Consider the following 41,540-nt stretch of genomic DNA (forward strand, 5'->3'; position numbering starts at 1 on the left):
TTGTCGAGGTCTACAAGACGACCCAGTCGCCATTCGCTCGCGAGGTGATCGAACGGTTGCAGGCGGTCTATGCCATCGAGGCCGAGATCCGCGGCAGCAATGCCGAGCAGCGGCTGGCCGCCCGCCGCACCAGGAGCGCGCCGTTGATGGCGGCGCTCAAGGCGCGACTGATCGAGATGGTCGACCAGCTCTTCTCCCAGTCGAAGCTGGCGGAGGCCATCAACGCTCAATCACTGGAACGGGTTGACGCTGTTTCTTCGCGATGGCCGCGTCGAGGTCGACAGCAATACGGTCGAGCGTTCCATGCGCCCGATTGCAATGGGAAAGGCGCAATTCATTGTTCAGCGGCAGCGAAGGCGGCGCCGAGAGCTGGGCGATCCTGGCGTCGATCGTGAACACAGCAAAGCTCCATGAGCTCGATCCGCAGGCCTATCTGACTGACGTGCTGGAGCGCATCGTCTCCGGGCGAACCAAGAGCCATCAGCTGCACGAGCTGCTCGCCTGGAACTGGAAGGCGGCCCGCGAGCGCATCGCGCAAGCCGCCGCATGAGCCCACGTCGCCATAAAGCATCGTCGTCGATGGCCTCAGCCGCGATGCCGCTTGAGGAGCTCGAACGATGGCTCCGGGCTCGCGCCGATCAGCATCCCGCTGCCACCAGTCTCCCCATGCTGGACGGCTACGTCGCCGCGATCGTGGCCGGACCGGTGTCGATAAGCCCGCTCGACTGGATCTGCCCATTGCTCGCCATCGATGCCGATGCTTTCAACCACGGCGGCACCCCGGAGTTCGCCGCGATCTCCGCCGTTGCGCTGCGCCACAACGAGATCAGCAAGATCCTTTCGACCACGCCTAGCCAGTTCGTCCCGATGCACCGGCGCAAAATCAATGGCGACGTCGATCCGCGTCCCTGGTGTCAGGGTTTCTATGCCGCGATGCGGCTCAAGCTATCGGCGTGGGCGCCATTGCTGGACGCCAGCAACGTCAATCATGGCCTGCTTCTGCCTATCCTGCTGCACTGTCGTGACGATCAGGGGCCGCTGCTCGGACCACCACGAAGCAGCCGCGAGACCGGCGACTTTCTGCGTAACGCCTCCGCCGATATTCCGGCGGCCGTCGAGGCCTTGCGCCAATACTGGATGCCGACCCGCTACGCTCGCGCCCGCTGATCCCCGCAGACGTGGGAGCTCATACCGGTTACGATTGAGCAGGATCCGCAGGCTGATCCGAGCGAAGCGACAATGCCCGCACGATTGAGATGGTGGAGAATTGCGTCTCTTTCGCCAGGCGATCTCGGAAAATCTCGGCATCAAACTGGAGAACGTCACGCTCAACATGCTCGGTCGCACCAAGAAGGTGATGATCGACAAGGAGAACACCACGATCGTCAACGGCGCCGGCAAGAAGGCCGAGATCGAGGCGCGTGGCCCAGATCAAGGCTCAGATCGAGGAGACCACCTCGGACTACGACCTTGAGAAGCTTCAGGAGCGTCTCGCGATGCTCGGCGGCGTCGCGGTGATCCGCGTTGGCGGGGCGACCGAAGTCGAGGTGAAGGAGCGCAAGGATCGCGTTGATGACGCGATGCATGCGACCCGCGCGGCTATCGAGGAGGGCATCGTCCTGGGCAGCGGCGTCGCCCTGCTCCGTGCCTCCGAGCAGCTCAAGGGCCTGCGCACTGCTCCAAAAGCATTAGGATCACACCGCTCAGTGGCGCCTTCAAATCATTCCGTCAGAAAAGAAGCAGAAGAGCTCTTCGCGAGGCACATCAAGGTGGCAAGTCGGCAGTCGAAAAGGGAATTATTGTCTTTGATCTCAGAGGCGATACGATGCCTTAAATTACTTAAGCTCTATAAGAAGATAAAGGCGAATAGGCTGGAACATAAGAGTATAAGTCCCGCTGCGGTCAGCCCCAGGAGGCCGCCGGAAACAAAATTATGCTTGCGCATGAGCGCCCTTAGTTGCGGTCCTGAATTGCAACAGGGCCCTTTCCTGCGCCCGCGCGGTCGGTTCTTATCCTGATTTTTCACATAATTCCGGCTGTTCCGCCTCGAAAATGCATTTTTTGAGCACCGCACAAGGCTACTCGGCCGCGTTGCGGCACGAATGATCGCTATTGCTTTCGGCTCAGCAAACGGCACCTGAAGAGCGGCGCGACATCCTGCCCGCGACGCGTGCCGTTTGGCCCGGATGCGAGGGATTCATAATTGCGATATGGGCTCTGAAGTAGTTTTTGGTCATGCGTGGGTCTCTGATTTTCCTCGTGGTTTTTGCAATCATCTTGGCGGCGCGCGGGCAGCAGCAAGAACGCTTCGTGTTGCGCCCGACTGCGGCCATGCCGCCGGTCAACGTTCCTTGAGAGCAAGCGCACGGAACGTGTCGGCGACATGATGATCATTTGGGACACTTATCTGGTCAATCAGATCCGACGGACCATCCACCGGCGGAGATCGTGACAGTCCAGGTTGGTTGCGCCGGCCTCGTTACCCAGCAGTTACTCTGCGGACCAGCCGGTCGAGCCCTTCGATGGCTGCATGCAGCAGCTTGCCGTCGGTCGGGAAGGTGACGGCTTGGGCTGCACCGTGGTATCCACGGTGACCCGCTTGAGATCGCGCCTGCGCAGTGCCCCGGCGTCGTGCGCCACCCTCAGGCTGTCGGCCAGCAGAAGCTCGAGCTTGTCACCAAAGCGCTTGCGCAATGGCTGAGATCCGAGCGCTCATGCGGAAACTCATGCGGGAAAAACGCCTCGCCGGTGAAGTGCTGGGAATACGGATCATGGACCCAGCGATCGCACACGCCTTCGTCGGAGAGCCATAAATGTGCTTGAGCAGCAGCAGCCCAACCACGAAGCGGGTCTCGATCCCAGGGCGGCCCTTGTCGCTGTACAGCGGTGCAATCTGCGCATCGATCCAATTCCAGTCGACCTTGCCGGCGAGCTGCACCAGCTCGTGCTTCATGTTGATGATCTGATCGAGCCTGGCACGAAACAGATCGCCTTCTTCCGTCGCTTTCGGCTTCTTCGGTCGCCTTGGCTCCTCCGATACGGCCATCGAATCAGGCTTTGCGATTCGACGGAATCTCAAACTGCAAATTGCAGGCTTCCGATGCTCAAACCTATCAAAGCCTGCAATGCGAAACGCGCCAACGTCCGGAAAACCGATTCCTGATCAGCACCTTAGGCGTTGTTCACGGACGACGGTCTAAGAGGGATGTTTCAAGAACGAGGCGGGAGCGAATTGACGTGAGTCAATGCGAACCAAGCGTGTCGGCCATCGATCGCTTTATGCCGAGCGGCATCAGCGCTCAGATACTGTTGCCGTTGAGAGGCGGCGATACTCCCAGGCACTCCGTCCCACTTGGCCGCGCCTGCGCCGTGGCCACAGCCAACGGCTCACGCGCCGAAAATCGAGGTCCATACATGAATAGCGCACTGCGCATCCCGGGATCTTGGACCTGATCGAAGCAACAGCACCTTTCCCCGATATGTGCTGAGATATCAGCACTTCTCGTTCCAGCTCTCCAATAAAGAGTTTGAAGCCCACAACGGCATCGTTCTCCTTCGGCAACCTGATCATCGGGCGCGGTCTTGATCGCCTAGATAGCGGCGGTACACGTTTTAAGGTTACACCATCGTTGCCAGCGATGTGAATCGCGGTCAGTTCATCGACTTCGGTCGATGAAAAATGGTGGGACCTCGTCAAACGTTGTGATCAGCCGGTTCAATCCAGTCTAAGAGTGCGGTGCGCACGTTCGGCTCTTAGAGGACCGGCGCCGCCCCAATCGTTAAGGCTCGCGCCGACGTAGTTCGACAGAATGGGATCGTGCCGGCACTGGCGATGGTAGTTCAGGAGCTCTCGTGTCCTCTGGCTGGAGTTGGGGCGTGCTAGGGCGCGGCTCCATCAGTTCGAGCACTGCTCGCCCCTTGTCCGTGATGCGCCACCCTCCATTCACACGCTCGACGAGTCGCTGCGAAAAGAGGTCGAGCTCGGGCGCGCGGGCGCCCATTCTCTTGGTGCGCGCCGCCCAATCGGGACCGCTCGTGGCCAAAATGGTCATGTCTCGCTTGAGGTCCGGCATGGATGCGAACCCGTCCGGGTAGCTCACAAGGATCTTCAACACGGTGACCTGGAAATTCACATGAGCACTATCAGTGTTGTCCGCACCTACCGCCACATTGTTGGCGCAGAGCGAAGAGCTTCCGTGCCGACCTGCCTAAGGCGGTCCGCCGTGATCTCACCTCTGTTGGCGGCGTCCAAGATCTTGGAAGCGACATGGGCCCGAGTGCCGGTTTCGCTGCGAGGCAGACCCTCGCAAACCTCCTCGAGAACGGCACGCAAAAGCGCAGTGGTCGTTGCGTCCAACACTTGGCGACTCCGCAAGGCGCAAAGAATGGTAGCACGAGGAAGTACGCTGAAACTTTCAAATGAACTATTAGCTGATTCCAAGACTATGAACTTCACCACAGTTGCGGTTGTTCGTTGATTGCCTGAGACGTCGCGGCCGTGTCCTCCTAGGGGTAGTTGTGATGCTCTTGCTCCGCCGCGCCAGTGCCGAGGAACCACCTCCCGTGATGGAATTCAGCCCCGGAGAGGCTCTTTTTGACGATTTTCATCGCGATGGCTGTCCTCGCCGCGCAACATGAACTCATTCTGGTGGCGGCGCATCTTCAGCATCAATATCGCGCGCTGAGGCTGATTGAGCTCGCTCATCCGATGCTCAACTGCGCGCACGGCCATTCGTAACTTGCCTTGAACTCCTTAATTCTCGTTGAAGCCAAGGTTTCGTTGGGCCGAGACCACGTTCTGGAAGCGTGTTGCATAGAGATTGATGACAGACCGCAGGGAGGTCGCCTCCTTCATGGGGTCATCGTCGCGCAAATCGGTCACGACTCCATCAACACGACTGGATGCTGCGAACTGGCGCTCATGATTATCGGCATGCTTCTTGATCGATTCTTCACTGGGCTTGCGCTCGAATTCGGTTGCAATTTGCCCGGATTCCAAGAAGGTTTGTGACAACGATACGACATGATCTTTGAATTCGTTGCTGGCATTCAACTCACGTTGCGCCACGCTCCCGTAGACCGACGACAGTGCAGATTGCGCCTGTGACAATGACCCCCTGAAATCCGCAGGAGTGCGAGCTGTTCGCGTAGCCCAACTCGGAATCCCCGACGCGGTGATGATGTCCAACGAATTCCGATCGCGACTTTGCGCATTTTGCCCCTCAAATGACTTGTCCGGACGCGCCCGATGCCGGTTCGCACTGTCGCGACGCGCAGCTATCCTGCTAAATCGCCGAGCTCAATGTTCTCTGCCGCTCGTTGACGAGCGCTGACTAATCTAGATTGATTTCCTAAATCCTGAAACCGAGCTATCGAGGGTACGGACGCGTACACCGAGCGAGTGTTCGATGGCCTCGATGAACAGTACGCAAGTTCGAATATTCTCGCGAGAAACGCTTCAAGATAGCAGTTGCTGCGAACTTGGCGGAATCTGCGCACAAAAACTGCAAGATATTGCTGCGAACGCCTCCCATCCTCCCAGGTAAATGAGTATCCGATATCCGCTTGCACGATCTGACGACGTTTCGTGCAAGATTGGAGTTCCCAGTGAGTTCATTTACTTGCCGAGCTCCTATTCAGTGCCCTTCGGGGCGTTTCCTCCCTGACTCGGCCGCGCGGTATCTCGCGCGGCCTTTTTTCGTGATCGACGACGAAGACCTGATTGCTCGGATTTGAAAACCTCCAGGAGCAACGCGACGACCCCGACCGCCGCCGCACAACCCACGCAAGGCTCGTCCATCCTGCGCTAGCGTCTGAAGGACCCGTCACTTATGCGGGAGGCCTGCTACATTGATGGCGCCTAGGTCGGCTCACCGCGCCTTTCGGTAAACAATCCGGCGACCGGCATCGAGCTCGCCAAAGTGCCGCAGTTCTCAGCCGACGACTGCACGAGAGCCGTGGAGGCCGCTGAACGAGCGTTCCCTGCATGGGCGACGCTCACAGCCAAGCAGCGCTCAAACATCCTGCGCAAATGGTACGAATTGATCGTCGCCAATCGCGAGGATCTCGCGCTAATCCTGACCTCCGAGCAGGGCAAGCCGCTCTCCGAGGCGCTAGGCGAGGTCGATATCGGTGGCGCCTATGTCGAGTTCTATGCCGAAGAGGCGCGCCGCATCTATGGCGAAACGATTCCCTCGCCGCGCCCGGATGCAAGGCTGCTTGCGATCAAGCAACCAATTGGCGTCTGCGGCGCGATCACGCCGTGGAACTTCCCCAACTCGATGATCACCCGCAAGGTCTCGCCGGCGCTCGCCGCAGGCTGCACCGTGGTGCTGAAGCCAGCCAGTGAGACGCCGCTCTCGGCGCTTGCGCTCGCAGCCCTCGCTGAGAAGGCCGGCGTGCCCAAGGGTGTCTTCAACGTCATCACCGGAGATTCGCGACCGATCGGCGAGGTTTTGTGCGAGCACGCGGCCGTGCGCTTTGTCGGCTTCACCGGCTCGACCGAGGTCGGCAAGATCCTCTATCGTCGCCTCCATCGACCTGAAGAAGCTCGGGCTCGAGCTCGGCGGTAAGGCGCCTTTCGTGGTGTTCGACGATCCGATATCGATGCCGCCATCGAAGGCGCCATCGTCTCCAAATACCGCAACATGGGCCAGACCTGCGTCTGCGCCAACCGCCTCTACGCACAGGCAGCCATCTATGAGGAATTCGTGCAGAAGCTCTCGACGAAGGTCGCGGCGATCAAGATCCGCGAGGCTGCGGTTCGTGCCTGCACACTGTCCATGAGCGGCGCGATCGCGCCGGTTGTGCTCAGTCATGATTCGGTCTTGACAGCCGCAGCTCTGGTTTTGGCGGGCGCCGTATGGACGTGGACGCTATTCAACATTGGCGTGCAGCTCTCCGCCCCGCGCTGGGTTGCGGGCCAATCCGTTGCGACTTGGTAGGCTGCGTTCTCTGGGGGCCTCGCAGTTGGCAGTTGGGGCTGAGGGCGCCTCACCGATGCCGTCGCTGTCGACATCTCGCTGCTCGTCTCTGCCGGACTGATGCTGCTCTTGCCGCTGCTTGGGCGCTGGCTGCGCATGCCGGCCATCACCGAGCGCGGGGATGACGCCGACATGCTTGCCGATCCTAAGGTGCGGCTCCCGCTGACCACCGGAGCGGCCCACTGGTAGTTGAGCTCGACTATCGCGTGGCCTCGGAAAATGCGCGAGCCTTCCACAACCTCATGCAGGATGTGCAGCTCTACCGGCAACGCAACGGCGCCTGTGGTTGGTCAATTGCGCGTGATATCGCCGACCCCGAGCTGTGGACCGAGCGCTATCACTGCCCGACATGACTCGATATTTGCGCCAACGCAACCGCTGGACCAGTCGGAGCGCGCATGACACGAGAAGGCCATGGCTTTCCATATCGGGCCTGAGCCCCTGCGTATCCGTCGTATGCTGGGTGCCCGACCGCGCCGCGAGTGAGCTCTAGCTGCTGGTTGAGAGCGCGGCGCAGGCACTAGGTCGTCCCTTCCATCGCACCCGCATTCAAGGACCCCGGGCACGTTGACGCCCTTGCGCTTGGCTAAGCCTTCGCCGTCAGTCAAGTTGGGTAGAGGACTTCCACCTCCAAGCTGTCGCTCATACTCGGCACACAAAAAGGGCCACTCTGATGAGCGGCCCAAGTCTGCGACGAAACGTCCCGTAGGGGACCTCTAGGATCAGGCCGCAGCCTGTTCGATCGGCGAGAAGGGAAGACCAAGGCTCTCGGCGACAGCCTTATAGGTTAGCCGGCCCCGATAGACATTCAGGCCTGCGCGCAGATGCGGATTTTCGAGCACAGCTGCAAATCCTTTACTGGCGAGAGCCAAACCAAAAGGCAGCGTAGCGTTGTTGAGTGCCTGGCTTGAGGTGAGCGGCACAGCTCCCGGCATGTTTGCGACGCAATAGTGGATAACGCCATCCACCTCATAGGTTGGATCGGCATGTGTCGTCGCCCGCGAAGTCTCGAAACATCCGCCCTGATCGATCGCTACGTCCACGATCACGGAGCCTTTGCGCATCGAACTCAACATACCGCGGCTGACCAGTTTCGGCGCGCTCGCGCCAGGAACGAGAACGGCACCAATGACAACGTCCGCCGCAAATACCTCTTCTTCAACGGCGTCGATCGTCGAGAATCTGGTACGTACTCGCCCTTCGAACAGCTCATCCAGTTCGCGAAGCCTGGGAATCGAACGGTCGAGGATCGTGACCTCAGCGCCCAAGCCTGCCGCCATCCGTGCAGCGTGAGTGCCGACAACGCCCCCGCCGATCACCACAATGCGTGCGGGTGGCACGCCCGGTACCCCGCCAATCAGCAGTCCCCTTCCGCCCACGTACCGCTTCAGCGCCGCACCCGCGGCTTCAATCGCAAGTCTTCCCGCAACCTCGCTCATAGGGGCAAGCAGTGGAAGGCCACCGTGCGCGTCGGTCACAGTTTCATAGGCAATTGCGGTGCAGCCAGACTTCATGAGGCCCTTCGCCTGCTCCGGATCCGGAGCCAAATGCAGATAAGTGAAGAGGATCTGGTTTTCTCGAAGCTGCGTCCATTCGGAGGGCTGTGGCTCCTTGACTTTCACGATCATTTCGCTCGACGCGAATACCTCGCGAGCAGCGGTCGCAATCGTCGCGCCAGCTTTGCGGTAGTTATCATCTGTCGCGCCAATCCCGGCCCCGGCGTTGCTCTCGACCAATACGCTGTGGCCAGCTGCAACGTATTCGCGGACGGCCCCAGGCGTCAGGCCGACGCGGTATTCGTGCGTCTTGATTTCCTTGGGAACACCGACCTTCATTTGCAATCTCCTTGGTGAGCAGCTCGTTGTAATCGGAAGAGCGGTACAAACCTGCGAGGCGAGAGGCCAAATAGCGCAGTAATCCGGCGATCTTCCACGCCTGCTTGCAGGATTTCGAACAGACGACCGAAGACCGCCGAGTTGGCTGGGATGCTACCACAGGGTGCGTGATCAGGATTGATCTACGCCGGACTGGACCGACTTCTTCGTTGTTTTGCCTCATTCGCAACGATGCTCGATTCGCTAACAGGAGTAGCACTTGCGAGGGAGGCCCGCGGGTTCATCAAAGATGGATCGGGTTTTTCAAAGGTTTGCTGAACGATTGACCGAAAGCACGCATCGAGACGCAGCTCAGCAGAGCATGGCTGAGGTCGCCGCTGCGCTCAAACTGTCGTGCTTCGCATATCTCGCTCTTCCCCGTGAGCCGGGCAGTGCTCCCAACCTGATCTCGACATATCCCCCCTCCTGGACGCCATCTATCTGCAGCGCGGCCACCAATCCGTCGATCCGGTGGTCCGTCGGGCAATGCGCCAGCCTAAGCCCTTCCGATGGGGGCTTGGATTTGAAGCGCGAAATCGGTCGGAGTCCGAACGCGCTTTGTTCGAAGAAGCCGAAAAATTTGGGATTCGCTGCGGGTTTACATTTCCTATCCACGATGACAAGGGCGCAATCGCCGCGCTGAGCTTTGCAAGTGACGAGCGTCGAACTGGTTTCGAGCGCGCGCTTGTCGAGCACGCCCAGAGCCTGCGATTAATCGCGACGTTTTTCCATGAGCATGCAAAACGCTTCTGGACGATTGATCGCATGATCGGCGGCGTGGTGCTGTCTCCTCGCGAGTACCAGTGTCTCGAATGGTCCGCGCGCGGTAAATCGGTTGGGGAGATCGGGATCATTCTCGGCATCGCAGAGCGAACCGCGGGATTTCACCTGGACAACGCCCGTGCGAAGCTCGGTGTCAGCTCGCTTCGTCAAGCGATCGTGCTGTTGACCGAATCAAAATCTCGAAAATTAAACACCGGCCTTCCATAAACACCTGTGGAACTGCACAGGATGCGTTTGCCTAGGCCTCTCTGCCCGAAACGAAGCAGGGAGGCAAAAATGATGCAGCTCATCACGCCGGAGTACTACGGGGAATTCCTCCACGGTCTCGCCGAGATGCACCGGCTGCGCTACCGCGTTTTCAAGCAGCGCCTGGATCGGACCGTCGAGGTCAGCGGCGACATGGAAATCGACGAGTTTGACGTCCTTCGACCGGCGCATCTACTGAACCGCTCGGGAGCCGGACGTATTCAAGTTTGCGTCCGGCTTTTGCCTTCGACCGGTCCAACCATGCTGAGGGACACCTTCCGATCCTGCTGGACGGGCAGCCGGCGCCACGAAGCCATCGGGTCTGGGAGAGCAGCCGATTCGCGCTCGATATTCCCGCGGATGCGCCGAAGGCGAGCGGCGGACTTGCTGCTGCCAGTTACGAGCTATTTGCTGGTATGATTGAATTTGGCCTTTCCATTGAATTGATCGAAATCGTCACTTTGACCGACGCCCGCATAGAGCGCATTCTTCGCCGGGCCGGATGGCCCCTTCGCAGAGCGGGAAAAGCTCGCCCTCTCGGAAACACCACGGCGGTTGCCGGGTACCTGGAGGTCTCGCCCGATGCGTTGGACCGCATCCGCAAGGCGGGGCACATCTCGGGACCGGCGCTCTGGGCTCCGGTCATTCGAGCGGCCGACGAGGTTCTGGAAGCAAAACCCAATCGCAGCATCGCTGCAGATTGGTGCGGAAGGCCGCTCTTCTCTCTCTCAAGACTTGCGATGCACAAGCCACGTCGAATACGACCGTCACTTCAAGCCAGTAAAGCGCTCGAACTCAGATCGGCCGTGGCTGCGGCCGATTGCGGAGCGTTCGTGGAGCCGCCGAGTTGCTGAGGTTACAACAATCGAGCCTCAGCCGAACAATCAGCGAGCTTGAGCACCACTTGGGCGTTCAAATTTTCGAGCGCTTCAGCGGAGGTGTGCGCCCAACGCGGCCCGGCTGCGACGTCCTTCGATTGGCCAGGACCATCCTGGAGGAATTCGACGCACTCATCGCAACCGCGCGATCCGTTCACAACAGCGAAACCGGCAGTCTGAGCGTCGGTTTCTGCACATCGCTTTCGGCCGGCAATCTGCGAGCCTCCTTACTTGAGTTCAAGGAGCGGTTCCCGCAGATCGCGCTTGCGAGGTTGAATGATCAAGAACACGTTTAGCAGCGGCACTCCGCAACGGAGCGCTTGATCTCCTGATCGTCACGGGGAGCTTGCCGTTTTGGACACTAAAGCCATGTCTCTGTGGAGCGAGCGTGTTCTCGTTGCCTTGCCTCATGACCATCATCTCAGTTCGCGCGAGACTGTCTACTGGACCGACCTGCGCGGCGAGACGGTGCTGCTCAGCCTCTACGACCCAGAAAGGAGCTCGAATATCTTCTGGTTTCCAAGCTCGTCTCGCCTGAGGTCCGCCCAAAAATCGAGCGCCACGACGTCAGTCGCGGCAGCATCAAAAGCCTGATCAGCATGAACACAGGAATAAGCCTCGTGCTCGAGTCCGACATGGGCGCGAATTTGGCGGACCTTGTCTACCGAGAGCTGCGCGATGGCGCGGGTGCGAGCCGATTCGAGTTTTCTGCCTATTGGCACGCCGACAATGAGACCCGGCCCTGCAGGAATTCCCTGATGTTACTCTCCGAGCGCTATTCCTCGCCTTCGATCGGTCGCTGACGCGCGCGGCGCGCTCTCCGGAAGCTCCTGTCGGCCGCCATGAACCGGGCCAGCATGGGCGCGATAAGCTTGGCCGGATCCCCGATCGGCTGAGCGGTCTCCTGTGCAAGGATCTGGGCATATGCCACGAGATCCCTGTGCACGCTCGCGGGCAGTTCATGCGTAATCTTGATCGGCTTGTCGTCTTCGATTGCTCCGAGCTTAAGCTTTGCCATCGTCCTCAACCTCTATATGGTTCGAGCATCAGGTCACGGTTGACGATCACCCTCACCGGAAATCCCGGACGGATCGTCAAGGTCGGCTGTATGTTGAGATTGCGGCGGACCACCTGCTGGCCTGTTTGATTGACCGAATCCCCAGCTCCACGGCGGAGGGCGGCAATGAGATCGTTGTTGGTATTGCCGTTATCCGCCCCGGAATTCACCTCCGTGCCGACGGAAAGCAGCGTCGAAAGAGCGGCCGCCCCCAACAGTTCCTTCCAATGATTGTCGACCTCGTCCTCAAGACCAGAGTAGCCTGCCGCATCTGCACCGGGCTGCCGTTCCAGAACAATCGACCTCCCATTCGGCATGATAAGGCGCGTCCAGACCAGGAGCACGCGCGACTGGCCAAATGCGACCTGGCTATCGTAGTTCCCGATCAGCCTTGCTCCCTGGGGGATAAGGCGAGCTCGCCCGGTAGGAGAATCGTACACCGATTCTGTGACTTGCGCCGTGATCTGGCCAGGCAGGTCGGAGCGGATTCCTGTGATGAGAGCGGCCGGAATGACCGTTCCGGCCTGAACGACAAAAGGCGAAGCCGGCCTCACAAGGCGATCGGAGCTTGTCGTCCGACGATCGACCGTTGCACTGACGAACGCAAGCTTTCGGTCTTGGCCATTCTGAGCAAATGCTTCGTCGGATGATGGCGCGGCGCTTGAACGGGTTTCGCTCGATGAAGTGGCAGGGGCTTGTGGCCGGAAATTGGTGCTGGCAAATACCTTGCTGGTCCGTGCCGCCTCGCTCTCCTGGTTGACACGCTGCTGTTCGGCATCCATACCGAGCGAGCTGGACGTCGAAGATCCCTGTGCTGCGACGATCGGCCGACCGAGATCGCCGGGCAAAGGCGGCCCCAGGCGCGGCACGTCCTTCGGGATCTCGGTGTAATCCTTCGGTAAGGTCGCGAGCTGATCGGCGACGTTGTGGTGGTCAGTCGCGTAAAGCTCCTCGGGCGCTGAAGTACCTGACCGTTTCTCGTGCAGCGCCCAGAGCACCGCGCCAGTGATCAGCGCGAGCACAAGGGCGCTGCCGCCGATAAGGACTTTCCGCGAGAGGCGCGCAACTTTTGGCCGATCCGGCCGGAGCCGCAGGGTTTCGGCGATCTCTTCCGGTGGCTTGCCCCGAGGCGCTTCCTTTGGTGTATCGATCGCCTGGTCAGTATCGTTCAAAGCGACCTCCCGTCGGTTCGCACGATCCTGACCTTCTGCTGGTGCTCCTCGCCCAGCCTCAGTTCCGCGGCCGCGAACAGCCGGTCAACAATCAGCACATTTCCGTAAGCGCGGTAGTTGACGATCTCGGTTTTGCCGTCGGGCCCGATCACGAAGAGCGGCGGCATCTCGCCCTGACTGACGCCGGGGGAGAATTCAATGTAGGTTTTTCGGCCATCATCATAAGCGTTGACGGGACGCCAAGGCGGGCTGTCGCCCTCGATGGCGTAGCGGTAGCGGCGCGCCGGCAGGCCCGGAATAAAGGGTGCCGGCGGTAAAGCTCGCGTTCGCCCGCCACGATCCGCCGGATAGAACCAGGCGACCGAGGGCATATAGGGCTTTTCTTTGGCGCGAAGCTCGATCAGGTAAGTACGGCGATCAGTATTGACGACGAGGTTGGTCTCGATCGAGGGACGGGTGGGCTTGACCATGATGTGAACGCGGCGGGTGTCGCCGCTGCCACTCTCGGTGTCGCCGACCACCCAGCGGACGGTATCGCCTGCGGCGACCGGTCCTGAGCCGATCAGCTGCTCACCGGGCTCGAGGGCGACGTCCGTAATTTGCCCCGGCGCGGCATAGATCTGGTAGAGCGCGCCCGGACTATAGGAAAACACTTGCACCGCATTGTAGTAGCCGGCTTTGCGAGGCTGCACGCGTGCAGCGTCATTTGCGGTTTCGATGCGCTCGACAGGCTCCTTGGCCTCCGCGCTGTTGCCGCCTCGTGCAGCCTTCCAGGCCGGCGGCACATGCAGCGGTCGCGGGCGATCATCGGCAAGCGCCGGCAAGTCCTGTGCCGGCGGGAGCTCGTTGTCGTAGCTGATTTGCGGCGGCCTGAAGGTCGTGCAGCCGCCGAGCGTCGAGACACAGACCAGAAGAGCCAGAGGCAAGCACGGCCGCACTTTTCGTGACACAATAACGAGACCTGACGGCATGTTAGCCGAGCTCCTTTGACCAGTTGATCGCGTTGACGTAGATGCCAAGGGGATTTTTGCGTAGGCGATCCAGATCGCGAGGCATTTCCACGACGATGGTAAGGATCGCAGTCCACCGTTCCGTTGCGGCAAGTTGGCCGTTGTCGTAGCGGCGCTCGATCCAGGCGAGGCGAAAGCTCTCAGGCGAGGCTCGGATGACGCTCGAGACCTCGATCGCGATTTGCGTCTTTCCGAGCTTGGCGAAGGGGTCGTTGTTGCGGGCATAGTCGTTGAGCGCGGCGGCGCCGCGATCGGTCGTGAAGTCGTAGGCACGCAGCCAGTTCTCGCGGAGGACAATCGCGTCCATCGGCAGGCCGCGGACGTGCTCGATGAAGCGCGCCAGGTGAAACGCTATTTGAGCGTCCGTCGGCTGGTAGGCAGCATTTGCAGGGGCAACTGCTTTCGCTTCGCCCAATTGATCGACCTCAATCACCCAGGGCGTGATCGTGCCATGGGCTGATTGCCAGACCAGAGCTGCGGCAAAGCCCGCGGAGAGGAACAGGCAGCCGAATGCCATGAGCCGCCAGTTCTTGGCCTGGACTCGTGCTGCACCAATGCGGTCATCCCAGACTTGAGCTGCGCGTTGATAGGGCGTGACCGGCTCCGGCGTGGGGCCATAGTGAACGGCCGATCGTTTGAACATTTGTCTGACCTCAAGGCATGGTTGGAAATGGATTTGGAGAGACAGCGAACTCAGCGATTGTCTTGTGAGAGGTCGACCGATGCGCCACTCCCGCCGTGATCGCCTGACCGAACCGCGTGCGTGGCCGCTGATGCTCCATGCTGGATGGTCTGCGTCCGCTTCATGCGCCGAACCCAGGCTGGCGGACTGTCGGGCGCGGCCGAGGAGTCCCGCTCCTCCTGACCGACATGACCAGCCCCTCGCCCAAAACCGGCTGCGAGCGAACGCAAGGGACTTGCCGCGCCTGGCGCGCTCGCCTCGACGCCGGAGCTTCCCGCCCGCAACATGTTCTTCGCGCCACTTGCAATCGCGCTTCCACCACGCAGCGAGCCCGCAATCGCGCCGGCGGCAAGACCTGCAGCGCCGACGGCAACGCCAGCTCCTGCCGCGATCACCCCACCGGCAGCGAGGCCCGTGCCGACGGCGGTACCTGCGCCAAGCTGCGGACCTCCGGAGACGATGCCATTGGCAATACCGGGGCCGAAGATGCCAAGGCCCAAGAGGGCGAGAGCGCCGAGCACCAGCGCCATCGCGTTCTCAATCGTCGGCTGGTTGCCGCCAAAGCCGCCTGTGAACTGCGAGAACAAGGTCGATCCGATGCCCACGATGACGGCAAGGACCAGAACCTTGACTCCCGATGAGATGACATTGCCCAGCACCCGTTCGGCCGCAAAAGCGGTCTTGCCGAACAGGCCGAAGGGGATCAGGACGAAGCCGGCAAGTGTCGTCAGCTTGAACTCGATCAGAGTGACGAAGAGCTGGATCGCGAGAATAAAGAAGGCCAGCAACACAACGATCCAGGCGAACAGCAGGACCGCGATCTGCACGAAATTCTCAAAGAAGCTGACATAGCCCATCAACCCGGAGATGGAATCCAGGATTGGGCGACCCGCATCGAGCCCCACCTGGGCGATCCGGCCAGGTCGCAAGAAATCAGCCGACGAGAGGCTTGTGCCGGAGGCTTTCAGTCCCAGCCCGGCAAAGCTTTCGAAAACGATACGGGCAAGGCTGTTCCAATTGCCGAGGAGATAGGCAAAGACGCCGACAAACAATGTCTTCTTGACGAGCCGCGCAAGAATCTCCTCATCAGTCCCGAAGGACCAGAACAGGCCCGCCAGCGTGAGGTCGATCGCGGCCAGCGTTGTGGCGACATATCCGACTTCGCCCCCGACGAGACCGAATCCGGAATCGATATAGCGGGTGAAGGTTTCCAGAAACTGGTCGATAACGCCCGTACCACCCATGGCTCACTCGCTTTGGCTTGGAAGGGAGAAAAAGCCGGACGGGAGGCGACTTTCGTCTTTAGGCGGGACTGGAGAGGAGAATGGCGCCGCGCCGGTCCGGCTATCCGAACCATCAATTGACCTGCTTCCGCCTAAGAACTGACTGCGCTGCTCAGCCCAGATCTTCTGGCATTCGAGCAGTGCGTCCTTCTGCTCGTAGGTGACGGTACGGCATTGCTCGAGCTTGGCTGCGGTCAAATCCGGTTTTGAGGCCAGAGAGACGGAAGACTGGGTCGCGCTCTCGTCGGTGCGTAGGCGAATGGCGCAGGCGGCAACCAACAGGACAGCAAGACCAGCTACTGCCGCGACAGGCAGTCGTTCAAATCGTATTTTCATGATCAGTGGAACATCTGCACATTTGTCGATTGATGGTTTTGGCCCGGGCTGAGAAAGCGTCGCAGCTGCTCCCTACCCTGCTCCTGCGCTGCAGCCCGCTGGGCGGATTCGAGCGTCTGCGCGCGACCTTGCGCGGCAACAGTCGCCGTGAGGTCCGCAAGCTGCTGGGCCTCCAGCGCAAGGAGCTGGTTACCGGCCTGACTTGCCTGGAGCGCACCCGCTGCGCCCTGGCTCGCCGTCACGAGGGCGGACATCTGAGTGCGGTTGGCGTCGAGATTGCCGACAACGCTCGCTTGGACCCTCATGGCGTCCTGCAGCCCGGCAACTGAGTTCTGCCAGCGTGTTTGGGCATTTGCGACCAGGAGCCCATCGGACATGCTCGCGGATGCCGGCGCATAGGTGGTGGAAAACGCGCGATCGATCTGCTGGACGTCGTAGGCAATCCGCTGCGCCTGCGAGAGTAGCTGCTGGGTGCGCTGAATCGATTGCTCGAGCTGTTGCAACGATGAATAAGGCAGGCTCGCCAGGTTCTTCGCCTGGTTGATCAGCATCTGCGCTTCGTTCTGGAGCGAAGTGATCTGGTTGTCGATCTGCTGCAGCTCACGCGCGGCCGTGAGCACATTCTGAACGTAGTTGTTGGGATCGAACACGATCCACTGCGCCTTCGCTTCGCGGGGCGCTTGGATCATGGTCATGGCGATGATACTTGCTGCCAGAAGCGGGCGGATACAGCTCATCAGAGCGCTCCTTGTTTGGCGAGCTGCGGAATGAGATTGCAGGCCCAGCCGAGGTCGCGCGCCTTGAGCCAGCCGGTGACGAACTCGTCCCTTCCGTGCTCGGCAAGCACCCGATCAATCAAAGCCTGGTCGGCTTTGGACGAGGCGGCCGCGAAGGCGAGCGCGATTTCGCCAAGTCCGAGCTCGAACACGCGGTTGCCGCGGCGCGATTGGCAGTAGTAGTCCCGCTTCGGAGTGGCGCGGGCGAGGATCTCGATCTGCCGGTCGTTCAGCCCAAAGCGACGGTAAATCGCCATGATCTGCGGCTCGATGGCGCGATCGTTTGGCAACAGGATGCGGGTCGGGCAGCTCTCGATGATGGCAGGCGCGATTTTGGAGCCATCGATATCGGCAAGCGATTGGGTCGCAAACACGACCGAGGCGTTCTTTTTGCGAAGGGTTTTGAGCCATTCGCGGACCTTGCCGGCAAAATCGGCGTCATCGAGCGCAAGCCAGCCTTCGTCGATGATGAGCAGTGTCGGACGGCCGTCAAAGCGGTCCTCGATCCGGTGAAACAGATAGGCCAGAACTGCGGGCGCGACAGAGGTCCCGATCAATCCGTCGGTCTCGAACACCTGGACGGAGGCTTCACCCAGCCGTTCATATTCGCCGTCCAGCAACAGGGCGTATGGCCCGCCGAGGCAGTAGGGCTGCAGCGCGCGCTTGAGAGCGTTGGACTGCAGAAGAACGGAGAACCCAGTCAGCGTCCGCTCCGTAACTGGCGCCGAGGCGAGTGAGGTCAACGCCGACCAGACATGATCCTTGGTCTCAGGGGTGACTTCGATCCGCTCGCGCGTCAGGATCGATGCGATCCAGTCGGATGCCCAGCCTCGCTCGCCGACATCGTCGATGCGTGCAAGCGGCTGGAGCGCGACGAATTCTGACGATTCCAGCGCGCCGCCGAGATCATGCCAGTCGCCCCCCGTGGCGATGGCCGATGCGCGGATCGAACCGCCGAAGTCGAACGCAAAGATCTGCGCCTCGCCATAGCGGCGGAACTGCAGCGCCATGAGCGCCAGCAGCACCGACTTGCCGGCGCCCGTCGGTCCGATGACCAGCGTGTGGCCGACATCTCCGACATGCAGAGAAAACCGGAATGGCGTCGAACCTTCAGTCTTACCGAAGAACAATGGGGGCGCCTTGAGATGGTGATCCCTCACCTCTCCGGCCCATACGGCAGATAGCGGGATCATATGGGCGAGGTTCAGGGTCGAGACCGGCGGCTGGCGGACGTTTGCGTAAGTTTGTCCCGGCAGGCTGCCGAGCCAGGCTTCGACGGCATTGACCGTCTCCGCCATGCAGGTGAAGTCCCGGCCCTGGATAGCCTTTTCGGCGAGGCGGAGCTTTTCGTCGGCTGCGCGCGGATCCCTATCCCAGACCGTGACCGTTGCCGTGACGAAGACCTCGCCGATCTGATCCGAACCCAATTCCTGGAGCGCACTGTCGGCGTCCATCGCCTTGTTGTGGGCATCGGTGTCCAGAAGCGCGGAGGCCTCGTTCGTCATCACCTCCTTCAGGATCGAGGCAATCGACTTGCGCTTGGCAAACCATTGCCGCCTGATCTTGGTGAGGAGCTTTGTGGCATCTGTCTTGTCGAGCATGATCGCCCGCGTCGACCAGCGATACGGGAATGCCAGCCGGTTCAGCTCGTCGAGAATCCCGGGCGTGGTCGCGGTCGGAAACCCCACGAGCGTAAGAACGCGCAGATGCGCCTCGCCCAGCATGGGCTCGAGACCTCCTGTCAGGGATTGATCGGCTAGCAGCGCATCGAGATACATCGGGATTTCTGGCACGCGCACGCGGTGCCGTTTGGTCGAGACCGTCGAATGCAGGTAGGTCAGCGTTTGCTCGTCATCGAGCCAGCTACATTCCGGCATGAAACCTTCGACGAGCTGCAGCACGCGGCTGGTCCGGTCGACAAAGCCGGCAAGCACCTCGCGCGCATCCGCTCCCGCAGCGCGATGGCTGCCCTCGTACAGCAGGCGCTCTGCTGCGGCCGCACTCTCTGCCGGAGGCAGATAGAGGAAAGTCAGATAGTAGCTCGACTCATAGTGGCTGCCGGCCTCCTCGAATTGCGCTTTCCGCTCCGCATCCACCAGCGCCGAGGCGACGTCCGGGAATGTATCCGGCGGATAGCGTCCGGCCGAATGCCGCTGCGCCTCGACGAACACGGCCCACCCCGATCCGAGGCGACGGAGCGCATTGTTGAGGCGGCCTGCGACAGCAACAAGCTCGGCAGGCACTGAGCTGTCGAGATCCGGCCCTCTGAACCGGGCCGTTCGCTGAAAGGATCCATCCTTGTTGAGAATGACGCCCTCATCGACCAGGGCCGCCCAAGGCAGGAAGTCGGCAAGGCGCGTGTTTGAACGGCGATATTCGGCAAGATTCATCATAGGCAACTCTAGGACCTGAGGTGGCTTGGAATACGGACGTGCCGGCGCACGACTTCCACGAAATCGGGATCGCGTTTTGCGGCCCAGATGGCGGCCATGTGGCCGACGAACCAGAGGAGAAGGCCGGCAACCCACAGGCGCAGCCCAAGACCGAGTGCCGCCGCTAACGTGCCGTTGGCGATCGCCACGGCGCGCGGCGCACCGCCTATCAGGATAGGCTCGGTGAGCGCACGATGCACGGGCGCGATAAAGCCTGCGACAGGCTCCTCCATTAGATCACCACGCCGCCGCCGAAGGAGAAGAAAGACAGAAAGAAGCTTGATGCCGCAAAGGCGATGGACAGACCGAACACGATCTGAACCAGGCGACGAAAGCCACCAGACGTGTCGCCAAATGCGAGCGAGAGCCCGGTCACAATGATGATGATGACCGCGATAATCTTGGCGACGGGACCCTCGACCGATTGCAAAATCTGGTTGAGCGGTTGCTCCCACGGCATATTTGAGCCAGCGGCGCAAGCCGGGATACTGCTCAGCCAAAGGGTCACAATTGCCGTGGCCGGAATGCTGGCGCGGCGGAGAGATGAAGGCATCGTCATGATCGGTCTCCAATTGCAGAAAGGCTGTAATCACCTGATGCTCCTAAGCCGGTGACGCGGGCGAGCTCGCTCAAGCGGCGTTCGGCGCCGCGGCCGCTGAGCACCGCGATCACGTTGATTGTTTCGGCGATAAGCGGCCGGGGGACTGTGACGACAGCTTCCTGGACTAGCTGCTCGAGTCGGCGTAGCGCCCCGAGCGCCGTTCCGGCATGGATCGTGCCGATTCCGCCCGGATGTCCGGTGCTCCAGGCCTTGAGCAAATCGAGCGCCTCGGCTCCGCGCACCTCACCAATGGGAATTCGATCGGGGCGCAGACGAAGCGACGAACGGACCAGGTCGGAGAGCGAGATCAAGCCGTCCTTCGTGCGGAGCGCCACGAGGTTTGGCGCCAAGCACTGAAGCTCGCGCGTATCTTCGATGAGAACGACACGGTCAGTCGTTTTAGCCACCTCGGCGAGAAGGGCATTGGTCAGTGTCGTCTTGCCGGTCGAGGTGCCGCCGGCGACCAGAATGTTCTTGCGCGCGCAAACTGCATCCCTCAATGCACCGGCCTGAGCCGGCGTCATGATGCCGACTGCGACGTAATCCTCGAGGCTGAACACGGCGACCGCCGGCTTTCGGATCGCAAATGTTGGCGCAGCAACGACCGGCGGCAGGAGCCCCTCAAAGCGCTCCCCCGTCTCGGGCAGCTCGGCAGAAATCCGTGGGCTCCCGGGATGAACCTCGGTACCCACGTAGTGAGCCACCACGCGGATGATTCGCTCTCCGTCAGAGGGGGTTATATTCTTGCCAGTATCCGTAAGGCCGCTCGACAGTCGGTCGATCCACAGTCGGCTATCGGGATTGAGCATCACCTCGACGATTGCCGGATCTTCCAAAAAAGCTGCGATGGCGGGCCCCAACGCGGTACGCAGCATACGCGCTCCGCGCAAGTTCGCGTCTGAATCAAAAGAATGGATCGCCACGATTTGCCCCAAGCTGCTGAGGCCGCTTCGGCGCCCTCATCTGAAGGCAAATAAAAGATAGGTCGTGTGTTACCGCAACAAAGGGAATATGCCGTTCGTAGTCTAGCGTAGAGAAAGGAACATTTGAAAAGAGCGCCGGCTTGACGCACCAACCCCTCGACGGCGAGGCGAGACATCAGCAATGACCAATGATCCGGAGTTTACTATTTTTACGCCTCTCCCGGTCGCGGTGTTTGCTCAGGCTCCGTTGCTCTCCTGAACCACTGTCGCTCCCCCGCGTGGGCACGATTGAGCTCCCGCTTTTTGAGGAAGCTCAACCCGGGATAATGAACCACATCAGCCGGCGGGCTGCCGCAGGCACCAATGCCGACGCTGGTCTGGTGCACCACCGTGAGCGTTGTGACCCTGCACCATTCCCCCTGGAATCAGGCTGGCCCAGTACTGCACGACGATTGCCAACGCAGAATGCAGGCATTCAAAGAGTGATTTCTAGTCCGCAATGACCGAGCTGAGATCGCAGATTTACTTGAGCTGCTCGTGTAGCGAGACATGGTCGAGTTCACCTTCCCACCACGACACAAACACCGCGGCAATACCGTTCCCGATGATGTTGGTAAGCGCGCGCACCTCGCTCATGAACTTGTCGATCGAGAATACGATCGCAATGCCCGGGACGAGGTCAGGACTGACCACGGTCAATGTTGCGGCCAGGGTGACGAACCCGGCACCGGTAACACCACTTGCGCCCTTCGAGGTGAGCATCGCCACAACCAGTATCGTGAGCTGCTGGCCGAAGTCGAGATCGACCCCGAGCGCCTGCGCGATGAACAAGGTCGCCAACGTCATGTAAATGTTGGTCCCGTCCAAATTGAAAGAGTATCCTGTCGGCACCACCAGGCCAACGACCGGCTTGGAACAGCCCAGCCGTTCGAGTTTTTCCATCAACTGCGGCAGCGCGCTTTCGGACGACGACGTTCCGAGCACGATCAGCAGCTCATCCTTGATGTAGACGATGAACTTTAGAATAGAAAAACCGACCAAGCGCGCGACCAGACCAAGCACAATGATCACGAAGAGCCCGGCTGTCACGTAGAACAGCGCAACCAAGCCGATGAGTTTACCGAGCGCGGACGGTCCGAATTCACCGATAGTGTAGGCCATGGCGCCGAACGCCCCGATTGGCGCTGCCTTCATTACGATCCTAATGACACCAAACACCGCGTGTGCAGCATCGTCGACCAGACTGCGCATCCGCTCACCCCGCTCGCCAAGCGCCATCAGCGAGAACCCGAATAGGATGGCAAACAGCAGCACCTGTAGCACGTCGCCTCGGGCCAGAGCGCCAACTACGCTATCCGGAATAATATTGAGGAGGAAATCGACCGCCTTCTGCCCTTCCGCTCTTTTGACGTAGTTGGCTACCGCCGCGGCATCAGCCCTGGGAGCCAGCCCATGGCCGGCCTGAACGAGATTGCCCATCACGAGACCCAGGATCAGCGCGAAGGTTGACACGATCTCGAAGTAAAGCAGCGCCTTGACGCCGACTCGGCCGACCTTTCGTGCATCCTGAACATGCGCAATTCCGGACACAACAGTGCAGAAGATGATCGGCGCGATCACCATTTTGATCAGCTTGATGAATCCGTCACCAAGCGCTTTGACCCAGCTGTTCGTCCCCACAGCAGGCCACAACCAGCCAACGAGAACGCCAATCAGGATCGCGATGAGTACCTGGATATAAAGAACATTGTACCAGGGGCCGATTGGCTGGAACAGGGCGGCGGCGGCTTTGACAGAGCGGCGCTGGCGGTGATGGTGCATCACGCTCGACCCGGCGCCGTCGTACCAAAGAGGGGTGACAATGAAGGCATGGCTTCGCTCAGTGTTCGAGCGCGGCGCGCACACGGCACTGACCGCTTTAAACGACCCCGTCCGTTGCCACGGTTTTCCGCCTCTCCCGAATGGGCTTGCGGCCAACGCGAAACGAAGTCCTGAATCCCTTCTGAAACCAGCGATAAAAACTTGAGAAAGCTTCCTTGAGAGTTGGAATGCATCAGCGTCACCACCCATTTCTGTCTTTTTTGGTTGTTCGAAGATGCCACCAGCATCTTATAAGACGCCACCTTTAGCAGCCGGCGACCACTCTTCACCTGGACAGGCATTCTCGCCGCCATCGCGCCGGATCGCGACGTACGTTGAAGAAACATTCACCGTAAAGAACATGTGGTGGTGCGGCTCGCCTGCGTTCACCCCTCACTCGTCCTATCTTCACTTCAGGTGAATGCCCCGACATTCCCAAAGGCATCGACTTCGATCGCAGAACCACAAGGGCCGAGAAGACATGGCCAGCAGCATTGCTCACGCTGCCTCCCTTGGCGATCCCGGTTGCGGCTTTTCGGGAGCTGTGTTTTGCGGTGTCGAACAACACTCCTCGTAACAGAGCTTCTCACTCCTGTAGCTCGCCAAGGCTTGGAGGGAGCACTGCACGAGATCCCGTTTCGCTACATCCGAGGCAGGCGCTGCATCCAGCCATTTCAGCGCCACCTCGACCAATTCGATCGCGCGATCCCTGTTACCGGTCTCGTAATAGTACCGAGCGACCGCCCCGTACGAGAGGAACTTCGCGCCCTCGCTGCCTTGGGGCGGATTCGCCGCCAGGATGTGTTCGGAGAGATCTTTGCCCATGGCAAAGCGCTCGGCATGTGGGAAACCGGAGTAGTCTTTCGCGGGGTCGAAGAGTTGGCGGATGGCCACGCTCATCCAAACCACGGATTTCTTGTCGATCGCATCGCGAACCAATTGGTGCAATACCGCCAGGCCGGCCCGCATGTCGCGTATCTTGTGAAGCAATAATTCCGCATGAAGCCCACGGAAGGCGACATCGTCCGGCATCGCAGCGAGTGCCTCCTCAACCCCTGAAAGGGCTGCCGCCCAATCCTTACTATTCATGGCGGCTTCAAGTCTGGCAAAGATCGGCTCCACCACCGCTCGCTTCCGCGATAGTTCGCGCTTTCTGCGTCGACCCTTGGTTATCCTCTCCGCATCCAGGGCTTTGGCTTCGTCGCTCACTGCCCAGGAGCCGTTCAGAACTTTTGGCAACGCGTTATCGAGTTGCGTCGGATGGCCGATAAAGGCGAAGCGGCCGTCACGATCGATCACGAATGACGAGGGAATCCCGACAGAAAAGCTGGGATCCATCCAAAGCTTGTTCATTTCGCCGGAGTAGTCGAATGCGATCGCGAAGTTCAGATTTGGCAAGCTCTTCGTCAACCAAGCGTCCAAGCTGGCTCGCGCTTCATCTGCCGTCGAAGCTTGTTCGTGAGCCGCGATGCCCACCACCTCAACTCCGCTGCTCCTGTATTTGCTTTGCAGGATCACCAAATTCTGCATCGAGGCGATACATGGTCCGCACCACGTCGCCCAAAACTCGATGATGTATACTTTCCCAGGTTCGAACGTTGTAACGGGCTGGCCACGTAGCCAGTCCTCAACTTTGATGGAGGGAGCCGGCGAACCGACTCTCAGCACATTCTCCGCACCGACTTGACTTGCGCTCTCAGTCACACTGGTCATTGCTCAAATTCGCTTTACCTGGCTCTGCGGAAAACAACAGCAAGTCGCATGCCAGCCAGCGCTCATTGATACTACGCATTTTTCGTATCATTCCTGTCGACCTTGCGACGCATGTCGCATATCCGACCAGCTGTTTGGAGCTTCTTAGGCAATCAGTTCTTGACGCGCCTGTAGACCGACGAGGCGGGTCACGCAGAAGGTCGAGTTCACCACTCCACATCTTGATCGGTTTTCAGGATAACCATTTCGGCGCTCGGGATCATGACGTGAACTGACCTGCTTTGGCCTGTCGACTTATGCTTGACGGCGATCTCAGATTTCCAATTCAACTCTTTGAGCCAAGGGGCGATGAACCAGACCAGGGCGACCAGCTGCAGCACAACATTGATACTGAACGCCGTCTGATACGCGATTGAGGGGTAGTGTCCGTCCTTTACCGGCCATTGCTCGAGAATTAACCCCGTCCCGTACTGGACGAGGAAAGCCCACCCGAAATGCAGAACGTTGAGCACGCCGTTTGCGCGCGCGATCAGTTGGGCCGGAAAGTAATCTCCGATGATCGCGTAGCTGAGGACGATTGCTGATCCGACCACCGCCACAATGATCCACGACGGTAGCGACGGAAATGGCGGATGCAATATCAGCGCGAGTTCGGCTGCAATGAACACAGCAGCTATGATTGCGAGCAACCTTTCAATGTTCTTGCCATGCCGACGCAGTGAATCGGCGACCACGCCGAGCAGCAATGCGCCAATGCTTAGGGCTATCGCCATGACGAGCAATTGTGTGACAAGGCTTGTTCGATCCAACCCTTCCACATCGTTCAGCCAGGACGCTGCCCAGAAGGACTGCAGGGCCCACGCGGACCCGATACATGTTGAAGAAATCGGCGCAATTCTCCAGAACCGCCCATCCGTATAGACGGTCTTCAGGCTGACCGTCCCTGGAGGGCTCTTCGCAGTTGCCTCATGCTCTGGAACCAAAAAATAGATCGAAGCGGCCGCGGAGGCACTGGATGCGGCAAGCAGCTCAAATAGACCGCGCCAGCCTATCCAGTTAAGCAATGCCTCGGCTGGTGCGGTTGCCGTTACCGCGCCCAGTGCACCCAGCATGATCATACAGCCGTTGATGAGCGCCACGCGCTCTCTCGGAAACCAGAGCACGACTGTTTTCAGGCCAGACATGAGGGAAGCTGCGGTACCAAATGCTATCATCGCGCGAGCAACCAGAAGCGACAGAAATCCACTCGATAATCCGAAAAGCGCAGCGCCTGCGGCAGCCAGCAGCAAGAGCGCACCCTGGACTCGGCGCGGACCGAAGCGATCCAAGAGCATGCCCATCGGAATCTGACTGCCGGTAACGACCAGAAAGTAGATCGAGCCCAACAGCCCCAAATCGGCCGTACCAAGCTCCAATTCAGAGGCGAGGCGGCCACAAATGAGCGTGTTGATCATCCGAAACAGGTAGGAAAGATAATATCCCGCGGCAAAGGGAAGGAACACGCAAGAGATGATCCGCCAGCTCCAACCCCGGTTGACCGGCTTCTCGCCTGATATCAGCCCAGCGGCATCGCTGCGCGTGTTGCTCGGAACGCGGCCACTGGCTTTAACACAGGGCGTTTGGCAGCTGTCGAAAGTTGATATTGCTGCCGCCCTCCTCGGCGACAGCACACGCTTCTGAGTTTTCACCTACGACGGCCAGACAGTGGGGTTCTTCTTCAACTGGCGCTCGTGGAACGGCGCGTGACGCTCCGCCTCCCATTTCAGACCCGGATCGGCTGGAATTTCCCGAGCGATTAATTGCCTCCTGCAGCAAGGGGCGGCCAAACCGTACGCGACGATCGACCTGCTCGGCAAACGCCTTGAAGCGCTCGAGCCCGAGTACGCACGCCTCGTCCTGCTTGGATGGCGGCATCGGCGGCGTCAGCGTGAGGTGGTATCGCACATGGAGAGCCACTATTTCCGCGATCATCGCGATGTCCGTCCGCAGACTGAGCACCTGCTCATTCGTTCGCTCGATCGCCTCGAAAACAAGGCCCTCTATAGGCGGCGCCGGATCCAGGAAGCGCTCAAGAGCCGCCTCGATGGCGACGCTCTTGCCCATACCAGGGCGGTCAGTCGCGGCTTGGAGTCGCTGGAAAATGCATTCAGAAAGTTGAATCGTTATCTTTCTGGTCTGCTGAGCTTCGCTTGGACTCGGCTGCGCGTCCACCTCAGCTTCATTCCGACTTGAGGTCGGTTCTCCCCGGCGCTCGCCGCTAATCTGCATACTCCAGCTTCCTTCTCTCTGCGACTGCACACCGCCCGCGCTTGCACGCGCGTTGGTTTGTATGTTCGGTCAAAACGGATGAATCGCCCTGCGATGACGCACGACAAAAGCGCCGAGACCGCATGCCGCTTCAACCGCGGGGACATTCTGGTCGCAGTCTGGCGTACCGAAAGAAAGAAACGGCGGGCTCTTAAAGACCAGCGCCAGACGTCTCGTAGCCTCTTGTCCCTCTAGACAGTCAGGTCGCCCACAGACGAGCGATTTCGCGGACGGTGCGTGCACCCTTACTTGAAATCGAAAAAGTTACCGATCCAAAAAAAGAGGCGCAGGCGCAATCTAGATGGCGCCCTCGCGCCCCCGACGTCGCGAACGACCCCCGCGGACGCACCGGCGTTGTTCCCTATGGGGGTGATGCGCCTCATAAGAAGCGCACCAGCTCATGCGCGCGACCAAATACACCTGCGCCTCACCGATTTCCGGCATGCATCACCAGCGTGCGATAGGACTTACAACCGTTCGCGTGCCGCGCGTCCAGCCCGGCTCACGGCCGTTGAAACGTATCTGCTGGCCCGGTGCGACCACTCACTTCTCGGGGGCCTTAGGGGAATGGTCGGCCGCACTGGCAGGCGGCTGGATCGCGTAGCGGGTCCCCTCGCTATGGCGGCAGACGTAGCGCTCGTTGTGCCCGTCCTCGCCAGCCAGGAGATCCATCGGTCCCTCCGCACTCCGGGCATTGCTTCCGGATCCGATGGAGGACTGCCATGTGAATTGTCCCTGCCGACGGCGAGCTTACTCGCGCCAGATCGGCTGTTACAGGCACGTCGCAGCACATTCCGCGCAAGGCCACTGCTCGCCCGCCTTGACGTCGGAGCCGCCGATGTACTTAAGTGCATCCTGGTAGCGTTGAGTTGGGGCACACCATGGATGTCGAGTTCTACAGGAGCTTTGCACAGCGGGCCCGCGATCTGGCCGGTAAGGCCGACCCGTTCACGCGAAAGCGGCTTCTGGTGCTGGCCGCGAAATACGATGCCAAGCTCGGCAAACCTTCGTCGGCCAGCCGCAATCTTCAACGCACGCTACCGCTGCCCCGCACCGTGCCAGCCGTGAGCGCCATCTCCGATGCCGGCGAGGCTTGACGAAGACCGCCGGCAGCGGCAGCAAACATCACCGCTCCAGGGCGCTGGATTTTCCAGGGACGGTACACGAACTACACCGGGAAAGGATGCGCACCCAAACCGGAGTGAGCACCCGGATCTCACCAGTCGACGGCCCTCACCGCACTTCGGAAGCACTGCGGCCGCCGAGCAGCTTGCCGGTGGAGGCATTCACGAAATGGACCGAGGAGCATGCCAGACAAACGACCGGCAGATGAGTGTCGGGACCGATCTGCTCCAGTGCCGTCAGCAGGTGCTGCACGTTCATGCCCGTGCGTGGGCACCTGAAAAGTACTGTTTGCTCCATCCGGCCAGCATAGGCCCGGATACTGCGCCCTAAAACTGCGGTTGTTTACTGAGAGCGTGCCGGCGCCTCCTGGAGCACCGTGCGGCGGCAGTTATGAATCTTCATCGCGTCTGGAGGCTGGGTCGAGGACACCATTTTCGTATTCTTTGGCCCAGCGCTCAAGCCGCGCGGCTGGCTCCGGATCGTTGAGCGCAAGAGTGGGCACCTTCTCGGCAGGTAATCTGGTTTTATCGTCCTCCATGGAATTCCTAACCCGAATGGGGCTCGTGTTGCGCAGAATGCTGGATGCCCTTGCATAGAACTCACCGTAGCTTGACTCCGCGTTCACCTTCAGCCGCCAGCTTCCCCGGCGAGGATTGCCTGGACCTGATCTCCCCCGCCGTTGGACGCCACTCGGAAAGACCTGCCGTGACGAGCCGTCTCGAGCTGACGATGTGGCCTTTGCGATATGAGCGGATCCTCATTGAGGCAACATCCAGATCTCGAGGCGGGGCGCTGCAAGGATGGGCGATGCGGCGGTCAGCGTAACAGTTCGAACACCTGAAGCGAACTTGCCGCTGCAGTGACGAGGTGCGCTGTAGGCTGAAGGCCTCGGCGAGGCTCCGCAGCTGGGCCTTTCTCCAATAGAGAATCGGTCTGGATCATGCGAGCGGCCCGCATGGCCCTGCTGCAAACTAGCTCCTTCTACCTGTATCTCCGGCCGTTCGGGTCGAAGCGGGATGCACCAATCTCCGGCCCTGGCGGGCAGGACCATTAACTCTCAAGCGGCGTCAGAGCACGGGCCTCGCGGTGAAGGCCGGTAGTCGCCGCGCTCCTGGGGGGAATAATCCGTTCATGGACATGCGAAGAAGGTGTCCGGTCGATCAGGAGGCTGATCAGTTCAGGGCGACTATAGTGACCGCTTGCATCCATCACTCTCTTGCGCCCGTCGATTTCGATGAAGTCGAGATCTGCAATCACATCTCCTTCACCTTCCTTCAGGGGCTCGCCTATCAATTGACCATCGGGGGCAACGATAGCGGTGAAGCAACCGCCCGAAATCGGAGCGATAGCAGCGCCCGTGTCGTTGGCAATTTGGGCTTGTTGGTCGGCGTTGAGCCATGCGGTTGCGCTGACGACGAAGCAGGCCGACTCAAGGGCATGCTGTCGGGTGCTCACTTCCGTTTGCTGGGAGAAGAGGGGGCCGAAGATCGAACCGGGGTACATCGCGGAGTGGATCTGCTCGCCATCGGCAATCAAGGCGTATCTGGCCAGCGGGAGATAATGTTCCCAGCACGCAAGCTGGCCGATCCGGCCAACCGCGCTGTCTACGGCGCGAAGGCCGGCACCGTCGCCCTGGCCCCAGACCATCCGCTCATGATAGGTAGGGGTGATCTTGCGGCGACGCTGGATCAGCGTGCCGTCCGCATCGAACAGGAGCTGAGTGTTGTAGATTGATCCTCCGTCCCGCTCGTTGGCGCCGACGGAAACGACCATTTTGGCGTCCTTGGCGGCATCGCCGATCGCATGCGTCTCCGCAGAGGGTACCGTAAGGGATTGCTCAAGCAGCCTCTGATGCTCCTTGGCAAGCGTGAAGGGCGGCTGGACGAACGAGAAATACGGGTAGTAGGGAATGATGGTCTCGGGGAACGTGGCGAAACGCACCCCCTTCTTGCCCAATTCGCGAATCTTTTTGGTGATCTTCTCGACTGTCCCCTCTCGGCTGTACAACACGGGGCTGATCTGTACGGCGGCTGCCTTGACGATGTTTCTCATTCTCTTCTTCTCATTGTGAGTATTCGAGCGCTGCACTGGACTGGTGTAGAGGACGACGGATGACTCTCACGGGAGGCTCTTCGAGCACATCGGCAGGGCTTGTTGGATTCAGGGCTGTGTGCGTCTGCCATCGACAGCCACGTCTATGCCGGTGATGTAGGATGCGTCGCCGAAAGCGAGGAAGCTCACGCGCCGCGATCTTCCGTGGCTTGCCGAAGTGTTTCGCGGCTATCTGCTCCAGCAGGACCGTTCCGCGGTCTTGCACCCTGGCCTCGGAAATGCCGCTCTTCCTAAACAGCGGGCTTTCGATGACGCCCGAGCTCTCGGCGTTTACCCGAACGCTTCGGCGGATCAGTTGGGCGCCAAGCGCTCGCGTCAAGTTGCACAGTGCGGCCTTGGATGCGGATACGGCCGATGTTCCCGCGATTCCGACCTGATCGGACAAAGAAGCTGTGAAGCCGATCGCGTTTAGGTTGCGCGAGAGAGGCAACGCGTTCTGAACATTGAAATAGGATCTAGGGAAATTGACGCTTAAGACGTCAAAGCTCTGCTGCGTTGTTTCCGCGAGCAAGCCGGGTTTCGCGATTTCGGCATTGGCATCGAAATGGGCTATAATAGTTTCGCGCATTCCTTCGAAGCGGGATAGCCAGCGCGAAAAGCGGCAATAGCCAAGCCTCGCTGTCCAGATAGCTGCGCAATGCCCTGCAGGACTTTGGCTCATGACGCGTTTTCCGCATCGCTTGGCTTATGCATTGAGGGATAAGGCTTTCTACCTACTGTGTCGGTGGTCGCGTCGGCTACTGCCGTAGTCGAATCATTCGCCATCATGTAGTACGTGGTGAAGTGGCCGCTCTTGCTGGCGATCTTACCATTCTTGCGAGTGACGTTGCCCTTCTCACGTTTGGTGATCAGCTTCATCTTGCACCGCTTGGCGATCAGGGGCATCGGGACAAGCTTCCATCCCGTGGCCTTGCGCAACTCTGCTTGTGTAACGCCGTCTTGTCGTGAGGCGAGAAAGCCGATCAGATTGATCTTTGTGTGAGGATGCTTGGCCATCGTCGCCATCCGGGGGGAATTGGGCCTCATTCAAACGGCTCCAAGCCAATGTGCTTCTCGTGGCCCAGCTGTCCCTTCCATCGAAAGGGGACGATTTAGTTCCGTTCCTTTGGAATTGTGGAAACATATTGCAGGCGATCTCAGGCGTTGCCCGATCGCAATCTGACGTAAACGGATAACGTCGCACCAGTTTGCTGAAGTGTGGGGCAGTGCAAGTTCTCGCATTTTTCGACAGGATGTTCGCAGAGTAAGACCGTACAACGTGGATTGCTAACACAGAGGACCTGCGCTGCAATCCGCAAAAACTGGTAGGCCAACTATTCAGAAGACCTTCCGAAACTCTGGAGAGGCTTCCGCTTGCTCAAGCAAGCAGCATTACTCCATTGAGCGGCGGCTCGGATGGAGGCCGGACCTCGTCTCAACTCGCTTCAGATTTCAGCATTCATGTCATGAGGCCTGCTACCCTCAGATATCTGCCGTCGGTCCCGATCTAACGCGCTCGCTCCGTTCGATTTGGCCCTATCGTTGTTTGCGGCCGAGGTGTACTCGGCGCGAGCACCCTCGCAATTTCCTTGTAGTCCTGCATCGCCCGCCCGCTCGTCGGTTGTTGAATTACTCTGGAATTGCGGGGTTCGAATCGAAGCTCACCTCTTTCAGAACGGTTGATCCGCTGGAAAGCCTTCGGCCAAGCGCTTCAACGAATCGATCATAACGTTCGGCGCCTTTGGCGCGAGCGGCTGGACTGGATTGTTCTGGTAATGCCGGCACCGATGTCAACCAGAAGCGAATGAACAGGGCGAGCGTCTCGAGCGTGATGCTGTCATTGCGTTCGAGACGCTCGAGCAGCCGTGCGATCCGATCCAGCCGCTTGGCAATAGCCGCCTCGCGTCGGTCGGAATCGTCAGGCGAAAGAAATGACGTGATCGCGGCCTCTGCGACCAGCGACTTGGGCTGGCCACGACGCTCCGCGAAGACATCAAGGGTTCTGAATGTCTGCGGATCAAGGTAGACACTGAGCTGAATCTTTTTCACCGATTTGCCCACTCAGAGGTCCATGCCATCGTCAGGGTCGAGGCTGGTCGCGCGCGCTAATCCCTGCATTGCGCGGCTTAGCGCTTGTGCCTGGACCGCATCTGCGTCGGGCTCATCGGGACCAGCATCGAACTCTTGTTCCGCGAGCGGTGCCTTGATTTCGATCTCCTCGTGCTGCGGCAATTCTGGCTCGCGCCGCAGCCCTCCATTCGGATCGCCACGCTTTCGCTGCCGAGGCGCAAGCAGTTCGGTCGAGGGCGCAGGGGTTGGGTGCCCTGACCAGTCTTCATCTGGGCGCGAGGACAAGAGAATTGTTCCTGTTTCAGCGGGCTTGAAGATTCGCTTCTGAAATTGCGGGTCCTCATAGTAACGAACCTTGGTGGCACGCAGCGGGTGGAGGCCCGACACCATCACAATCGCCTCTTTCGAGGAGAGCTGCATGACTTCGCCGGGCGTCAGGAGCGGACGGGACGTCTCTTGGCGGCTCACCATCAAGTGTCCAAGCCAGGGGCTTAAGCGATGCCCGGCATAGTTTTTCATGGCGCGCAGTTCGGTCGCGGTCCCCAGCGCGTCCGAGACGCGCTTAGCGGTGCGCTCGTCATTTGTGGAGAAGGCGATCCGGATGTGACAATTGTCGAGGATCGCGTGGTTCGGCCCATAGGCGCGTTCTAATTGATTCAAGCTCTGAGTGATCAGGAAACTGCGAATGCCATAGCCCGCCATGAAGGCAAGCTGGCTCTCGAAAAAATCGAGGCGGCCAAGGGCTGCAAACTCATCGAGCATCAGGAGGAGCTTTTGACGGCGCCGGTCGGGATCCAGGCTCTCGGTAAGGCGCCGTCCGATCTGGTTGAGGATGAGCCGCATCAGGGGTTTTGTGCGGACGATGTCGGATGGCGGCACGACGAGATAGAGTGAAACGGGCTGCGGTCTGTGGACGAGATCGCGAATGCGCCAATCGCTCCGCGCGGTGACCTTAGCGACGACCGGATCGCGATAAAGGCCCAAGAAGCTCATTGTGGTCGACAGCACGCCCGACCGCTCGTTCTCGCTCTTGTTGAGCAGCTCTCGCGCAGCTGAAGCGACGACGGGATGGACGCGATCACCAAGATGAGGGGTCGCAAGCATCGCATTCAGCGTGGCCTCGATCGGGCGGCACGGGTCCGAAAGGAATCTGGCAACCCCGGCGAGTGTCTTGTCAGCTTCAGCGTAGAGGACATGCAGGATAGCGCCGACAAGCAGAGAATGGCTGGTTTTTTCCCAATGATTGCGGCGCTCGAGCGCCCCTTCGGGATCGACCAGGATATCCGCGACATTTTGCGCGTCTCGTACTTCGCAATCACCACGGCGAATCTCAAGAAGGGGATTGTAGGCGGCGCTTGCCGCGTTTGTCGGGTCGAACAAGAGTACATCTCCAAGGCGCGCGCGCCACCCCGAGGTCAACTGGAAATTCTCGCCCTTGATATCGTGGACGATCACCGAACGCGGCCAGGTCAAAAGAGTTGGAACGACCAGGCCGACTCCCTTGCCCGAACGGGTAGGCGCAAAGCAGAGCACGTGCTCAGGCCCATCATGGCGAAGATATCGACCATCGAAACGCCCGAGCACAAGGCCATCGTTGCCTAGCAGCCCCGCCCGTTTGACCTCGCGCGTATCGGCCCAACGCGCGGATCCGTAAGTCGTGACATCGCGAGCTTCATGCGCGCGCAAGACCGAAAGCATCATTGCTGCGGCGACTGCCGCGATCCCACCGCTCCCGGCAATGGCGCCCCCCTGGAGGAATATCGTGGGCGCGTAAGCGTCGAATTCAAACCACCAGATGAAGAAGGCAAACGGCTGGTAGACGGGCCAGGTCCCTAATCTGAACCAGGCCGGTCCAAGCTGCGGCTGGAACGCAAGCTGACAAGCGGTCCATTCGGTCGCTGCCCACACGAAGGTGAACGCGATTAGGCAAACCAGGATCACCTGATGCCAGATGATTTTTGTCGCAGACATGGCTTGCCGATATCGACACCATCGACCTGTTGGCTACAATCAGAGGCTTATGCTTCTCGTAGTCGCGCGCGCCCTGGCGAAGGGATCGGCGGGTCAGATCGGCAAGCCGCCTTTGGGCCGAAAAAGATCCCTCGCGTAGAACAGGCCGCCTCAAAGCACCGTCCCAAGCAGCTTCGCGTGATAGGCGCTTGGACGATGAGACAATCAACTCGTACCGTGCTGCCGCTCGAGGCGAACCGGCCGGCCTTCGCGAAGCGAGGCTCCGGGTTATAGATGCCCGGAAGGCTAGCTCGCGTCTGCCCTAAGCTCTCCGTCAAGTGCGCGCGATCAAGAGAGAGTGCGGCGTGCCACAACGCGTTATCGATGAGGCGGGCGTTCCCGGAGTAAATCGGCGGGAGGCGGGGCTCGCGGAGTACAAGAATCATGCGGGGAGCGTCCCGGCAGGAGCTTATTTCCGATGGGACGACACTGCCGGGCCGACGGTCATCTAGATACTCCCGCACATCGGTATCGAGCGACTCCTCCTCCAGCCGGTCGCCTGTTGGTGCCCTTGGCCAGCCAGATGCTTGGAAGTTGTACGTCAGCTGTTGCGGTCTCTCTGGAACCCGGGACAGGCGAACGGGCGTTTGCCAAATCTTCATTGCGCGAATCGAGTTGCACTTCGGCTATCCGCTGTCAAGGCCGGCTTGCGGGCTCGGAGCTCTCCGATTGCTCGCCGGCCTGCCTACGCGGATAACCTCGCGCGAATGCCTCCGGATCAAAATCGAGCAGGTTGAAATCGTTATTCGCCCGCTCGATGACACGCCCACAACTGGGTCCAGCAAACTGGACTCTGATGATCGGTGCGCGAAGCGCCGGAGTCTTCTGCAGAGCATCTGACCATCGGCATCCGAGACCAGCACGCAAGGAAGTATCGTCACCGCCATCATGCCACAGCCAGACACCTTCCGATCAAAGATCGAAGGCCCCCATGCCGTTTCCACTACACGGGATGGCCATCCAGATTCGAAGGGTTCTGCTGTGCGATTTAGCCGTTGAGAGTCTCAGCGACCTAAGGGTGAACGGCGCATTTTTCCACCCAGCTGCGTCAAGTCGATGATCGAGCGCTAGCAAGGTCGAGCGAACCCGTAGGCGATGAAGAGATAGTTCCAGAACGGTGGACACCCTCCATTCGCTATTCGCTGCTCACTATCGCTCCTCTCCCATTTTTCCGCCTCGACCAGTCCACGCGAGGCGACCAAGTCTTCCCTGCCCTGCAATTGGGCGCAGTGCAGCGCCAGGACCTCAGGTCAGAGCGATAGGCCGCGCTTGCGCCCGAAGTCCCAGTCGACGCTGCCTGGACCGGCGATGCCGCTGACCTGTTTTCCCAACTCCCGCTCGAGCGAAGGCGACCAGGGCACAAGCTGAAAGCCGAGGCCGTTGTCGATCATCGCGAAGCGCCCCGAGGCCAGTGACAGGCGTCGACGATAAACCCCCGAAATCTGCTCACCTACATCAGATGACAAGTGCGGAAGCCCCGTTTCCTCCATGAGACGTCGTGTGACGACGTCGAGTTCGCGATCGCGGAGGGTTTCGATCAGGTTGCGGCTTAGCCGGACCTTGTTGCCATCGCGCTGGGCGAGCCCTTGGTCGGCCAAAACATCGATGCGCCGTTCAAGTGCTGCACGAACCTCCGCGCCAAACGCATTGCGCGAGAGCTCGGCAGGATCTCGCGCAACGAGCTGCCGGTCTAGCCACGTTGCACCGTCCGCCGCGACCTGCTGGTCCAGAACGAGCTCCGAGCGAACCGCGAGCGCAATCCGTGTTCGACCACGGGCGTCCGCAAACCGGCGCAGTTCCACAATCCCACCGATCGGCCCATCGCCGGCCGCCTCGACGTCAGGAAGCTTCACGTGATGCACGCGCCCGTCAATCCCGTCGACAATGGCAAAGGCTGTGCCCTTCAGCTCGTCATCAAGCCCGCGCGCGATGAGACGGCCAACGATCGGTTCGCCATGAGTTTCGCCCTCAAGTGCCCAGGATGCGGGGGTGCGGCTGGCGCCGTCCCGCGTGAGGGTTTTGTGCAGCCGCTTGATGATGTCACCGCGCTCGCCAAGCGCGCGCAATCTCGCCTCCGCATCGGCGGCCAGAACCCAGACCGCGGGACCGCCAGGTTCCGCCAAGCCGAGCCGCTCGAGCGTCCGCATCCGCCCGATCCGAATTTCCCGCAATGGATCGCGCCCGGCCTCCCGCTCGAACCTCAAATCGATAACGCCGTTCGCTGTCCCCGCTTCCCGGGCAAGCGTCCGATCGAGCCTGGTCCAGCGTTCGGCTGTCGTGTCCGCCTCAAGGCTCTGGCGGATCTCGAGCTCCGAACGAGGGCCAAGTTCGCGCGTGACAAGGTCGCTGGCGCGGGCGCGTAAGCCCATAGCGATATAATCGCGGCTGATGACGAGGTCGGCACCGTCATCGGTACGGCCCCGCACGAGGATGTGAATGTGCGGATGCTCGGTATTCCAATGGTCGACCGCGACCCAGTCAAGCCGTGTGCCAAGGTCGCGCGAGGCTTGGTCCATCAGCTCCCGGGTGAAGCTACGCAGGCTGGCAAGTTCATCAGCATCATCAGGCGAGACAATGAACCTAAAATGATGGCGGTCACCCTCGCAACGCGTGACGAAGGCGCGACCGTCCGCATCATCCCCCGCAGCGTCGAATAGTTTGCCCGGAGCGCCGCCGCGTGTGACTCCGTCGCGCTGCAGGTAACCGATATGGTTGCGCAACGCGCCCGGCGAACGCATCCGCCGCACCACCCGCGCCTTGACCATAGCGCCGCGGCCGCGGGCATTGAGGAGCCGTGCCGCAGCGATGCTCGCGGCGCGGCCGCGTCCAAATTTACGGCCGTGGCCATTCTTGCCTCGCGAGAGGCCGCCGGCCTTCTGAGCGGCTGTGAGTACCTGCGCCAGAAATGGCTTTGTCCGAGGCGCGCGCGTGGAACGGATACGGCCGGGACGGATCCGAAGATCATCGTCGCGCGTCATTCCGGCCGCCGCAAGGCATCGAAAACCGTGTAAGAACAGCGCCTTGGGGAAAGCTGAACTTTGCTCCGAGTCGCCGCAATGTTTAGTCGATCATTGAAATCGGTACACTTTCTCGCACAACCGACCGGCCGCACCTTGCGGCTTTTATCCTGCCCTCGGCGGTCGGCTCCCCCCTGCTTCCTCCCGACCATTCTCAGACATGCGAGAACCTTCGAGGCCATGCGACCAAATCCGATTGCTATCATTGAGACTGCACCTTGATTGATCGATGCGAAAACAGCCCCGTCGCGCGAGGTACAAGTGCACTGGCAACAGCTTTAGGCGCTGCCTTTGACGAATTCATTGTGCGCACTCCTGATGCAAAATTGTCGGCAGCGGACGAGCTGCCAGATCGCTCAACAAAAACTGGAGCTTGCTGCCACAGGACGACGTTTCTGGCGGCCGAACCACGGCTGTTGCGTTGCTCAACTCCGATCAATGCTGCTAGTCTGGCTACATAGGTTTGCGTTTCTTCTGGAAGCGATCGACCTGTCGCCAAATGCTCGTCATACCGCTTCGGTCCCGCATTGTAGGCTGCTAGAAACCCTCCCCATCCGAACCGGTCGAGCATCTCGCGGATGTACGCTGCCCCAGCTATAATATTGTCGCGCGGATCAAACGGATCGATACCGAGATCGTGACGAGCGCTCAGTTCGACCCAGGTCGCGGGCATGATTTGCATCAGCCCGAGCGCTCCTCGAGGCGATATGGCGTGCGCATTACCGCCACTTTCGACCTGCATCACGGCATCGATCCAACGCTCCGGGATCGCGAACCGGTGGGAGGCTTCGGTCACGAACGCGGCGTATGCAACGCTGCGAAGCAGGGTTATGGAGTGCGCAGTTGGTGCCCGCGATGCGACCTCCGCGCTGGCGCTCGAGGGCGGTCCGAACGTCAGCAGAATTCCCAAAAAGCAAGCACTGGCCCCACATCGCCTTGTGCGGACTGCCGCCAAGTATAAAGTTTCTCCCAGCCGGCCTTGAAGCCGCCTGATCCTGGGGCTATGCGCGCCGATTCTCTGGAAGCTGGCCGAGACGGAGGAACGATGTTGCGACCGGCCGTATGGAGAAATGACAGGCCAACAGGGGAGAGCCGGCATTGTCACTTCTCTCTGGTCCACACCGGGAGCGCTCGCCCAATGACGGCCGATCTCGGCAGGGGTCCGAAATATCGGCCGTCTAGCGAGTCCGCCGACTGCCAGTTCATGAGAAACACTTCCCCCTCAGCAATGACCCGGCAGCCCTGCCAGACCGGCAACGGCCGGCCGCGACGATCGCGCTCACTTGCCTCACCCATGTGTATGCTGTCGACGATGATTGCGAGGCCCGCTCTGCAGACGGTTTGGCCGGGCAGCGCCAGCACACGCTTGAGCATTGGAAGGCCGCTTGGCAAATAACCGTTGAGATCGAGAAAAGTCGCGAGCGGGTCTGGCGTTCGAACCGCCACGAGCTCAGTGACGTACAATGGTCCGGCCTCTTGCAAGCGATAGACTCCGATCGGCACGCTGTCCGAGGCATTCCAGATGTACAATGGTGAGGTGTTGTTGACTGGCCAGAGCGCGAGCATTGTGGCCCCACACATCGCAAGAATGTTCCCCAACCGTCCCATCAGAGTGCCATCCTGCGCCGATGGAGCCACGCCCGGTGGCGTGCACGGGTATAAGCTCGTGGCTTTTCGTTGACAGAAAGACGGTTGTGGGCGTGATGCCAATACTCGGGGGCTGCATCGGCAGGATCGATGCCCAGTGACTCTACGGAGTCGATCAACTGGAGAACGCGTTCGACCTTGGGCCAACCGGCTAATCGCAGCAGGCTTTCGCCGCCGGGGCTGACCCAAGGCACGGTTGAGTATCGCTGGCCTGGCGCGACGGCGCGTAAAATGTCGATCCGAGACAGGATGGTTCCGAAGTCGTTGGACGTCCAGCGCACGAACGCGAAGATGCTGCCGGGCAAAAACGAGAGAATGCGCCGGTGATGATCAACGATCTTCTCTGATGCAGGTTTACCGAACCGGATTCGATTTTCGATGCGCTTCTCGATCCACAAGAGCTCAACAATTGTGAGGTCGCTCACCTGACTGCTCCATATTGTTGAGAGGGATTTTGGACGTCCCGAGAATGGCTATCACCGGCGCATCGTGCGAGAAGCCTTTGCGTCGGCAGGACGGCTGTAATGACGTTTCGATGGATCGTGGTCGCCGAAGCTTGCAGCATCCTGCTGCAAGGACCACATCGGCGAGGCTCCAATTCGTTAGAAGGAATCGAAAGCACTGCAGGTTTTCCGAGGTAGTGACTTGTGTCCCCTCGCCGGCCGGATCGCGGACATGTTGCTTCGCGACAATCCGGGAACGGAACGGGCGGCGCGTTCCGGCGGAAAATGGTAGAGACGAACGACGGAATTTCATGCAGGGCTCGACGTGTCGCTGCAGGCAACGAATGTTTGCGTGGTGGACGGCGACAATAACGTCGTCCAGGAAGCGACACTCGAGACCGATCCGGACGCGATCGAACTGTTCCTGGCAAAATGGGGAATCCACCTCAAGCGCGTCGGCCTGGAAGCGTTCTCGTACAGCGCCTGGCTGTTCACGGCGCTTTCCGAAAAGGGCCGCGCCGTGATCTGCCTCGAGAGCCGGCACGCCAAGGCGGCGCTGAACGCGATGCTGAACAAGACCGACCGTAACGCCAAATGCATTGCGCAGATGATGCGGACCGGTTGGTTCCGTACGGTTCACGTCAAGTCGGAGAGCGCACAGCCGCTGCGCGCGCCGCTGGTCGGGCGCAAGGCGATGCGCGGCAAGATGCTGGGCATGGAGAACATGATCCGCGACCTGTTGCGCCCGTTCGGCCTCAAGGTCAGCGAGATCTCGGTCGGCCGTTTTGACGCGCGGGTGCGCGAGATCATGGCCGGAAAGAGAGACTCGGAAGCGATCGTCGCCCCGCCGTTCGACGCCCGCAACGCCATGCGGCTGCAGCTGACAAAACTGCACCGCCTGCCGCTGGTGGCTGCGCGCAGCGACAGCGCGGTGCGACGGATGATGACGGTCGGGCATAGGTCAGCGCCGCTCCTTGCCCGCATACGGAATCGGCGTGTGCCGTTTCGCGGGCAGGACTGTGCCTGCGCCAGGATCGCTGGTGGACGTTTTGGCGCCGCGGTCAACCCACGCCGTCAGGTCTTCGAGCGCATACACAACGCGGCCGCCCAGCTTCCGGTACGTCGGGCCTGTGCCATAGGTGCGGTGCTTTTCGAGGGTGCGACCGGACAGTCCGAGAAAGCGCGCCGCCTCGGGCGTGCGCAGGTATCGCGGCGGCAAGCCGGCGTTCGGATCGGGCATTTGCGAGGCTCCGTGGTCGTCTGGAGCGCGACCGAGTTCGGTCGCGCGTCGACGGTCACCATGACGGAGTAGGAGTGCTCAGGGGGATGCCGAAGATGGACCGATGGTTTTCGGCACCCCTGCTCTACTCGCTGCGAGATGAGGGATGCAGTAATGCGCGATAGCCGCCGCGCATCAGCGCCAAGCCGGCTTGCACCAGGGTACGCATACGACGAAGACCGCCTGATTGACGCATGCGCGCGGGCGCGGCGAGCTCTATGATGGCGTTGCGTGAAGGTCAGGCGGCCTGCTGACCGGCGGGCTTGTCGGCTTGGCGCAGGCGCTTCCATTCCCAGGGCAGCAGTTCGTGCAGACGCGACGCGGGAAGATCGGCGATACGGGCGAGGACGTCGGCGAGCCAGGCCTTGGGATCGACGTCGTTGAGGCGACAGGTCGTGATCATCGTCAGCATGATGGCGGCACGGTCGGCGCCACGCTGGCTGCCGGCGAAGGTCCAGTTGCGCCTTCCCAAGGCGATGCCCCTCAATGCGCGCTCAGCGCAATTGTTGGTCAAGCAGATCCTGCCATCGTCGAGGAAGCGGGCGAAGTCGTCCCAGCGCCTGAGCATGTAGTTGATCGGCTTCAGGACCTCGGAGGAGCGCGAGAGGGTTTCGCGCTCACGCAGCAACCAGGCGTGCATGTCCTCGAGAAGCGGCTTGCTCTTTTCCTGGCGCACGGCGCGCCGCTCGTCGGCGCCGCAGCCATTGATGGCGCGCTCGATCTCGAACAACGCATCGAGGCGTCTGACCGCCTCCAGCGCGATCGGAGAGACCGGTTTGCCCTTCTTACCTTCCCGAGCATTTTTCTCGATGTCAGCCAGCTCGAAGAAGCCCCGCCGCGCATGGGCCAGGCAAAACGCCGGTGTGATCGGCATCGCTTTCTTTTGCGGGTCGAACAGCGGCTCGAAGCCGTTGTAGCAATCGGCTTGCAGGATACCGGCGA

The 41,540-nt window shown here is 60.4% G+C and carries 39 protein-coding genes and 7 pseudogenes; 11 read left to right on the forward strand and 35 right to left on the reverse strand.

Translation table 11 applies throughout. The annotated features are described in order from the left end of the window. Positions 1-44: 44 nt before the first annotated feature. From IVA82_RS04185 to IVA82_RS04200, 4 genes and pseudogenes are all read left to right on the forward strand, one after another. Positions 45-414, forward strand: a pseudogene (locus IVA82_RS04185) (transposase). Then, positions 392-550 carry a transposase domain-containing protein gene (locus IVA82_RS04190; RefSeq protein ID WP_247388765.1) on the forward strand — a complete coding sequence of 53 codons (159 nt, stop codon included), beginning with the start codon at positions 392-394 and terminating at the stop codon, positions 548-550. Before IVA82_RS04185 ends, IVA82_RS04190 begins: the two are co-directional and overlap by 23 nt. A gap of 29 nt (positions 551-579) precedes the next feature. Next, positions 580-1,167, forward strand: coding sequence for a YecA family protein (locus tag IVA82_RS04195; RefSeq protein WP_247388764.1), 588 nt, complete (start codon positions 580-582; stop codon positions 1,165-1,167). 115 nt (positions 1,168-1,282) lie between these two features. After that, positions 1,283-1,679: pseudogene (locus tag IVA82_RS04200) on the forward strand (TCP-1/cpn60 chaperonin family protein); the annotation flags it as partial. A gap of 803 nt (positions 1,680-2,482) precedes the next feature. On the opposite strand, the pseudogene IVA82_RS04205 reads toward IVA82_RS04200, so the two are convergent. From IVA82_RS04205 to IVA82_RS04220, 5 genes and pseudogenes are all read right to left on the reverse strand, one after another. Next, positions 2,483-3,046 (reverse strand): annotated as a pseudogene (locus IVA82_RS04205) (transposase); the annotation flags it as partial. A gap of 733 nt (positions 3,047-3,779) precedes the next feature. Then, positions 3,780-4,133 (reverse strand): hypothetical protein, encoded by a 354-nt coding sequence (locus IVA82_RS04210; RefSeq protein ID WP_247388763.1) that lies wholly within the window; start codon positions 4,131-4,133, stop codon positions 3,780-3,782. Positions 4,134-4,159: 26 nt separating this feature from the next. Continuing rightward, a complete protein-coding gene (locus tag IVA82_RS04215) occupies positions 4,160-4,360 on the reverse strand; it encodes a hypothetical protein (RefSeq protein ID WP_247388762.1) in 201 nt (66 codons plus the stop codon). A 213-nt stretch (positions 4,361-4,573) separates the two neighbouring features. Then, positions 4,574-4,705, reverse strand: coding sequence for a hypothetical protein (locus tag IVA82_RS48455; RefSeq protein WP_256469613.1), 132 nt, complete (start codon positions 4,703-4,705; stop codon positions 4,574-4,576). A gap of 48 nt (positions 4,706-4,753) precedes the next feature. Beyond that, a complete protein-coding gene (locus IVA82_RS04220; protein WP_247388761.1) occupies positions 4,754-5,188 on the reverse strand; it encodes a hypothetical protein in 435 nt (144 codons plus the stop codon). A gap of 733 nt (positions 5,189-5,921) precedes the next feature. Here IVA82_RS04220 and IVA82_RS04225 point away from each other — a divergent pair. Continuing rightward, positions 5,922-6,701: pseudogene (locus tag IVA82_RS04225) on the forward strand (aldehyde dehydrogenase family protein); the annotation flags it as partial. 51 nt (positions 6,702-6,752) lie between these two features. Beyond that, positions 6,753-7,476: pseudogene (locus tag IVA82_RS04230) on the forward strand (MFS transporter); the annotation flags it as partial. 229 nt (positions 7,477-7,705) lie between these two features. On the opposite strand, the gene ald reads toward IVA82_RS04230, so the two are convergent. After that, positions 7,706-8,818, reverse strand: coding sequence for an alanine dehydrogenase (gene ald / locus IVA82_RS04235; RefSeq protein ID WP_247388760.1), 1,113 nt, complete (start codon positions 8,816-8,818; stop codon positions 7,706-7,708). A 525-nt stretch (positions 8,819-9,343) separates the two neighbouring features. Between ald and IVA82_RS04240 the strand changes: the two genes are divergently transcribed. The 3 genes and pseudogenes from IVA82_RS04240 to IVA82_RS04250 all read left to right on the forward strand — a co-directional run bounded on the left by IVA82_RS04240 (position 9,344) and on the right by IVA82_RS04250 (position 11,060). Continuing rightward, entirely contained in the window at positions 9,344-9,847 is a 504-nt protein-coding gene (locus IVA82_RS04240) for a LuxR family transcriptional regulator (RefSeq protein WP_247388759.1), read from the forward strand. Between the two features lie 69 nt (positions 9,848-9,916). Continuing rightward, positions 9,917-10,542: pseudogene (locus IVA82_RS04245) on the forward strand (acyl-homoserine-lactone synthase); the annotation flags it as partial. 191 nt (positions 10,543-10,733) lie between these two features. Next, the gene (locus IVA82_RS04250) at positions 10,734-11,060 is read left to right on the forward strand and encodes a LysR family transcriptional regulator (RefSeq protein ID WP_247388758.1); all 327 of its coding nucleotides are present in this window, start codon (positions 10,734-10,736) and stop codon (positions 11,058-11,060) included. A gap of 479 nt (positions 11,061-11,539) precedes the next feature. On the opposite strand, the gene IVA82_RS04255 is transcribed toward IVA82_RS04250, so the two are convergent. From IVA82_RS04255 to IVA82_RS48460, 16 genes are all read right to left on the reverse strand, one after another. Beyond that, positions 11,540-11,782 carry a DUF2274 domain-containing protein gene (locus IVA82_RS04255; RefSeq protein ID WP_247388757.1) on the reverse strand — a complete coding sequence of 81 codons (243 nt, stop codon included), beginning with the start codon at positions 11,780-11,782 and terminating at the stop codon, positions 11,540-11,542. 5 nt (positions 11,783-11,787) lie between these two features. Further along, the gene (locus IVA82_RS04260; protein ID WP_247388756.1) at positions 11,788-12,993 is read right to left on the reverse strand and encodes a TrbI/VirB10 family protein; all 1,206 of its coding nucleotides are present in this window, start codon (positions 12,991-12,993) and stop codon (positions 11,788-11,790) included. After that, entirely contained in the window at positions 12,990-13,964 is a 975-nt protein-coding gene (gene trbG, locus IVA82_RS04265; protein WP_247388755.1) for a P-type conjugative transfer protein TrbG, read from the reverse strand. Before trbG ends, IVA82_RS04260 begins: the two co-directional genes overlap by 4 nt. Before the next feature lies 1 nt (position 13,965). Then, positions 13,966-14,646 carry a conjugal transfer protein TrbF gene (gene trbF, locus IVA82_RS04270; RefSeq protein ID WP_247388754.1) on the reverse strand — a complete coding sequence of 227 codons (681 nt, stop codon included), beginning with the start codon at positions 14,644-14,646 and terminating at the stop codon, positions 13,966-13,968. Positions 14,647-14,696: 50 nt separating this feature from the next. Next, positions 14,697-15,929 (reverse strand): P-type conjugative transfer protein TrbL, encoded by a 1,233-nt coding sequence (trbL, locus tag IVA82_RS04275; protein WP_247388753.1) that lies wholly within the window; start codon positions 15,927-15,929, stop codon positions 14,697-14,699. A gap of 3 nt (positions 15,930-15,932) precedes the next feature. Beyond that, positions 15,933-16,304: a putative entry exclusion protein TrbK-alt gene (gene trbK-alt, locus IVA82_RS04280; protein ID WP_247388752.1), complete on the reverse strand. Its 372-nt coding sequence runs from the start codon at positions 16,302-16,304 to the stop codon at positions 15,933-15,935. Positions 16,305-16,306: 2 nt separating this feature from the next. Further along, the gene (gene trbJ / locus IVA82_RS04285) at positions 16,307-17,041 is read right to left on the reverse strand and encodes a P-type conjugative transfer protein TrbJ (RefSeq protein WP_247388751.1); all 735 of its coding nucleotides are present in this window, start codon (positions 17,039-17,041) and stop codon (positions 16,307-16,309) included. After that, positions 17,041-19,473 carry a conjugal transfer protein TrbE gene (gene trbE, locus IVA82_RS04290; RefSeq protein WP_247388750.1) on the reverse strand — a complete coding sequence of 811 codons (2,433 nt, stop codon included), beginning with the start codon at positions 19,471-19,473 and terminating at the stop codon, positions 17,041-17,043. The genes trbJ and trbE overlap by 1 nt, the downstream gene beginning before the upstream one ends. Positions 19,474-19,481: 8 nt before the next feature. Beyond that, entirely contained in the window at positions 19,482-19,745 is a 264-nt protein-coding gene (locus IVA82_RS04295) for a VirB3 family type IV secretion system protein (protein ID WP_247388749.1), read from the reverse strand. Then, positions 19,745-20,065 (reverse strand): TrbC/VirB2 family protein, encoded by a 321-nt coding sequence (locus IVA82_RS04300; protein ID WP_247278044.1) that lies wholly within the window; start codon positions 20,063-20,065, stop codon positions 19,745-19,747. Before IVA82_RS04300 ends, IVA82_RS04295 begins: the two co-directional genes overlap by 1 nt. A 2-nt stretch (positions 20,066-20,067) precedes the next feature. Beyond that, positions 20,068-20,988, reverse strand: coding sequence for a P-type conjugative transfer ATPase TrbB (trbB, locus tag IVA82_RS04305; RefSeq protein ID WP_247388748.1), 921 nt, complete (start codon positions 20,986-20,988; stop codon positions 20,068-20,070). Between the two features lie 570 nt (positions 20,989-21,558). Then, positions 21,559-22,857: a C4-dicarboxylate transporter DctA gene (dctA, locus tag IVA82_RS04310; protein ID WP_247388769.1), complete on the reverse strand. Its 1,299-nt coding sequence runs from the start codon at positions 22,855-22,857 to the stop codon at positions 21,559-21,561. A 537-nt stretch (positions 22,858-23,394) separates the two neighbouring features. Next, on the reverse strand, positions 23,395-24,609 hold the full coding sequence (locus tag IVA82_RS04315; RefSeq protein ID WP_247388747.1) for a TlpA disulfide reductase family protein: 1,215 nt from the start codon (positions 24,607-24,609) through the stop codon (positions 23,395-23,397). 206 nt (positions 24,610-24,815) lie between these two features. Then, positions 24,816-26,111 (reverse strand): MFS transporter, encoded by a 1,296-nt coding sequence (locus IVA82_RS04320; RefSeq protein ID WP_346658798.1) that lies wholly within the window; start codon positions 26,109-26,111, stop codon positions 24,816-24,818. 103 nt (positions 26,112-26,214) lie between these two features. After that, positions 26,215-26,877, reverse strand: coding sequence for a hypothetical protein (locus tag IVA82_RS04325; RefSeq protein WP_247388746.1), 663 nt, complete (start codon positions 26,875-26,877; stop codon positions 26,215-26,217). Positions 26,878-27,459: 582 nt separating this feature from the next. Continuing rightward, positions 27,460-27,588 carry a hypothetical protein gene (locus IVA82_RS48460; RefSeq protein ID WP_256469614.1) on the reverse strand — a complete coding sequence of 43 codons (129 nt, stop codon included), beginning with the start codon at positions 27,586-27,588 and terminating at the stop codon, positions 27,460-27,462. A gap of 209 nt (positions 27,589-27,797) precedes the next feature. Between IVA82_RS48460 and IVA82_RS04330 the strand changes: the two genes are divergently transcribed. Beyond that, entirely contained in the window at positions 27,798-28,013 is a 216-nt protein-coding gene (locus IVA82_RS04330) for a hypothetical protein (protein ID WP_247388745.1), read from the forward strand. A gap of 136 nt (positions 28,014-28,149) precedes the next feature. On the opposite strand, the gene IVA82_RS04335 is transcribed toward IVA82_RS04330, so the two are convergent. The 11 genes from IVA82_RS04335 to IVA82_RS04385 form a co-directional block, all read right to left on the reverse strand. After that, the gene (locus tag IVA82_RS04335; RefSeq protein ID WP_247388744.1) at positions 28,150-28,299 is read right to left on the reverse strand and encodes a hypothetical protein; all 150 of its coding nucleotides are present in this window, start codon (positions 28,297-28,299) and stop codon (positions 28,150-28,152) included. A gap of 130 nt (positions 28,300-28,429) precedes the next feature. Then, positions 28,430-28,579: a hypothetical protein gene (locus tag IVA82_RS04340; protein WP_247388743.1), complete on the reverse strand. Its 150-nt coding sequence runs from the start codon at positions 28,577-28,579 to the stop codon at positions 28,430-28,432. A 512-nt stretch (positions 28,580-29,091) separates the two neighbouring features. Next, a complete protein-coding gene (locus tag IVA82_RS04345) occupies positions 29,092-30,093 on the reverse strand; it encodes a nitrilase-related carbon-nitrogen hydrolase (protein WP_247388742.1) in 1,002 nt (333 codons plus the stop codon). Positions 30,094-30,103: 10 nt separating this feature from the next. Next, the gene (locus IVA82_RS04350; protein ID WP_247388741.1) at positions 30,104-30,814 is read right to left on the reverse strand and encodes an SDR family oxidoreductase; all 711 of its coding nucleotides are present in this window, start codon (positions 30,812-30,814) and stop codon (positions 30,104-30,106) included. Continuing rightward, complete coding sequence (locus tag IVA82_RS04355) at positions 30,811-31,149, reverse strand: hypothetical protein (RefSeq protein ID WP_247388740.1); 339 nt, start codon at positions 31,147-31,149, stop codon at positions 30,811-30,813. Before IVA82_RS04355 ends, IVA82_RS04350 begins: the two co-directional genes overlap by 4 nt. A gap of 612 nt (positions 31,150-31,761) precedes the next feature. Then, positions 31,762-32,181, reverse strand: a complete 420-nt coding sequence (locus IVA82_RS04360; RefSeq protein ID WP_247388767.1) for a CopG family transcriptional regulator — start codon at positions 32,179-32,181, stop codon at positions 31,762-31,764. Positions 32,182-32,193: 12 nt separating this feature from the next. Next, on the reverse strand, positions 32,194-34,173 hold the full coding sequence (locus IVA82_RS04365) for a conjugal transfer protein TraG (RefSeq protein ID WP_247388739.1): 1,980 nt from the start codon (positions 34,171-34,173) through the stop codon (positions 32,194-32,196). Between the two features lie 1,289 nt (positions 34,174-35,462). Beyond that, a complete protein-coding gene (locus tag IVA82_RS04370; protein ID WP_247388738.1) occupies positions 35,463-37,190 on the reverse strand; it encodes a DUF3363 domain-containing protein in 1,728 nt (575 codons plus the stop codon). A gap of 241 nt (positions 37,191-37,431) precedes the next feature. Beyond that, on the reverse strand, positions 37,432-38,025 hold the full coding sequence (locus tag IVA82_RS48465) for a lytic transglycosylase domain-containing protein (protein WP_247388737.1): 594 nt from the start codon (positions 38,023-38,025) through the stop codon (positions 37,432-37,434). A 305-nt stretch (positions 38,026-38,330) separates the two neighbouring features. Then, positions 38,331-38,795: a S26 family signal peptidase gene (locus IVA82_RS04380; RefSeq protein ID WP_247493170.1), complete on the reverse strand. Its 465-nt coding sequence runs from the start codon at positions 38,793-38,795 to the stop codon at positions 38,331-38,333. A 41-nt stretch (positions 38,796-38,836) separates the two neighbouring features. Next, positions 38,837-39,301, reverse strand: a complete 465-nt coding sequence (locus tag IVA82_RS04385) for a DUF2840 domain-containing protein (RefSeq protein WP_247388736.1) — start codon at positions 39,299-39,301, stop codon at positions 38,837-38,839. A 343-nt stretch (positions 39,302-39,644) separates the two neighbouring features. Here IVA82_RS04385 and IVA82_RS04390 point away from each other — a divergent pair. Next, positions 39,645-40,049: pseudogene (locus IVA82_RS04390) on the forward strand (transposase); the annotation flags it as partial. Between the two features lie 231 nt (positions 40,050-40,280). Here IVA82_RS04390 and IVA82_RS04395 read toward each other — a convergent pair. Both IVA82_RS04395 and IVA82_RS04400 read right to left on the reverse strand, forming a co-directional pair. Continuing rightward, positions 40,281-40,559 (reverse strand): helix-turn-helix domain-containing protein, encoded by a 279-nt coding sequence (locus IVA82_RS04395; protein ID WP_148742779.1) that lies wholly within the window; start codon positions 40,557-40,559, stop codon positions 40,281-40,283. Positions 40,560-40,836: 277 nt separating this feature from the next. Continuing rightward, positions 40,837-41,540: IS66 family transposase (locus tag IVA82_RS04400; RefSeq protein ID WP_247493171.1), on the reverse strand; the 704-nt coding region annotated here is incomplete at its 5' end.

Origin of the sequence: Bradyrhizobium sp. 142 (assembly GCF_023074015.1) — a bacterium.
Lineage (GTDB): Bacteria > Pseudomonadota > Alphaproteobacteria > Rhizobiales > Xanthobacteraceae > Bradyrhizobium.

What these genes read in the sequence shown, in the direction of transcription:
- IVA82_RS04195 (WP_247388764.1), top strand. Translation starts at nt 580, where the DNA reads ATGGCCTCAGCCGCGATGCCGCTTGAGGAGCTCGAACGATGGCTCCGG.
- IVA82_RS48455 (WP_256469613.1), bottom strand. Translation starts at nt 4,705, where the DNA reads ATGAGCGAGCTCAATCAGCCTCAGCGCGCGATATTGATGCTGAAGATG.
- ald (WP_247388760.1), bottom strand. Translation starts at nt 8,818, where the DNA reads ATGAAGGTCGGTGTTCCCAAGGAAATCAAGACGCACGAATACCGCGTC.
- IVA82_RS04240 (WP_247388759.1), top strand. Translation starts at nt 9,344, where the DNA reads ATGCGCCAGCCTAAGCCCTTCCGATGGGGGCTTGGATTTGAAGCGCGA.
- IVA82_RS04255 (WP_247388757.1), bottom strand. Translation starts at nt 11,782, where the DNA reads ATGGCAAAGCTTAAGCTCGGAGCAATCGAAGACGACAAGCCGATCAAG.
- trbG (WP_247388755.1), bottom strand. Translation starts at nt 13,964, where the DNA reads ATGCCGTCAGGTCTCGTTATTGTGTCACGAAAAGTGCGGCCGTGCTTG.
- trbF (WP_247388754.1), bottom strand. Translation starts at nt 14,646, where the DNA reads ATGTTCAAACGATCGGCCGTTCACTATGGCCCCACGCCGGAGCCGGTC.
- trbL (WP_247388753.1), bottom strand. Translation starts at nt 15,929, where the DNA reads ATGGGTGGTACGGGCGTTATCGACCAGTTTCTGGAAACCTTCACCCGC.
- trbK-alt (WP_247388752.1), bottom strand. Translation starts at nt 16,304, where the DNA reads ATGAAAATACGATTTGAACGACTGCCTGTCGCGGCAGTAGCTGGTCTT.
- trbJ (WP_247388751.1), bottom strand. Translation starts at nt 17,041, where the DNA reads ATGAGCTGTATCCGCCCGCTTCTGGCAGCAAGTATCATCGCCATGACC.
- trbE (WP_247388750.1), bottom strand. Translation starts at nt 19,473, where the DNA reads ATGATGAATCTTGCCGAATATCGCCGTTCAAACACGCGCCTTGCCGAC.
- IVA82_RS04295 (WP_247388749.1), bottom strand. Translation starts at nt 19,745, where the DNA reads ATGGAGGAGCCTGTCGCAGGCTTTATCGCGCCCGTGCATCGTGCGCTC.
- IVA82_RS04300 (WP_247278044.1), bottom strand. Translation starts at nt 20,065, where the DNA reads ATGCCTTCATCTCTCCGCCGCGCCAGCATTCCGGCCACGGCAATTGTG.
- trbB (WP_247388748.1), bottom strand. Translation starts at nt 20,988, where the DNA reads ATGCTGCGTACCGCGTTGGGGCCCGCCATCGCAGCTTTTTTGGAAGAT.
- dctA (WP_247388769.1), bottom strand. Translation starts at nt 22,857, where the DNA reads ATGCACCATCACCGCCAGCGCCGCTCTGTCAAAGCCGCCGCCGCCCTG.
- IVA82_RS04315 (WP_247388747.1), bottom strand. Translation starts at nt 24,609, where the DNA reads ATGACCAGTGTGACTGAGAGCGCAAGTCAAGTCGGTGCGGAGAATGTG.
- IVA82_RS04325 (WP_247388746.1), bottom strand. Translation starts at nt 26,877, where the DNA reads ATGCAGATTAGCGGCGAGCGCCGGGGAGAACCGACCTCAAGTCGGAAT.
- IVA82_RS48460 (WP_256469614.1), bottom strand. Translation starts at nt 27,588, where the DNA reads ATGGATCTCCTGGCTGGCGAGGACGGGCACAACGAGCGCTACGTCTGC.
- IVA82_RS04330 (WP_247388745.1), top strand. Translation starts at nt 27,798, where the DNA reads ATGGATGTCGAGTTCTACAGGAGCTTTGCACAGCGGGCCCGCGATCTG.
- IVA82_RS04335 (WP_247388744.1), bottom strand. Translation starts at nt 28,299, where the DNA reads ATGAACGTGCAGCACCTGCTGACGGCACTGGAGCAGATCGGTCCCGAC.
- IVA82_RS04340 (WP_247388743.1), bottom strand. Translation starts at nt 28,579, where the DNA reads ATGGAGGACGATAAAACCAGATTACCTGCCGAGAAGGTGCCCACTCTT.
- IVA82_RS04345 (WP_247388742.1), bottom strand. Translation starts at nt 30,093, where the DNA reads ATGAGAAACATCGTCAAGGCAGCCGCCGTACAGATCAGCCCCGTGTTG.
- IVA82_RS04350 (WP_247388741.1), bottom strand. Translation starts at nt 30,814, where the DNA reads ATGAGCCAAAGTCCTGCAGGGCATTGCGCAGCTATCTGGACAGCGAGG.
- IVA82_RS04355 (WP_247388740.1), bottom strand. Translation starts at nt 31,149, where the DNA reads ATGGCCAAGCATCCTCACACAAAGATCAATCTGATCGGCTTTCTCGCC.
- IVA82_RS04365 (WP_247388739.1), bottom strand. Translation starts at nt 34,173, where the DNA reads ATGTCTGCGACAAAAATCATCTGGCATCAGGTGATCCTGGTTTGCCTA.
- IVA82_RS04370 (WP_247388738.1), bottom strand. Translation starts at nt 37,190, where the DNA reads ATGACGCGCGACGATGATCTTCGGATCCGTCCCGGCCGTATCCGTTCC.
- IVA82_RS04380 (WP_247493170.1), bottom strand. Translation starts at nt 38,795, where the DNA reads ATGCTCGCGCTCTGGCCAGTCAACAACACCTCACCATTGTACATCTGG.
- IVA82_RS04395 (WP_148742779.1), bottom strand. Translation starts at nt 40,559, where the DNA reads ATGCCCGATCCGAACGCCGGCTTGCCGCCGCGATACCTGCGCACGCCC.